Genomic DNA, 57,671 nt, shown 5'->3' with positions numbered 1-57,671 from the left:
GATGCTCGCCGTCTCGCCGAGAAACAACCAGACCCAGACCGGCCCCAGCAATACCTCTGCCAGTGAAAGCAAGGCCAACTCCGCGGCAGGAAGGCTACGAGATCCGAGCGTGTAGAGGATCAGTCCAGCTCCGACCTGAAACAGACCCATCCCCATCGCGACCCCACCATCGTTCCAAGTCAGAACAAGTGACTGCCCCAGTATCAGGCAAATAGACGCTGTGATGATGATCGCGAAAATGCCTGACAGGAAAACAGCTGGAAGCATTTCCCCTGTCCGCCCCCAACGCAGCGCGACGGTGAACACCGCGAACCCGAACGCCGATCCGAGCGCTGCAAGGCTGCCTGCCAGAACCACACCGCCGGATTTATCGGCTACCATGATGCCGATACCACCGATGGCAACCGCGATGGCAATCCAGGTCGCGGGTCTGACGGGCTCTCGCAAAACGAGCCATCCCAAGACCGCAGCCATGAACGGCGCCGTCGCGAATAACAGCATCGCATTTGCGACCGACGTGTTCTGGATCGCGAATATGCCCCCGGAATACGCGGCAACCAGCGACAGCCCTGCGACAACGGCAGGCCCGCCGATGCGGCGGGCCTGGGCGAAGGGACTTTCACCTGACCTGACACGAATGACGACATATAGAAACAATGACATGCTGACCGACCGATACAGCAGGATCTGCCAGACAGATGCCTCCTCGATCAGGCGGATCCCAAGACCGACCGTCGACCACAGTACGCCTGCTGCGAACACGAACAGCACGCCATGTCTGTGGCTCTCGCCGTGCGAAGCGGGTTGATCAATAGACGTCATCTGGGTCCAATCTGGAAAACCTGCGCGGCAAGGCAGAATGCAGTCGATCCACGCCCCCTGCCCTTACCGCGGTTGCGAACCTACTTCTGCGTCTATGGCATTTCTTACTGAGCGGCCATAGAGCGGTCGACATTTCAAACGGACCTGCAGTTTCATGCGCCATGGTCAAAATGAATGTGCGCCGGCCCGGATTAACGTTTCAGCAATATAAGCCTCCATGGCACATTTTCCTTCAACGATCGATCAGAGTATTTGAGTAGCTCAAAGGCTGAAAGCGGAACCGTGGCGCAACCGCGACGCCAAACTGCATGCTCCGCAGTGATGTCGGTCGCCATGCCGCAGATCCATCAGAGCGCAGCGACACGTCAGTTGGAAAATCCGCCTCGAGATGCAACCTTCTTTGCGGCCTGGTTGCACCACCACGCATAGCGCACATATTGAGCGGAGATTTCTGAGCTCGAAAAATTCATTGACTCTATTGCCTTGGGAAAGTTTCCGACGCCTTTGCCTATTTTTTCATCGTGCCAAAAGTTTCGGCTTAGGCGCTCGGGGCTTACAACTTATGAGTGTCGACTTATGCGCGACTTATCCTCAGAATCTGTTGATAATTTTTGTCCCGCCAAAAGGCCGACAAATCCTATATGATAGATGTCCCTTAATCAGGAAGCGGCGAAACTAATGACGCTAATACGCGACCTGTTCAAACCCGTAGTTACCGTCGAAGTCTCGCCAATCCACAAAGACAGACCTGTTGGAGATCTGCGGGCAGTTTTTTCCCCAGCCTTCCAGTCCGGAGTGAGCTGAGGGCAATGCCTCCGGCGAAGAAACTTTCCATGAAAAGCCGCCTTGGCGACCATACGTTCCAAGGTAGACACTTGCATAGCGCCTGCAAACTTCGCCCTCTCCGACCAGCCTTTGTGACGCGTAGCGCACATCGAAAACCCTGATCGACCGGACAAAATCGAATTCCGGGCCACTGATGTCGATATCGGCACGATCCTGAACCAACCGGTGGGAACTACTTTTGGCACTCACCGCGTTCAACATGGCCGCCCCGCGCGAGACAGTCTCAACTTGCGATCGAACCCATCCTGCCTTCAAAGAGGATCGAATAAGGCGAAGGCTCTCAAGCTTCGATCGAGCCTCTAGAATCCCCAGACCTGGTGCCGAACCAGGTTTGGGTTCGAACGAGGCGCCCATCGGACAGCGCCAGATCTGCAGCGGCGGCTCTACAGGCAATGGTGTTACCCTTCGGATGAACTCTGCACGGGCCCGCGCGCATGGTTCAGATGCGGGCCAGCCGCCTGAGAGGCACAGAAGGATCGCACAATCAATCGGATAGCTTTGCGCCACCGAACGCTCGGGCGAGAGTGCCGAAACTCCCAAAGCCGTGAGGGTCACAACGGCAAGCTTTCTCAGTAATGGACTCATCCTTACGCTCCCAGTCTAAGTGGCAGCGCAGAGAATAAACGTTATTATATTTTTGTCACTTTAAATATACCTTCGAGGCCGAAATCTCGTCGCAAATGCTATCAGATTTTCGTTATGGGGTGTCAGGATCGCTTAAAGGCAGAGCTTCAAGAAATGCTGCGATTTCCAGATCACCAACCGATCGGGCCTGTGCAAATATCTCCGGGCCGAGCCGCCGGTCGATACCAGCGACACAACGATCCGCACTCGTCCAAAGCAGCCCCAGCCCGCCAGTTTCCCACCGATAAAGCCAAGCGACAGTACGCCCGGGCTCTTCACCAAGCAGCCGGGCGATCGCCATACCTTCTGAGCTGGTTCCGTTCATTTCTCACGCTGCACTCGTTCGGATTCGACAGACCTTTTTTTGATCCTGATCCGTCATCCAAGCTGTTCGATTGCTATGAGGAAGATCAGTGCCCCGAAGGCGCCCTCTTCACACTGGCTTTAAAATCTCAAGACATTTCGATTACTTCTTTGGTATTCCCGCGCGTGAGCGTTTCGACAATCATTCCAACGCAGCCCAACCATGACTTGTGTACTTCATTTTTCACTCGCCCAAACTGGGGCGCTTGCCAAATCCGAAAGTTTCCTGCCGAAAGCAATAGCGTGAAATGCGAATGTAGAAGATATTGCGTGGCTAAATATTCTACATCGTGGCTCAGCCTAAGGCATGAAGCTGCGGACACAACTTGGTTTGAACATTCAGGAAATCCGCCGGTCAAAGGGGATCAGCCAAGAGGCTCTTGCACATAATGCCGATATAGACAGGGGCTACATAGGCAAGATTGAGAATGCAAAGCATGCAGCGACAGTCGACATGATAGAAGCAATTGCGAAGGCGCTGGACACAGATCCCATGGAGCTCCTCAAACCAAGGCCCAGGAACTGTTGACAAAAGGGGCTGCATGATCCGGTCTAGGGCGCGATCATTTCCAAGAACCGCCCATACGCTGCGCTGACTTCGCGGGCTTCCTGAAACGCTCGCGCCCGTTCGTCATCGAGGCAACGGAAATATTGCTCGATATCGCGAATATAGAGTTCGAAGTCGTTTCGAATGATGTCGCTGTACTCTCGAGCCGCCTCTGGATCGCCAGGAACGAAGGGAGGTTGTGGCGCAATGCAAGTTTCTGCGGCAGCGGAACCGGCAAGAAATGCTGAGAAAATTGCGGCGGATAACAACCGCGAGAGCGATGATCCAGCGGCACCCAAACCCCTTAATTCCTTGAATGATACCACCGCACGTGCCTAATACCTGCGCAACCGAAAATCGGCCGCTATGACGTTTTTATATCTTGCGGACGTAAATATACTATCGTAACTCTGGGCTTCAAGTAAGAATGCCTGGGGTTGCGCCTTTGTAGAGAGCGTGAGCCGGGCCATGGACTGGGACATCGAAGCACCAAATGTGGTCACGGAGGCACGTTTCCGCGAACTCGTGGAAAGTGGTTACAGCGCTGAACTCCTTTGCCAGGAGTCGGCACATAAGAAGGGCCCCAGCTACTATGGGGTCTGGATCATGCGCGTTGTCTCTGACGAGGGCGTTGAGAAGCTCCTGGTTACAGCTCGCACCCGGACGACCTATAACGACATCAAGATCCGCGAGTTCAAGACGATCACCGGCGTGGTATCCTTCCTCATCGGAATTGGTTTTTCCCACGCCGATGTGCCGCTCGAAAAAGGTCAGCGGACCACGCAAAAGCTGGCTGCGACCGACAAGGGCGGCAGCTAGCAGCCTTCTCCTTTTCTGGTTTCTGGCGGGTCCCGCCTCTGCGCAGATGGTACTGGTCATGGAGAGCGATGGCTCTCTGACCCCGTCCCGCTCCCAGGACAGCTTTGCCCGCAATTACAATGACGGCATTGGCCAGGGTTCGGCGGCTGATGAGCTGGCAATCCTCGGTGAAGATGAACCAGCTATTGAACCTGACGCGTTGCGTTTTGCAGCACTCGCCCGTCCGGCACCCCTGCCCCACGCCGATGTTCTCACGGCCATTGAGGCCACCGCACTTCGCTACGCAAGCCATCCCGGGCTGCGCCGCGCGGAGCTCTCGGTTCGCGATTGGCTGACCCTCTACCGCGCCAATATCGAGGTCGAGAGCGCTTACCGGCAGGATGCGGTCTCGAGCGCTGGCGCCATTGGTCTTGGTCAATTGATGCCCGCAACGGCGCGCGTTCTGGACGTCGACCCGCATGACCCACTTCAGAACCTCGACGGGTCTGCCCGCTACCTCGCGATGATGCTGGAAACGTTCGGCGATCCGCGTCTTGCCCTCGCAGCCTATAATGCCGGCCCAGACGCGGTTCGCCAGTACGGCGGCATTCCCCCATACCGAGAAACCCAGAACCACGTGGCCCGTGTCATGGCCGGCGTGGCCCGATTGGAAGGATCAAATTCATGAGACATATATCTAACGTGTTTATTGCCTCGCTCGCGCTCTTCCTGCTCATTGCAGAACCGGCCCTCGCGCAGAGCATCGACCTCTCGCCGATCCAGAGCCTGCTGCAAGGCATCGTCGATGCGCTGACCGGCCCGCTTGGCGTCGTCATCGCCACGCTCGCTGTGCTGGGCGTCTTCCTAAGCTGGTTCTTCAACATCATCGATCTGCGCCAGGCGCTCTGGGTGCTTGTCGGCATCGCCGGGGTCGCCGCCGCTCCCACCATCGTTGCCGCGGTCTTTGGTGGCTGAGGGTTTCCATGGCTGAACACTCACCCCTTTTTCTCGGCCTCGTGCGCCCGCCCAAGCTTCTGGGCCTGCCCATCATGTATGCGATGGTCTGGCTTTTCGGCTCGGTGCTTCTCTTCGTCTGGATCCAGCATATCGCGATACTGGGCGGTGCCGCCGTGCTCTATCCCGTGCTTTGGAAAGCCGCGGACTGGGATCCGCGCTTCATCGACGTGATGATGACAGCGTTGCAGGAAACACCACCCACCCGGAATCGCAGTATTCACGGCGGGGACAGCTATGCGCCCTAATGAAACCCTGGACGAAGCGCTCGATCTCCGCACGATGACGCCGGACTGGTATGCACGTGAAACCCGCCTCGCGCATATGCTGCCCTACGTGAGCCTGGTTGCTGACCGCACCGTGCGGACGCGGGTCAACGAGCTTTTCCAGTGCATACGGCTCGATGGGGTCAATAGCTACACGACAGACGATGCCTATCTCGACAAGGTGACGGCGCTCTTTGCCCGGATCATCGCACAACTGGGGCCGGAGTTCAGCTACTACATCCACAAGGTTTCCAAGGCGATCGTGCCGGAACTAGAGCCAATTCGTGAAGACGGCTTTGCGGGCAAGGTGGATCGGCTCTGGCGCGCGAAGCTCAAGAGCAGCGGGATGCGAGACAAAACCTTGACGCTCACCGTCATCCATCGCCCGCCACCCAAGAGCGTCCTGCCCTTCCTGAACCGTAGCGCGCCGGACCGGCTGAAAGAGGCCACCGAGAGGCGTCTGCGTCGTCTGGGCGAGGCCGTGAATGTCTTCCTGTCGGGCCTGACGGAGTTGAACCCGCGCGTGCTTACGGCCAAGTCCGGCGAGTTGATCGGGTTTCTGGGGGCACTCAACACCGGCCAAGAATTGCCGCTCTATCCGGCGAACACCTTCGGCTTCCTGTCTTTTAACGTCGCCAATACCCGCGTGACGTTCCACGGCGACCATTTCGAGCTTTCCGAAGGCGTTGTGGGCCATCGCTACGGCAAGAGTTTCACCATCGGGGAATATTCGGAAGCCACCTCCTGCACCATGTTCGACATGCTGAATCTGCCGGTCGACATGATCGTCACGCACTCCTTCACGCCGATCAATTCGAACCTCATGGCGGGTCGCATCAAGCGGCAAAAACGCCAGATGCAGGCCAGCCAGGACGCGGCTCTCTCGCTCATGGAAGCACTCGACATCGCCGCCGATGATCTCGAGGCCAAGCGGCAGAGCTTCGGCGAGCACCATATGGTCGTAACGATCTTCTGTGACACGCTCGAAGAGTTGCAGACACTCAGCGCCGAGATCGTCAATGCCGCCGCGACTGAGGGCGTGAAGATGATCGGCGAGCGTGTCGCCGCAAAAGCCCACTATCTCAGCCAGCATCCCGGCAACCAGCCCAAGCGCGTGCGCGCCAGTGCGATCACCAACCGCAACTTCGCGGATTTCGCAGCATTTCATCGGACCCAGCTTGGCAAGCCTGCTGAGAAAACCCCCTGGGGCAAGGTCATCACCTATCTGCCCACACCCGAGCAAAGCGCCTATCGGTTTTCCTACCACGAACAAGGATCGCCCGACAAAGAACCGACCAGCGGGCATACACTGATCATGGGACGGCCCGGCTCGGGCAAGTCGGTGCTTTCGGCATTCCTCATGACACAGGCCCGTCGAGCAGGGGCGCGGATCTTCGTCTTCGACTACCGTCTCGGTATGGAGATGGCGGTCCGCGCCAATGGCGGGCGCTATGCGTCCTTGAAAGCCGGCCAGCCCACGGGGCTCAACCCGCTTTGGACAGAGACCGATGCACGCGGCACGGCGTGGCTGTCGGACTGGCTCGCCACCCTGCTCTATCGCGCCGACAAACCGCTCACGCCAGCCCAGACCAATCGCATCCAGGAAGTCGTGCGCCAGAACGCGCAGGCTTCCAACCCAGCCCTGCGGAACTGGCGGGATTTTGCATCGCTCTTCGTCTCCACCGACGATGGTGGCGATCTGCATCAGCGCCTGTTTGAGTGGACCGAAGAGGGTCGCTACGGCTGGATATTCGGCCAGACGTTGGAAGACACGTTCTCGCTGGAAGGCGATGTGGTGGGCTTCGATCTCACCGGCATTCTCGACAGCGAGGCCGAGAAGGAGCGCATGGCCGTCCTCTCCTATCTCTTCCGCCGGGTGGAGCGCGAGATCGAGGACCGTCGCCCCACTATCATCGTGATCGACGAGGCCTGGAAGGCCCTCGATAACGCGTATTTCGCCGAACGGCTGTCGAACTGGCTGGTCACCGCGCGCAAGCAGAACACCGTCGCGGTGATGATGACCCAATACGCCAGTCAGCTCGAGCGCACGCGCACCGGCAAGACCATCGTCGAGGCTGTCCCAACGCAAATCCTGCTTCCGAACATCCGAGCCCATGCCGCCGACTACGCGATGCTGAACCTCTATGAGAAGGAACTCGATGTGCTTCTCAACACCGGCAGCGACAGCCGCCTTGCTCTCATCCGCGACGACCAGGGATCCATCGTCGTTGATGCCGATCTGAGCGCCCTCGGGCCCAATCTCACCATCCTCGGCGGCATGGAAAAAGGTGAAACGCTCGTCGGCGCCGATTACCGCGACCGCTCTGACTTCTGGAGGCTTTCATGACACGCATTTTGTTGCTTCTCGCCGCGCTCGGCGCTTTGGCCTCTTGCGCCCAATACAAGGAACCGCAGGCCAATTGCTTCACCTTCCTGGCCTCGACGGCGCCCGTCGCGCCGGATTGCAGCTTCACGCCCCTCGGCGCATTGGTAGGCGACGTTGAGGTCTAGGCTGCCTCATATCCTGGCCCTTTGCCTGCTCCCCGGCATCGCCTTGTCCCAAGGTGTGCCGACCAATGACAGCGGGCTGACCGCACGCGATATCGTCGAGACCGGCGATCGCGAGGTTGACCTCGCCATCCAGTCCGACAAGCTCGCCTTGCGCGAACTCATCGCTGAAATCGAACGCGAGCAGCTGGAAACCCTGCAGCGCATCCTCGATGCCCAGACCAGCTTTGGCGGCCAGGGCCTGCCGGTCATGGTCTCGGGGTTGGAAAACGGCAGCGGTGATCCCGCACGTTCTGTTGAAGCCGTCTATGGAAATGCCGAGATCGATCCCAATCCCGGCGGTGTGCAGATGTTCGGGGATGCGGCAGAAAACATCGAGCAGCTCATCATCCGCGTGGCCCAGGAGACCGGCGGGTTTGCGGGCGTGGGGCGCGCGGGTCTCTCGCTTGTCCAATGGCGCGCCTTGCTGCAGGCGCTCATCTGGCAGGAAAGCCGCTTCATCATCGGCGCGCGCTCTCCGGTCGGTGCCTTTGGCCTCACCCAGATCATGCCGGGCACCGCCAGCGATCTCGGCATCAACCCGGAATACTATGACAGCCCCTACCTGCAGTTGCATGGCGGCGCGCGTTACCTCGCAACGCAACTGAACACCTTCGACGGAAACATCATCAACGCGCTCGCGGCCTACAACGCCGGACCCGGCCGCGTGTTCGAATATGGTGGGGTGCCGCCCTTTGCCGAAACCCAGCATTACGTCCAGGTCATTCCCGAACGCTACAATCTCTACCTGAGCCGCATCGGTGGAATCGAAGCGCTCGGCACGATCGACCCCGCTCTGCTGGCCAATGCCAACCTCTCGATCACCGGGCATGGGGCCGCCTTTTATGGCAGCAACTCGCCCGCCGCGATCCGCCAAGCCGCCCTACGCATCCAAGAAATCGTCGAGCGGATTTCCGAAACCGAAGACGTTCAGGAAAGCATCGCGCTCAATACCTATGCCCGCGCCGAACTCGTACGTCTCGTTGCCGCCCGCATCAGACTTCAGGCAGCACGGACCCGCGTGCTTTCCGCCGAAGAGCTGGCGCAGGCCAGCGCCCACATGGCCGAAGGCGCCTTCATGGAATTCACGATCAGGGAGATTGAATGATGGGACGGAAGTTTCTGAGAACGGCCTTGGCCGCAACGCTCGGGATCGGCCTGCATCTGGGAGCTCTCTCACCTGCCTTCGCGCAAGGCGTGCCCGTCGTCGACACCCAGAACATCGCGCAAAACATCCAGCAGCTCCGGCAGATGATCGAAGACGAGATCCTGCAGAACGAGCAGCTGACGCAGCTCCGCGAACAGCTTGCGACGCTCACGGACCAACTTGGCGAACTGCAACGAACCTACGAAGCCCTCACCCGCCTCGCCGAACTGCCGGAAATCATCCGCACGGAAATGGAAGATGATTTGAACGGTCTGCTCGACCAGGAGTTCGGCGACATCCTTGCGACGATCGAGGCGATCAAGACGGGGGATTTCTCCGGCCTGTCCGGTTCCGGCGCGGGCGAGATCGAAACCCAGATGGACCGGGTGCTGGCCGATCTCGGCTTTGACGACGACACGCTTTCGGAAATGGCCACCAGCGGCAATCCCGGAGCAAACCGTGTGGCGACGCAAGCCACGACCGGTGCCCTTGTCTCGGCGGCGGCCCAGAACAGCTACGAGGATGCTGGCCAGTCGCTGGAACGCGTTGACCGGCTCGTTGGGCTAATCGATGACATGGACGAACTGAAGGAAAGCATCGATCTCAACACGCGCATGACGGCGGAACTGGCGATCGCGCTTGTCGCCATGTGGCAGCTCGAAGCCGTACAGACCGTGGGTGATGGAACAGGCGGCGTGATTGATGCCGCCACCATCGCCGAAGAACAGCGCTTCATGGACTTCACGCTGCCCGAGTTGCGCGCGGATTAAGGCGTTCAGAAATTGACCTGCAAGATCAAAAATCGGTTTTCGCGTTCGAGCGCAGCGAGAGGCAGCGAAGAACCGATGCCGCTTGTTTCGAAACGCCGAGTTGAGGTGTGACGCGTGGCGAGTGAACAGGAAATCATCGAGGAAGAACTGGTCTACGGCGCTCTGCGCCGCGAACGGCTCTGGCAGCGCCTGGGGCTCATCGGTTTGATCTTCGGCATCCTCGGATGCCTGAGCGCGGCGGCTGTCGCGATCCTCGATGTCGATCCACCGCCTGTGGTCGTGCCTTATGATCCCGCTACCGGCTTCGCACTCCCCGAAGCCTCAGTGGGCGCGACTTCTGTCACCGCCAACCAGGCCATCATAGAGGCGGAAGTCTTCCGCTATGTGACCGATCGGGAGGTCTACAACCAGCTCGACAACGATCTGCGCATACGCAGCGTTCTGCGCCGCTCGGACGGGGCCGCCGAAAGCGGGCTGCGCCAAATCTGGAACAGCGCCAACGAGAATTACCCGCCGACCGTCTATGGCCCCAATGCCCGGCTCGACGTGGAAATCCTCAGCATCAACCGCATTGGTACAAACCGCGCCACGGTCCGCCTGCGCAAGCGCCTGACGTCTATCAATGGCGTTCAGACAGGCCACTTCACTGCCACGCTTCTCTTCGAGTTCCGCCCCGAGACCCGCCGCTCAATCGACGAGGTCTGGACCAATCCTTTCGGCTTCACCGTGCTCGAATATTCCATCCGCTCCGACAGATTGGAGAATTAGTTTGCTTAAGAAGGCCCTCGTAACAATTGTGCTTGTGCTGCTGCCCGGCTTCGCCTTCGCCGAAGCCATCCCCCGTGGCGGGCCCAACGACAATCGGGTGCGGCTGGCCACCTACCAGGAAGGCCAGGTCTATCGTCTCAATGTCTCGCTCACCCATGTGACCACGGTCGAGTTTGGAGAGGGTGAGAGCATCCGCTCGATCATCGCAGGCGACACGGAAGGCTTCGAGATCGACGGTGTACCCGGCGGTCAGGCCTTTGCGATCAAGCCCATCGCGCGTGGCGTCCATACCAATGTGACCGTCTATACCAACCGCCGCAGCTATTACTTCAACGTCCAGGAGACCCGCAGCCCAACCTTCTACGTGGTGCAGTTCCGCTATCCGGAAGACAATACGCGGCCCACACGTGCCATCGCGGCCCAAGCGCCAAACTACAATTACGGCGCCAACGCGCGGACCGAGTTCACCCCGACCCGCGTCTGGGATGACGGGACCTTCACGTATTTTGAGTTCCCGCGGAACGCGCCGGTGCCCGCGATCTTCCGCTACGCAAACGGCCGCGAGCGCACAGTCAACACGCAGGCCACCGAGGACGGCGTGATCCGGGTGTCCGGCGTGAACAGGCAATGGGTTCTGCGGGTCGGGGAAGAGGTGGTCTGTATCGAGGCCACACCGCTAGCGGGGGTAGGCTCATGAGCGACGCTGGAAACACAGATCTCGAAAAGCGCCTCGCCGCCCTTGAACGAGGCAAAGGAACAGGTCGACTCGCTGCCCCGCGGCGCTCACCGCTGCTCGCTTTGGTCGTCGTCCTCGTGATCGGCGCGGGCGGTGCCCTATTCTATCTCCTCTCCCAACCCGAAGAAGAGGAAGCCCTGCCCACGGCCACGCCGGACGTGTTCCAAAACGAAGGCGACGGGTTTGGCGCCATCGAAACGCTGCCCCCTCCGGAAACTGAAGAGGTCGTTGTCGCACCAGAACCGGTCGAGCCGAACACTGAGCTTCTGGCGCAGCTCGCCGCCCTTCAGGCCCAAATCGAGGAATTGCGCAACGCGCCCGAACCGGTGGTCGAGGAAGACACGGCCGCCGCGGAAGCCATCGATTCGTTGACCGCCCAAATCGCCGCACTGCAAACCGCATCAGAGGCCGCGCAGCAGCAGTTTCGCGATGAGCTCACGGCCCGCGACCGTGAATTGGAGCAACTGCGCATGGATCTTGAACTCGCGCAACTCGAAGCCAATCGTCCTGCCCCGGCGCCCTTGGGGCCTTCCGAGGACGAACTGCGCGCGCGGGAAGAAGAACGGCTCCGTCGCGAGGAGGAAGCAAGACGGCTCGCGGACCTCGAACGCCGCGCAGCCGAGGAACGCGCGTTTCAGCAAAGTCGCATCACCTCGCCCACCATCGCCTTTGGTGGCACGTCGGGCGCGAATGAGACGGCTCTGACCGAACGCACCTTCGGAGAGGTGACGGATTTTGTGCTGAACGGCGCACTGCCCACGTCGGTCACGCAGGCCGAGGTTATCGCCAATCCATCGAACACGATCATCCAGGGCACGATGATCCAGGCCGTCATGGAAACCGCCCTCGACAGCTCCCTGCCCGGCCAGACCCGTGCCGTTGTCTCCGAAGATGTCTTCAGCTTCGACGGCTCACGGCTGCTGATTCCGCGCGGGTCCCGTCTCATCGGGCGGTATCGCTCGGGCGTCGATATCGCGCAGCGCCGGGTCACCATCGCCTGGGATCGTATCATCTTGCCCGACAACCAGACCGTCCAGATCAGTTCCTTCGGGGGCGATGAACTTGGCCGCTCCGGTGTGACCGGCTATGTCGATACCAGATTTGACGAGCGTTTCGGTTCTGCCGCACTGATTTCTCTGATATCCGCCGCGCCGAACGCCGCCGCCTCCAATGTCGAGGGCGAGACTGCCGCCGACGTTCTCGAAGACATTGGCGATGATCTTGCCGATGCCACGGACAGCGTGATCGGCGATTACCTCTCCATTGGCCCCGTTATCTATGTTGACCAGGGCGCGCGCGTCACGGTGATGGTCGACCGCGATCTGGAGATCTTCTGAGCCCATGTCGCTGAGCTATCTCCAGACCTCGCTTGACCGGATCGACGCCGCCGCACGCGATGATGTCATCGAGATCTGCATCAACCCTGACGGCAGCTGCTGGGGCGAGTTCCAGGGGGATCATTTCATGCGGGCGTTGGACCAAAAGCTCACGGCGATGGAGGTGAAGGACCTCGGAAATCAGATCGCCTCATCCGCCAACACAACCATGAGCAAGGACCGCCCGATCGTCTCTGTCTCGATCACCTACAAGGGGCGGCCGATCCGCGCTCAGGTCATCACCCCTCCCGCCGTGTTGTCCGCCATGTCGATCAGCCTGCGGTTCTTTTCAAGCTTGCCGCTCGACGGAATCGCGATCGATTTTCTCTATGGCAAGGAACGAAAGCTTGAAGAACTCCGCCTCGAGAAAACCTGCGAACTGCGCGAGGTCATGGCTGCAGGCGTCATCGACGATGCGTTGGCCTTCTGCGTCGAAAACAAGCTCAACATGATCGTCTCGGGTGGTACCTCCACTGGCAAAACCGTGGCTGCGCGTAAGATCCTCTCCCACGTGCCGTCCGAGGAACGCATCATCACCATCGAGGAAGCGGCTGAGCTTCTGCCGACTCAGCCAAATGCCGTGACTCTCATCGCCAATCGCGACGCGGAGTTCCAGACCGCCGATGTGCTGCTCACCGCAACGCTGCGGATGCGCCCCGACCGGATCATCCTCGGCGAGGTGCGCGGCAAGGAGGCCATGACCTTTCTCGAAGCCATCAACACCGGCCATGGCGGCTCCATGACCACGCTCCATGCCGAAACCCCTCAACTTGCCGTGCAGCGTCTGGCCATCGCGGCGCTCAAAACCGAGATACCGATGACCTATGCCGATATGATCCAGTACATCGAAAATTCCATCGACGTGATCATCCAGGCCGGTCGCCACGACGGCAGGCGCGGCATCACAGAATTCTACCTCCCCGGCGCAGACCAAATCGGAGCTTCCCAATGAAGACCTTTGAATATGACATCCTCAGCTTTCCCATGACCCGCAAGACGAGTCTTGCCGACATGCAGGCCAGCCTGAATATGAAGGGGGCCGAAGGCTGGGAGGTGGTGTCAATCAGCTCCTCGGAGTTCGCCAATATCGGGCACACCGTTTTCCTGAAGCGCGAAACCATGCCCGCTGGAGCCACGGCATGAGGCTGGCACGGCTAACCCTTGCTTTGACCGGAGTGGCCCTGAGCCTACCGGCTGTCCCCGCCTTCGCCGAGCCCAACCTGGTTCCGACACTCGATCGCAGCTTCAATGTCTGTCCGGACCGGCCCGCTGAGCCCGTCTGGATGCAAGATGTTCCTCTGCGCCAAGCCTATCAGCGCGTGTTGGTCCAGGATATCTACCGCGCCCAGAATATGGAGCGCATCGTCGAGACCGGTGGTTGCGACTGTGAAATCCAGTTCCCGCCCTGGGACGCTGCCGAGGCGGTGTTTCGCGAGGTCCACGCGAGTGACAAACGATGGGAGATGCTGCAGGCCTCGGACGCCTACAACCGCCGCGCCAACGCCGCCCGCCCTGCCGCCAAGGCCATCTGCGAAGCCGCGGGCAATTGGTAAGGCTGATCCCCCATGAGCGTCGTCACCTACTTCGTTGAAACCTCCCAGGACTATCTCGACACCGCCGCCGAAACCCAATTCGGAGCCGTCGCGGCAACGGTTGGCACGCTCCTGGTTCTGGGAACAACGCTCGTGGTGATCCTTGTCTTCCTGAACATGATCTACCAGTACAGGGCGATGGACGGGCGCACGGCCTTCTGGCTCGCGGTCAAGATCGGGTTGATTGGGATATTCGCGACCAACTGGGTGCAGTTCAACGCCCTCTCTTCCGCTATCCTGGCCGGCATCGACAACATTGCGGGCGCGCTTGTCGCCTCGGTCGGTGGTGGAACTCCCGGCCCTTCTGGTACCTTTGCGGAAGAATTCGACCGGCTGATCGCGGAACTCGGCGACTACCTCAATGCCGCCGGATCAGAACTTAACTGGATGGCCGGGGCCATGCTCGACATAGTGGGTGTTCTTCTACTCTCAATCCTCGGCGGGCTGGCCGCCTTCATCCTCGTGGCCTCGCGCCTGATGATCGCCCTTCTGATCGGGATTGCCCCGGTGATGGTTTTCCTGACCCTCTTCGAGGTCACCAAGGATTATTTCGCGCGCTGGCTGTCGGCACTGGTTTCCTTTGCGCTTTATCCCATCGTCGTCGCAGGCGTGTTCGCAACGATCACAGGCGTTTCCTCCGCGCTCATCGGTGAACTAGGCGATCCCGAAGGGGCCTCAAACATCGGCGCGCTCATCCCCTTCTTCATGATGGTGCTCATGGCCAAGGGCTTCATCATCGCAACGCCCTTCATCATCCGTGCGATCTCGGGAAACATCATGATGCCCGCCCTCTCCGGTGGCCTCGGCGGCGGCTACAGCTTCGCCCGCGCTGCAATGGGCAGCCAGCAGGCCTACAATCGCTACTTGATCGGCGGGGCAAGTGGCGCGGAATACGCAGCCCTCAAGGCGCGGCAGTTCTTCGGCGTGCAGCAGATGCCGGTGCGGCAAGGCATGGGACAGACGGGGCAAGCAAGCGGCACAGGATCATCGGGGGCCGGGTCTCGAATGCTGGCGCAACTGGCCCGGTTGGCTAGGTTGGGGCGGCGATGACGGGTACCGGTCACGAACTCGATTTGGCCAGAGGGCAGTATTTCATCGTCCCACAACACTTGGGCGCATCCTTACAAATATCCTGGATAAAGTCGTGCTGCGCCTTGCGACGCCTGTGCTCCAGTAAAGCAATGCGCTCTAGTGCAGATCTGTTTGGACACTCTGCCCTTAGGATCGGTTTCCCACCTGTCATCTCTCGGTCGGTGTCTACTGGACGGCAAACAATCGAACGATTGCTGTCGGCCTGACGCGTGCATCCCCTCGGGCAAGGAGTTCTAGAATTGAGCAATCGATCCAAGCGGTGAGATGCCTTGGGTAAGGAGTTGGCCAACCAGCCCTTCCCGCGGAACATGCCGACTAGGATCTCTTCTTTCCAACCCAATGGAGCAGCCAGCTCTTCCATTTTTTCCTGAATCCGCGCCGCGTCCCCGTGAGAAAGACCTCCTTCAAGAGGCCACACTCCATACTTCCGCGCATACTCCTGATGAAGGAGGAACATGCGTAGGTATTCCCACCAGGCTATCGCCGCATGCGCTTCGATTAGCGGTTCAGTTGATCCATAGGAGATACAAAAGGTGGCATCGGGATTGATGTGTCTCTCAGGACAGGAAGCGGGGAAATGATTGGCCGCTACGTCCTCCGCCACGCTAACGCCTCCTCCGTGCAATAGAGCGAGCTTCAGAAGGTAGTGTCCCGCGATCGATCCGCTCGCCTTTTGGGGTTCGCAAGTTACCTGCGCCGTTGCTGGTCTATCTGTTTCTACTCTGACCCATAAAGGGGTGTGTTTCAGCAGTAGCCTAAGAGAGTTCATTTCTTTGCGAGATGCGCGCGCGGTTGGCTTGGTTCCGAGGGGACGTGGGCTCGAGCGTACAACGGTTGAGCCAATTCAGTCGGCGTCGCAAGAATGCTAGCTGAGACATCGTCGTAGTCGACTTCTCTCGCGTACCCCTGATCACTGAGGACATCAATAAGGCCCTTGGGAGCAACACGAAGTGCGTCTGGTCCGATCTTTACACCGCCCTCGTTGCACTCTCGCTGCATTTTCTCCGACGTAGATGTGGCCTTTGATGACGCCACTCGTACGGATCGTTCGCCTCGAATACCAATCCTCGAAATCGGAGTCGGGCCGAGCTCTAGACCTACGGCAAGCTCTAGGCTTTCGATCTCCTCAAGCATCGATTTGCAAAGGTCGAAGGAAGCATGAAATCCCGCTGCGCACTGTGTGGCTGTGGCGACACTCTTAGCTTCGTCAGTTGATGTGCCGCTGCCTTCTGCAACCAAAGCATGGATACTGTCACCGATGAACCGAACTTTGCGACCGCCAAAGTCGGCTTCTGCCACGTTTTGAAACTCTTGGCGTATGACAAAGAGCGCGCGCACGGCATCCTGAATGTTTCCTTCGGACACCGCCTCGTCGATGAAATTGGTGTAGCCCGATATGTCGGCGAACAATGAGACCAGAGGCATCCGGATTGATTTGCTCGGATAGAGTTGCGAGTAGTCAATCTCGCTCAAAGGAGGCTGCTTGAAGGAAAACCTAAAATCGGAGGAAGTTAAGTCGTCCACAATCCCCTTTCGAACATCGCCCGACCAAGTGTCTACAACTCGTTCCGAAAAGGCTTGCCTGTTGGTTACGCCAAACATCAAGCTGCCATCGTCAGAAGTGTAGGCTGAATTCGTGCTGATTTGGCTTGCGTTCAGCCCCAAAAACTCTTCGAGCACGCCAACTTCTTGATATCCAAGCACGGCTCTAACTCGGTCTGAAACGTACACACCGGCCGTATCACCTTCTGCAAGCTTTGCTGCATGGTTGGCCGCTGAACCGAGAAACATCGGTTCTTGTTCAGACCCGGTCCCGTTGTTGATCGCAACGCATGTCCCAACATCAACACCGATCCGGAACTCAGTTCCAAACTCCCCATTGGCCAACCGATCATTGGCCAATTGGACTACGCGCTTGAAATCTTCAACAAAGGCAAGGGCTTGACCTATAGTTTCTCGCGATACTCCGCCGCCCCCGGTCTCAAGAAAAACTGCATGCATCCGCCCGCTGTGAAAGTCGACCCTTTGTGCACTGGTTTCTTCGATCACGCGATCCGCCGCGCCGTAGTATAGATGCAGCCCCTTAAGCGCCCGCGCGTGAGATGCCTCGGTTTCACGACCATCGTCCAAACGCATCTCATGGTACCCTACGATCGAGATATAGATCTGAACAGTATCGACTACGACTGCCTTGTCCCTTGGTAGGCTGAAAAGCGGCGGCGTAGTGGGCTGCTTCATCGCTGTCTGCAGCGCCTTATCGATTTGATATCGCGACCAATATTGGTCGAAGCGCTGGACATCCACTTCGGGCACTTCATCCAAGAGCTTCTGAATACGATCACGTGCGACCGAGTGCTTCCAAGGCATGATCTTCATCTCCTAACATAGCGGCTCAGCATGGCAGCGAGTCGCAAAGTTTTTTCTGTGATCCTACAAAATAGTAGTTTCCAAGAAAATGTCAATATGGTAGAAATTGGGAGACATCAGGGGGGACAAGCTATGGACATCAAACCAAGTGTACGGCGACGTTTTGAGTTTATCGATTTTCAGTTGCAATGGACAGGTTCGATCGGTCGCAAGGCCTTGCAAAGTCAGTTCGAGATATCGCCTCAACAAGCGACAAACGACCTAACCACATATCTTGATATCGCACCCCGCAACATGAGCTACGACCCGCGACGCCGATCTTACGTCGTGGGTTCAAAGTTCAAGCCAAAGTTCTCCAGCGGGGAGTCTTCCGGTTTCTTTCTTCATCTGGAGATGTTTCATCAAGGCTATCGCACTAAAGAGGAAATTTGGCCAACTCACTTGCCGGAGTTTGACGCTGTTGCCATCGCGTCTCGCAAGGTTGATCCGAAAATTCTTCGATCAGTACTCGATGCAATTGATGCAGAAGCATGTTTGGAGGTTCGATATGTTTCGCTCAGCTCAGACTCAGAAACCATACGAACGCTTTGCCCTCATGCCATTGCTAGCGACGGACACCGATGGCACATGCGTGCCTATGATGTGGAGAAGGGCCGGTTCTCAGACTTTGTGCTTTCAAGAATTGAAGCCGCAAGCGTATTGCAAGAGGAATGCCCGGATCCGCGCCCAGACGCACTTTGGCAACAAATAGCAGCGCTAAAACTTCAGGCAGATCCAACCCTTACCGCAAGGCAAAGAGAACAGATTGAGATCGAGTACGGCATGGTTGACGGCGTTCTCGAGCTCCCAGTGCGCAAGGCAATGCTGTTCTATTACCTTAGATTCTACGGCTTTGATCCTCTCGAAATGGATGGGAAGGCCATGCGAAATAAGAGCAGCTACCGTCTCAAAATACTTAACTTGGAAGAAATAGAGACTTGTTTGGAAAGAAGAAAATAAGCGATCCACCGCCACCGGTGGAAAATGATCAATTGTCGACAGAAGTGTTAGACAAGCACCGACAGATCATTTGTCGAAGCGAACTCGTTGCCAATGAAGACGACCTCGCGGCTAAAATTATTGGCATGTCGAGGCTGGTTAAGTTCGACAAGGGTCAGGTTTTAATGACCCACGGCGAGGATGCTGATGACGTTTACTTCATTTTGTTCGGATCCGTCAGAGTATCCATCAACTCAACCTTCATTGATACCAGAGAGGCACCTCAGACCATTGGCGAAATGGCGGCAATGAAACCAGGTGCTGCTCGCTCCGCAGATGTCTGTGTCGAGTCCGAGAAATTGGAAGCACGGGTTATCTCGGCACACGACTTTAGAACTCTAATGTCCACGCACACCGAGTTTTCTACGCGACTGTCGAGCATGGTAGATTCCATGAATCGAAAAAACATAAGATTACTTGGCACCAGTAGTAGATCGCCGGGAAACGCCTGGACATGGACTTCGATAGTGTTCGGCGCAGTAGTTGGACTCCTTTGTGGCATTTGGCTTGGGCTTGGGGGCTCTCCACTTTGGTTTGCGATTTTGTCGGCCCTCGGTGCCGGTGCCTTGAGCACCCTCGTTGCTATCCGGATGAATCCAGACCTGATTTATCGCAACATGTTTTGGCTTTCGGGCGCAGCTATGATTGCTCAAACAGTCCAAACCGTCTTTAGCCTTTCATTTTCAGTCGATGGGACACAGAACCAACTGCCGCTTCTTTGGAATTTCAACTCGAACCCCGAGCAGAAGTGGTGGGTTGTCTTAATAATCTATCTCTCCCTTGCCGCGTTGGCGTTCATGTCTTGGCTGGCAGATCGAGATCTTCGAAGGAACTCCAGCAAAAGTGAGTGAATTCGAGAACAAGATACACGATGACGTTCGGGGCATCTTCAAATCAGCCTGGACTGAGACCAAAGGACAAGTTGTTCCAAAGTCAGAAGACCTGGGCCTGTCAAATGTTGGGCGTTCAATATCCGCGACGATACTCTACGCAGACATTGATGGGTCAACACAGATTGTAGATCGATACGACGCCAAGTTCGCGGCCGAGGTTTACAAAGCGTTTTTGCTCTGCGCCACAAGGGTGATCCGGCTAAACGGGGGAGATGTTAGATCCTTCGATGGTGACCGAGTGATGGGCGTATTTATCGGAGACAGCAAGAACTCTGACGCTGCCAAAACAGGTCTTCAGATCAACTATTTGGTTAAGAAGGCCATCAATCCAGCACTGAAAGACCAATACACATCGACCAAATTTTCTCTTCGCCATACCGTTGGAATCGATACGTCAGAGATGCTCGTTGTGAGGAGTGGTATTCGCAACAATAATGACCTCGTATGGGTCGGAAGCGCCGCCAACAATGCTGCACGAATGAACTCTCTTTCGAGCGATTTCGCAACGCGGTTGACTCCAGCCGTCTACAAGAAATTGAACGAAAAATCGAAATTCGGCGGAAACCCGAGGCGCAACATGTGGACCAGCGCGGACTGGAATGGGCGAACAATCTACCGATCCTCTTGGACTTGGCGACCATGAACTCCTATTTCGACCATCAAAGCAGACACTTAAGACTTGTGCAGCGAAAGACCTCTTCCCGCCCGCTCGATCGAAATACGATCCTAGCCACCCTATCGGGTAAACAGCTTTTCACCGCCGTCCTCTCGCAGCATCGCTTCCATATCGTCCAAGCCATCAACGGCAGACCGCATCTGCGCCTCATCATCCACGCCCACTGTCTCGGCATCCGCAACCTGGCCCCCCAAATCCATTTCCATCTGTCGTTGTTCCTCGGCGATAACGGCTTGAACGACGGGCGCGGTCTTCTTTGTGGCGACATCGGTTTGCCCTGAAGATTGGCCACCAGCAGCCTCGCGTGCCCGCTCCACATCAGCTTCAGAACCACGGGGCCCGCTCGACGGCGGTGTCATCGGCATGGCGCGCATACTCAGCGGCAGGTTCCCCTGCGGCCCCCCTCCCCCCTGATCCGGAAACGGCAACTCACCCGTCTGCGCCGCGTGGATCGCCTTGAACAGCCGGTCGTCAAAATATTGGATCCGCTTTGCACGGACCGGCATTTGCGCATCGATCACCATGACGATCTCGTCGAGCGGCAGGCGGCGGGCCTCATCTTCGGGGAGCAAGGAGCTCTCCTCGGTCCGTGTGGATTGGCTGCGCCCTTCAAAGGGGTTCTTGCCGATGGACTGGGAGCGCGTGACCACGGTTTTCGTGGTCTTGCCGACCGCCTTGCTCAACTCTTCGACGGTTTTCTCATCCGAAGGCGTCAGGTAGAGCTTTACACCCGCGTTCCCCTGCAGCGCGCGGCGCGTGTTCTCACCATAGATTTCATCGAGGGCGGGGATTGTCTGGGTGACCACGGCCAGATGACCGCGGTAGGTCCGCAAGGTCTCGATGCTCTCGACCACGATGGGCATCTTGCCCAGGCGGTTGAACTCATCGAGCATGATCATCACCGGCCAAGGCTCATCCGGCCCGGGATCCATTTCCTGCATGGCCGAGAGGAGATCGGAGAAGAACAGCCGGATCAGCGGCGCGAGCGGCTTCACCATGAGAGGCTGGACCACCAGATAGACCGAAAAGGGCTTCTTGCGGATCGTCCGGAAATCAAAGTCCGACACCGCCGTCGCCTCATCAATCGCCGGGTTCTGCCATTGATCGAGCCCCGAGGTCATCAGGAGCGAAACGTAGGAGGTCAGCGTGTCGTTGTTGGTCGAGGCCAACCGCGTGAAGATCAGCTTGGCCGCCCGGTTATCGACCTCGTGACCCCGCGCAAAATACTCCTTCTGCTTGTTCCCGCCCGAGGCGGCGATGCGGTAGATTTCGCCCAAGGTGGGACGCTTGCGCTGGAAGGCCAGCAAGCCTGCTGCCACAAAGAGATCGATCCCGCCCTTGAGGAGGCCCTGCACCCGGTCATTGTCGCTCTGCAGGAAGAGCGTCGCCAGAAGCTGCAGTTCCATCTGCTGGCGCGCGGGATCTTTCAGCTCAAAGATACGCAGGAGCGGGTTGTAGCGATGCGTGCGCTTGCCCTCCCAATCGGTGGGGGCAAAGCGATAGACCTTGTCGCCCTGGGCGGCGCGGTGGCGCGCCGTGGCCTCGAAACACTCGCCCTTCACATCGAGGGTGACTGCGGAGCCCTGCCAGGTCAGCAGGTTCGGAATGACGAAGCCCGTGGTCTTGCCGCGACCCGTGGGCGCCACGATCAGCGCGTGTGGGAAGACCTTCGAGCAGATGTATTTTGCGCGGGATTTTGGGGGGCCGAGTTTGCCGAGGATAAATCCCGTGCCGGGCGCCCCGAAGAAGCCATTGGCCTTCATCTCGCGCGCGCTCTGCCAATGAGTCTGGCCAAACCGTGTGAGGGCCGATCCCGAGAGGGCGAGGCTCAGCATCAGGCCGGCGGCGGCGAAGCTGCCGATGATCAGGTGGATGAGCTGGGCATCTTCGGGGCGGCGATCGCGGATCGCCAGATAGTTCTGCGCGATATAGGCAAAGTCGATCTCGGCCCCGAAGCCGAGATCCTGGTAGCTCAGCACCGCCGAGGCGATGGTATAGCCAATGGCCCCTGTCACCAGCGTTACCAGCAAAACGCCGGTCGCGATCCGCGCCCTTCCCATGGCGGCGCTCAATGGACCTGACCCCGCTCGGTCTCGCCATCCACGTCTGTCGCGCGGTGTTTTTCATACTCGGCATCGGCGAGATCATCGACCACCTGACGCAGGGCCTCGGTATTGGCCGTCGCGGCATCCGATTGCAGATAGACCTTGGCAACATAGAGCCTGTCGAGGCGGTCCTCGAGAACCTTGTCCAGCGCATCGGCATCCCCGGATGTGAGCCGGCCCAATTGACGGTCATCCAGCACCCGCGCGATCTCGGTTCGGAAAGCGTCCCGCTCCGCCTCGGTCTCGAAGGGCGCGGACAACTCCCCCGCCCGCTCATGGTCCAGGACGCGCGCAACCTCCTCTGGGACACGGCCGGCACGGTCAGACTGCGGCGCCGTTTCATCGCGGGTGGCTAGACGTTCGTCACGCGTGCCAGACCCGAGCCCGTCGCGCATCTCGGTTTCGCGGCGGACCTGATTGATGGCCTCCGTGTCCCGGATTTCGACGACGGCCGCATAGGTCGCGCCGAGCCCACGGGCGAGGTGGGACGGCATGTCCGGATAGCGCGCGCGCAAGTCATCCGTGACTGCATCTGCAACGGGCGTGCGGAGGTCGCGTTCCTCCATGATCCGGTCGACATCGCGGGTGATCTCGCTGGCGCGGGCCGCATCGGTGATGGTCTCCCTGTAGGGCTCAGACCGATCGATCACATCGCCCGGGCGTGCGAGCAAGTCCGGGTGTGCCCCGAGATACGCGCGCTGCTCCGTCTCGATCCGGCGCTCCGCCTTTGAGGCCACCTCCCACTCCCGGTCCTCAATCTGCTGCGCGGTCAGGCCGTCTGCGCGCATCTCCTGACGGATTGTCCCTTCCATCTCCCGCACCGTGCCCTCGTGATAATGGTACCGCCCGCTGACCGCTTCCTGCTCCATGACGCCATCCTGCCGCAGCACGTTTTCCCGTTCCAACAGCGTGCCAAGCGCGACATGCACATCGTTGAGAATGTCGCGCGCCTGTTCCAGATCAGCGCGGCGTTCGAGGTTCAGAGCACGCGCCTCAGCTACCTTGGAGAGATCATCGGCGATCCATTGATGCTCGAGCGCTGCATTTGACGCCCCGGTTTCGATCCGGGCCATCACTTCCGATGTGCTGATCCCGGTTCCGCGCAGCGCGGTGTCTATGCGCGACCGCAAGTCCGGCCCGGCCAGACGGTCCAGCCGGCTGGCGTCGATATTGGCCTCAGAATAGACCCCGCCTTCCGAAGGAGCCTCGGAGAGCGTGGATGATCGCAAACCGAGAGGCTGCATGTGCTGGACCTGCGCCTGGATCTCGATGAGGCGTTTTTCGAGCACGGGCCGCTCGGCATCGGGCTTCTCGGCAATCATGCCCTGCACCCGCGTGAGCTTCTCCGCATAGAGGCTTCTCAGATCCTCGAAACTTTGATCCTCGGCCATATACACATCTCCTGTTCGGTCCACCTGCCCACCGCGCGCCAGCATCTCGCCCGCGCGGAAGAGTGCCGCCGAAATATCCTCGCGGGCCTCCCGGGAGGCCTCCGCGGCAAGCGAGTGGTAGACAGTTCTGGTGTTGGCGATCCCCGCGAGCGTCCGCGTCAGGTCGGCCCCCACGCGTTCGCGCTCGCGGGGGGCGCGCCCCTCTTCTTTCGCGGCATAGACTTCGCGGGTAGGGGCGGGGTAATGCACGACACCGCGATCCACCCGACGCGTGGCTTCCAGGCGCACGCCATACTTTTCCGCCTCCTCGACCATGGCGAGGCGGAAGTCGTCATAATTGAAGCGGTGGTTGCGCCCCAGAAAGAAGAACTCGCCTTCCTGCGAGCGGCGGTTCAGCACCAGATGCGCATGGGGATGATCGCGGTCCTCATGCACCGCGATGATGTAATCGAAATGCCCCGCGTCGGTCTGGAAGAACCGATCGGCCACATCCGTCGCGATGTCGCGCACATCCTCGCCGCGGGTGCCGATGGGGAAGGACATGAGCATATGGGTGGTCTGGCCCAGTTTGGGTTTGAAACCGGCGTCCCACCGCTTCGCAAAGCGCTCGGTGAGATCCTTAATGTCACCCGCCTCGAGCTTCGCCTTGCCATCCAGAAACCCGCTCGAATCCACGATATGGGTCGACTTGGTGGTGAGGTACTCGAGCTGGCTTGCGAGCTGCGATTTGGTATGCGTACCGCCGCCCCGGATCGCCTTGAAGACGGCTGGCCTGTGCCCCGCCGCCGCGCGCACAAGCTGGCTCTGCTTGGCGACATGCAGCCCCTGCATCGAGCCCCGGATCCGGCTCCAGCCGTCCCGGAAGACCTCGCCTGTGACAGCGTCAACCGCATCATTCAGCCGCATGGGCAAACTCCCTTAGCGCGGCCTTGGCCTCGAGCTGCATCGCGTCCCGACGACGGCGCAGAAGCAGGTCGATCTCGTCAGCAGAATCCAGGATGAACCGCGCCAACCCGCGCATCTGCGCAAGGCGCGGCTCAGAAAACTCGGCACTCGTGCCACCATCAGCCCCCTGCCCCTGCCGGTTGGCCCGGGTCATCTGCTTGGCGATCTGCGCGACCCCATTGCCCACCTCGTGCAGAGAGGCGCGGTAGCGCGCCATCTCTGCTGCCATCTGCGCATCCGGAACAAACACCCCGCCGGCCGCCTGGATGAGCCGCCGCAGCCCCTCTGCCCGGCTCTCGATTCCGGCCTTCGCCAACACCTCGTCGAGCGCCGCAAGCTCCGCAGCCGTAACCTTCACACTGACCGCCGAGACCGGGATCGCGGCATCCGTCTGGCGCTCTGCATCGGCTTTCAGGACGTAGCGCACTGCCCGCGATGTGACCTCGAAACGCATCGCCAGCTCAGACGTCGACACACCCTCCGCGGCCTCGCGGACGATCTGCATCTTCTCGATCTCTGTCAGGCGTTTTGTTCGGGACATGCGGAAGAAAGACCCCCTATTTCCTGCCACCTTCCACCAAGGCTGCCCCTACCTTACGATAATATACCTATATGTCAATTATATACTTACGTCGCACTCAGTCTTAGGCAGCCTTGGTGTCCGCTTCCCCCGGGGCCCGCAGGGGCGCGGGCCTGCCCACTCGCCATCAAGAACCCCACCTGTCCGATGGGGCCCCTTCCCCAGCACCGCCCGAGGGTCTGACCGAACACGCATGTGTTCGGACGGAACCGCGGGCGGGCGCAAACCCCACCGACAGGGCGGACAGGCAGGGTCAAGGAGGGCCAGATTTGGCTTGCCAAATCTCTGCCGCAAAAACCGGGAGGCCCTGGCCGATAGGTTTTTGCGGATGGCCCCCTTGAGGCTGACTGGCCGGTCTGTCGCGGCCTGATCATTCCGGGCGGAGTGCGTCCGTTGAACGCGCAGGGACCGGCATCCCTGGAACAGGGATCGGGCCGCCCCAAGATCGTCCTGAGGCGGCCCATCCTCGTCAGAGGATTCAGTCCTGGGGATCCTTCGCGCTCGGCGGGAACATCACCAGCTCCGAGACCGCGACCGGGAAGTCGAGCTTGAGGCTGAAGAACTCCGATCCGTCCCCGTTGCGGGTGTTGCGGAACATCGCACCCACGCGCTGAAAACGGGTACGCTCCTGGCCATCGGTATCGGTGAACTTGACGGGGACGGTGGCGACGTAGTGGTTGGTCATTTGGGTTACTCCTTGTTGCGATGGGGATCTGCCAGCACGGGGGCAAGAGGCCCGGTCGCAAGCGCAAATGCGGAGGGTCCGCGCCAAAGGCGTGGAAGCCGTATTTGTGCTTGCCGAAGCGTGAGCTGAGGGCACGATTGGGCCGACCCCGTGCGATCCACATCTATGAGCAAAAAGGAGTGATCCGGATGACCCCTGCCATCACGCCGGTGCCACCATCCGCGTCTGGCCGAGCCTGGCCGGGGTGCTGACGAAGCGCGCCTGCGTGGATGCGATGTTCCGAAACACCATCCGAATGCCGTGCAGTTCTTCAGCCTCAAACGTGACGTCTCCAGTCCTCGCGTCTTGAACTGTCGAGGATACCCACGAGGCGTGCTTAGCCACCTGTTAGACCCGATGCGAATGGGCCGCGCGCTAACGGACCGATGGAAAGGGAATAACGGTCCTGGCGTTGGCAGACTGCCGAGCCAGTGTAGACGAGCGTGCCCACGCCTCGAGAGACACGACGAAAAGGCCGCGCCAAGCGCAACTCCCGACGCACCTTCTGGTCACGGACGACATTGCCGGGTGGTTCATCACCCGAGGGTCCCCGCAATGCGGCGCGCGGGCAAAGTTCAAAGCGGCAAGGAGTGTGGCAAATTTTGTCATATTTTTTGACAAAACCTGGCATTCAATGATATGTCTGAAGTACGAAGGAGGATTGCTATGGCCACCATGAATGTTTCTCTCCCCGATCCGATGAAGACCTGGGTTGAAGCACGCCTGAAAGATGGCAGCTTCAGCAATACAAGCGATTATGTGCGCCACCTTATCCGCCGCGACCAAGAGCGCGCTCAAGCGGTCGAAGCTTTGCAGCAAACGATCGATGAAGGCCTCAAGAGCGGCGACCCCGAGCCGTTCGACTTCAAGACGTTCAAGGCGCGGATGCGGGAGAAACATGCCCGCAAGTAATCTCATCGCCTACCAACTGACGCCAGCAGCCCAACGCGATCTGGAAGACATCTGGCTTTACACGGCGCAGACGTGGTCAATGGCGCAAGCAGACCGATATACCGACATCATGGAAGATACCTTCGATCGGTTGCTCTTCATGCCGGAGATGGCACGTGAACGCCAAGAATTCAATCCACCTGTCCGCATCCATCCCATCGCTGAGCATCTGATCATCTATCAGGTCGAGCGAGATCAGTTGGTTATCTTAAGAGTGCTGGGAGCAGGGCAGGATTGGCACGCGATCCTCAGAGCGGCGGATCAGTAGCTGGCCGCCTCGCCCTCGCCATCACGCGCTTAGGCTCTCGAGAATCGTCTGCGTCCCCGGCATCCGCTTCAGTGAGTTGCCAATATGCTCCCGCCAGCGCGGTCCGACCTCCATGGCAGTGGCATAGGCCCGAGCCAAATCCTCGGGACGGTCCTCGGCCATCGCCTCGATCAGAAAGGCCCCCTGCTCCCTGTCCTTCGCAGATTTGATGCTGCCCGCCCCGTCCCGCCGCCGATCCGCAATGATCAGTTTGTGGATCGCGTATCTCTCCGGGCGTGGCACCCGGACCAGAACGCCCGACCGGTAGAGCGCCGCCGTATGTATCGGTTCGGCGATCAGGAAATTGAGGTAGTTCAGCGCCTGCGCTCCCACGCCCAGAGCTGGAAAGTCTCGGACGCTCTCATCCCCGAAGGCCGGGGTCAGGAACTCGACCAGCTGGCCACTGCCGCCCTTTGCCCATCGCCAGGTCCGCCCCTTGTCGAGCCCGGGAACCGGATCGAACTTCAGCGCTGAGAACGTCTCGGCGAGCCCCGGATCGACCTGATCCTGCAGGGCCACGCTGAGCTTTTCGAACTGCGCGATGTCAATGTCGCCGGAATTGGCCATGCCGCCCAGGGGAAGGCGAATGCCAAGCTCACCTTCATAGAGCCGGAACGCGTTTGTCCCGACGATGGTGCCGCCAAACCGGAATGTCCCCGCTGCGGCCATGGCTGACAGGATGGAACCGGTCGCCCGGTCGGCGGGCGTCATGCCTTCGGCGCGCAAGAGCCGAACCAGCCGCGACCGCTCCGCCTGCCGCGCCTTGGCCGCCATGCGCTGCTCTTCGATCCGGTCGATGCGCGCGCGCGTCTGGTCGCTGTCTTCGCCGATATAGATGAACCGCATCTCGGTTCCGACGCGTCGCGCGGCGTACCAATAGGCCTTGTCACCGCGTTCCTTGAGCGTGGGCTTGCCCTCCACACCGGACAGCGCGTCATCCTTCAGAAGACGCACCAGGTCGGTATAGGCGCTCATCGCGATGCTGCTGAGTGGGGTCATGCCAATCATTTCCAAGTTTTGCTTGGCACGTATATACCTATCAGAAAATATTGCTATACAAAGCAATTTGGGGCACCGCCACGCGCATGAGTAACAACGAAAGGGCCGCCCGAAGGCGACCCTCTCAATTCACGTCTCCGCAGTCTTCTTCGCCGGGTCCGCAACCCGCATGACCGTCAGGCCTTTCGCTTCCGCCTTCTGCCCGAGGTTCAGAGCGACCCCGTTGCCACCGAAGAGCACAACCCCCGTTGCCGCGAACTTGTCGTCCAGCATCTCGTCGTTGCACTTGAACGGTGCCGCCCGTCCGTGCGCGGACCAGCGCGGATCGAAGCGCGCCTGCGCTATCCCGCGTGCCCGGGCCCACCGAGCCGCGATCATCTCGGCCCCGTGCTTGCCACCCTTGTGGCAGAGGAAGATCTCCTGATTGCGGTTCTGCCTGATCCGCTCGCGAACCTTGTCGAGCGTGTTGAAGATCACATCGACATCGGTCCAGTCGGTGGCGCCTGAGACGATCAGGGGGACCCCCTCGACCTTCGATTTCTCGGCGGTTTCGCGGTCATGCTGCTCCAGGAGCTGCCGCGCCTCGAAGACAGCACCCGTCTCTTGCGCCCGGACGCTTGCGCGCGACCCGGCTGCCGGGATGAAGGCGTGACCGGTCTCGATCTCGTAGCATTCCGCCGCCGCCTCGCTCATCACCTCGATGGCGCTGACGATCTCGCGCAGCTGCAGAAACCGCGCCTGCGCTTCTTCTAGCGCGGTCTCGGCAATCTCCGATCCGTCGTGGGATTTTGCCAGCGCGCCGATCTTGTCGGCGGTGCGGTCGACCTCCTTGCCGAGTGCCACCTTGCGACGCTGCAAGATCGTCGCGAGCCCATGGGCCAAGGGTTCGACTTCTGCTTCAAGCCCGGTCCCGCGCAGCGGACCGAGCAAAGCCTCGAAGCTTTCGCGGACGATGCTGTCCTGAAGGATGTGATCTTCGGGGATCGGCAGCTGTGCGTCCTTCTCGATCAGTCCGAAAAGCTCGATGGTCTCGTAGGTGTTCGCAGTGTCGTAAGCCATGTCTGGTCTCCAGTATTCGGTTGAGGAGCCACCACGTGAGTGTGGGGGCATGGCCGAATGCCTGGTTTCCGAATCTGCCCGGGTCAGGGACGGCGCAGCCGCCGGCTTGCCGGGCGCAAAAGTTTTCCGTGTGCAACACCCGACACACGCACACCCTCACGCACGGGACCGCCCCGCCCCACAAGCCCTGCCCTCGCCGAAAAGTTTTGCGATCCTTGAGGCGAGCTGATTTGGGGGCCATCCGGAGGATATGCTTCCGCACTCATGTGTGTGTGTGTTTTGACGGTAGGTTTGCCCGACCCGAGCAGGCAAACGGCGCGACCGGACGCGGGAGACGGATGGAGCGGCGGGATCGTTTTGCCCCGCAAAACAGACCAGAGCGCAATCCGGCGGAGCGGCCGGGGAGGAACGTGCTCGCGAGGCGGGCAAACCGGGATGCCGGGTGCAACGCCGCGGTGAGGCCGCATGGCCGAATGCGCGACGGACCGAAGGGCCGTTCTACTCCTGCGACATAGTTTACCTTGTTACAGCCAACTGGAGGATTTTCGCCGAGCGCAGTCCAGCCGCACCTCAATTTGAACTTTTACTGTTTCCTTGTGTAAGGGACGCTCCAACTAGTCGAAAAACCTACGAGGAACCATGTCGGATTACGGTGCAATAGACCCGTCACAAGAGTGGAGCGAGTTTCTGGGGCGCCATGACGACGCCTTGCGTCAATTGTTCACGGTGTCGCTCGATCCAGACCTCGACATGGACGAGAAAATCTCCCGACTGTTAAAATTGGGCTGTTACGTTCTGAACTTGCCTCTTGGAATCGTCAGCCGCATCGATGGTTCCGTCTACCGCGTCCACCATGTCACCGGGCCTGATTGGGCGCCGGACCCTGGAGCCGAATTCAACGTATCCGAGACATACTGCACGCACACGCTGGTTGCGGACGATGTCAGTCACTTTCACCATGCCGGTCAGTCTGAGATCGCCGACCACCCCTGCTATCTGAACTTTGGTTTGGAAAGTTATATTGGCGTGCCACTGCGCGTGGGCACAAAGCGCATCGGAACCTTGAATTTCTCCGGGCCGGACGAGCGCAAACCTTTCCGCGCAATGGAAGCGGAACTGGTACGCCTGTTTGGACGGTGGCTCGGGCAGGAGTTACTCAAATCGGAACGCGCACGGGAGCTTGCCGAAAAAACCATGCTGCTGAATGCGATCATCGAGGCTGTCCCTGACGCGATCATCGCGGCGGACGACGACAGGCGGATCCGAATGATAAATTCATCCGGAGAACTGCTCTTCGGCTTCGGCGAAGGCAATCTCATCGGTCAAAGTACCTCCGTCCTTTACCCGAGCGTGGATGCGTATGAACACCAGGGGGAGCGCATTTACAGCAAGGCCCGGGAAAAAGCGGTGAACCGGTTTGAGATGGATCTCCGGCGAAAGGACGGATCGACGTTTCCCGGCGAAGTGTTCATGGCGCCGCTCCGAAGCGAGATGGAGAGCCGGTTGGGCATTGTGGGCGTCGTTCGCGATATCACCCAAGAGAAATCGCTTCGCATGGCAAAGGATGAGCTGATTTCAACGGTCTCTCACGAACTCCGCACCCCCATCACTTCGGTCAGTGGCGCCGTGAAGCTCCTTGCCCTTGAGCGAGACAGGCTTTCCGAGAACATGCAGAAAGTCCTGGATACGGCAGCCCGGAACTCCGACCTCTTGAGGCACTTGGTCGAAGATATTCTCGATTTTGAACGGCTGAGCTCCGCTGGCTTTGTCGCCGATCAGAAGGCTGTCGAACTGCCCTCCGTCGTAGAGCAAGCGGTAGATGACATCGGGCCTTACGCGAGCCAGCATGATGTGCAAGTCTCCCTGATTCCTGCGAGCGGGCAGACGCGATCGATCAAGGGCGACAAGCTTCGGCTGCTCCAAGTCTTGAGCAACCTGTTGTCCAACGCCATCAAGGCGTCCTTGCCTGGCGGTAAAGTGGAAGCTGGGATAATCACGAATGGCGACGGTTTCTGGGTGCGCGACTACGGACACGGAATACCTCTAGCTTTGCAAAAGCGTCTGTTTGAAAGGTTCACCCGCGCGCCAGAAAGCTACACCACATCCGTAAAAGGAACTGGGCTCGGCATGAGCATCGTCAAGGCCATTGTCGATCATCATGGGGGACGGATTGAGTTCGAAACAGAAGAGGGAAAAGGCACGACCTTCGTGGTCTCGCTCGGTCCTCAAGCGTAACACCAAAAATCCAGGCGACCCTTCTTTCGGTCTGGCTTCCGTGATGCCAGCGTTGTGGCGCGCGTGACAGAAAAAATCGCCGCAAAGTTGTTGCTCGCTGCTCTCGTCCTGGCCCGGATCCCCGGTGCCCACGAAAGGCCGTCAAATGGTCAACAGCCTCCAGCATCTCTAGAAGCGTCGGCGGCATCCGTGCAAAGGCCGTTGTTATAAGCTTGTGCCCTGACTAGGGTTTTTCTTCACGCTGAGGATTCTACATGAGGCAAGAAATAATGTACGATGTGCCGACCATCTGGATCGTGATCGCCCTTTTGGGCGGCATGTTTTTGACGATGTACCTGGGTCGCAGGCTGGGAAAGAGCCGCCCTCCGCGCGATGACGGGGAAACGGGTCAAGTGACCGCAACCCAGGCGTCCCTTCTCGGGATTCTCGGCCTGCTCTTGGGGTTTACCTTTAGCGTGGCGCTCGGCCGGCATGATGCGCGCTCGGCAGCGGTCGTGGCCGAAGCGAACGCTATAGGGACTGCCTGGCTGCGCACGGAATATCTTGAGGATGCGGACTCGGTGAAACCGGCATTGCTGGCCTACGCTGCCGAACGTGTCGCGGCCTCGACTGTCCCGGTCACCGAAAAGGAAAAGCGGGATAACCTCATCGCGTCTGCCGAAGAGGCCTTCGCAAACCTGTGGGCCATCGCGTCCGAAATCACCAGGGAAAACTCTTCTCCCGCAACAGTGGCGTTTTCGAATTCTCTGAACGATGTAATCGATGAGTTGTCCGCAAGGGACGCCGCAATTGATCGGCACGTGCCTGAAATCGTATTGATCATGCTTTATGCAACTTTCCTTTTGTCCGGCGGGCTCCTCGGATACGCCTCGGGTGCGGGGCGCACAAGGATCACGGCCACCGCACTGATGATGCCTGTTCTGATTGTCGCTCTTGTTTTCGTGATCATCGATCTGGATCGGCCACGACGTGGTTTGATTACCGTGGACCAATCGCCGATGAATGCCGTTCTGGACGTAATGCGAAAAGGCGGGCAAACATGAAGCGATGGCGAAATCCGTTGACCGGGATCGATCATCCCAACTCCTGGGTGCGTCATAATCGAACGCGCGAGTGCGTGTGACGAACCCGGCTGTAGGCATGTCCTTCATAAATGATTGATCTTGCGGACCTTGCTCTCGTAAACCGGATAGTATTGTCGGATTTAGCGGCTGCAACCCCACGCAGCGATGGCCGTGAACTGAGTGGCAAAATTTTCCTGACCTTCTCGCCAGCGACGTCGTGTAGAGTCCACACTCGGCTATTGCCTTTCATCGCTTTTGGAAAGGTCTTGCTTGTCGTCGATGCGCGACCGTACGAGGTCGACGTGCAGACGTGCAGTATATGCAAGGTGGCGGTAAGCGATCGGCAAGCGCAGTTTGGCCAGTTCCACATCTATGGTTTCCAGCCGATTCCGCAAGGTTGAGAGTCGTGCGCTGTAAACGGTCTCTGGCACAGCGCTGTCGATCTCGCGGATCTCGCGGTAATGACGGAAAACTTGAGACCGCATCCGCCACCGATACAATCCAGGCAACGAACGTATTAGTGGAAACAGCAGTAACACGATCGGCAGGGCAAGCAACGCAATGCGGTTGACTTGCGCAGCGACCCAATACGGCAAGTACGATGCAAGCAGGCTTGGTCCGTCGGCAATGAGGTCGTACGCATTCACATTGATCGGCATCGTTATCCCGGAGGTGGCGGGAAACGCGCCCTCGGAGGAAATCTGGTCACGATCACCGTGAATCTCGCGGGCCGCCATCACCAATCGATTGACGAGTGCGGGATGGAGATCTCTGTGGCTCACGAGGCGTGCAACCATTGCCATCAGGTCTGTAGAGCGTTGCGGCAGTACCGGACGCAGTGAAATTGCGCCGGCATGGAGCGTGACGATCTCCGCATGATCCATGCTGCGTGCCAGCGCCTCGAGATGCCGCAGTCGCACCAGACGCGTATCCGGATCTTCCAATAGCGGCTGGAGATACGGGGCTGCGAGCGGCGCCACAAACAGCGCCAGATCGACTCTGCCTGCACGCAATGCCGTGACTGCCTCCGCCCCGCCAACGGGCAATAGTGTCACTTCATCTGGTGCGACACCGCTCGCTGATAGCAAAACACGAGCGGCGGCGCGCGTGCCCGATCCCTCCGGCCCGACGGCAAGCCTCAGGTCCGCCCAATCACCCGGATTCGCCGAAACTTCGGTGGCAGACTGCCCAAACACGAAGAGCGGCTCGTAGAACATTGCTCCAAGCGCTTCGACCTCACCCTTTGCAAAGACACCGCCCTGAAGAAGCGCCACATCGGCCTCACCCGATGTCAGCCTATCCACGTTCTCGACGGACCCGGCGGTATCGAGTACCCGCACCTCTATACCGTCGCGCGCTAGGATTTTTGCATAACGCGTCGCAATCGCATGGTATCCTCCGCCAACTTCGCCTGCAGCAAAGGTCAAGGATCGAGGCGGAACAAGATCGCGTCCAATCCACCAGATGACTGAAACCGCGGCGAGCGAAAGGATGAGAACAAATGCGTGGCGCATCACGTGACTATGTCCGATGATGCGGCAGTTGCGAAGGTGGCAAACTCGCGCGGATGGAAAATGTCGCTTCGATCCCACAACGAAGTTGTGATCAGGCGGGGACGAGCGCTAGGAAACACTCGTGGAAATACCGCAGCTAACGAGGGGAAATTTCGACTGCGGACCATTTTAGCCTTGCAACGTATGTTCAAAACGGAATTTCCGGAACTCCACGACCCGAGATCATGCCTAAGTCGGCGCACGTTCGAAGGGTCGTATAATAGCACCGCCGAATGTGCGCTTCATCAATTTCACGGACTTCGCACCACGGCAGAACGACCGTATGATCTATCTTTCCGCAGCCTGAATAGGATGACAGGTCCTCGGTCAGGTCATCCAGGAGGTCCAAGCGAACGAGCAAAAGAGTGCCGCGCATCCAAGGCAGCGTTGGAATGGAAAGAATGCGTTGAAACACTTGCTCCGCTGAAGGGCAGAATGCTGCAATCAAAACCTGAGGCCCTGCAGTCGCTCCAACCAAGCGATGTCCATAAACGTCACCGGTATGGTGCGTAGCCAGAACCTCTACATACCCACAGTCACTTTCCGAAGGCCTTTTCCAATCGGGCATTTTTCGTAACTCAATTCATTGCGCCTGAAAAAGAAAAGGGGGACAGATTTCTCCGCCCCCCATCCATTTGCTTGAGGGATAACAAGCAGTTTTAGAAGCCGTAGACGAGCGACGCGCCGAACTTGTTGTCGAAGTCGTCGAAGCCAGGTGCCGGATCGCTGTCCCACTCGGTGCGATAGGAAATCCGGGTGGACAGTTTGTTGGTCACCTTGAAGTTCACACCAAAGTCGTTGGTGATAAGGGTGTTCTCTTCCGAGAAAAGCACGTCCGTATCGTTGGTCAACGAAACCGTGTCGGTGAACTTGTAGAAGTAGCGCGACGAGGCGATACCGGCGACTTCGTGATCATCATTGCCGAACTGGTCTTCGGTGTAGCGATAGCCAGGTCCACCCTGCAAACGCCAGGTCATGTTCTCCTGGTTGATCACACGGAAGCCGGGGCCAGCACCGAGGAAGGCGTCCCACTTCAGCGTGTCGAAGTTGTCGTAGTTCGCAGAGCCGAGGCCGAAGATGTAGAAGCTGTCCGTCAGGTAGCGGTTCGCTTCATAGGTCGCGAAAACCTCTTCCTTGTTGGTGACATTGTTGTCTTCTGCCCATTCCACGGCAAAGCCGAACGAGTGGTTCCACGGGCCGCTGCCATACCGTAGACGACCGGCGACATCGAGGTCGGCAGTGTCGGTGTTGCCAGAGGTCGCCGAGAATCCAAGTGCGAAGCTACCGCTCCAGCCTTGTGCGAACTGGTTCGTGCCGTAGCGGCTCGCGTCATCGCCTTCGGCGAGGTCGTCTTGCACATCGTCTTCGATGTCTTCGATGCGATCATCCAGGTCTTCGATACCGACAATGCCGCTTTGTGCGAAGGCAGGTGCCGCCAGGACGAGGGCCAGAGCCGACATCGAGGCCAGTTTGCTTACATTATTCATGGGTCTTTCCTTTCCCAAAAGGTGACCCGTTCGGTTCATTCAGAACGGGAGCATCTCTGCTGGGATAGAAATTAGAAATTGGTCATCGTAGAGTAAAATTCATTTTATTAACGTATAAAACGACTATTTATTATGCTTGAGGATCTCAGCCTCGCCTAGCACTCCAATGTCTTGATTCTCACTGATTTCTTGCAGTTGCCGGATGACTCGGGATTGATCGGCATCCGTGTTGGCGACGACTGCGGCAAGCGCGGAACGTGATATTTCTGCAACTTCCGGGTCAACGTCTTCGCGCCAGACGACCCAGGCCGGAAACGGAAAGCGCGGTGCGTCCGGCACAAGGTGCAACTCGCCAGAATCGAGAAAGCGCTTAATGTAACGCGCGGGCAGGTAAGCCGCGTAGTTTCGGGACCGAATGTACTCGGCGGTCAGGGCACCGAGGGAAAATGTCAGCCCTGGGTTTGTCAGTTCTGGCAACGCAATCGCGTGGGCTTGGACAAATTCAGGACCCCAATCGGTGAATGCATAGCGACCTTTCAGATCATTCAATTGGGGGTCTTTCCAGGACGCCACGAGCACCAGGTCTTCATCCATCATTTTGGTTGCGATGAGACCGGGGCGAATCTGCGGAGAATAGACGAGTACGGCCTGCACAACGCCCTCTATGAGAAAGCGCGTCAGCCGGTCCGGCATGCCAAGTTCTGCCCTGATGCTCAGATCCGGCATGGCTGTGCGCAGTTGATCGATCCACCGGAACCCCAACCGGGGCCAGAGCGAGTATTGTGCCCCAATGGTCAGGCTTTTCCGAAACCCTTCCGGAATGGCAATTTGCTGACGCGCTTCTTCCCAAATCTTGATCAGAATGAGCGCGTAGCTCTCGAACTCGCGACCGGCGGGCGTGAGTTCAGCGCCTGCTTTCGAGCGGGTGAACAGAGGCCGACCCAAGCTTTCCTCCAATCGCTGCACCCTGAGCGAAACGGCAGACTGGGTTACAAAGAGGCGGTCCGATGCCTGAACGAAAGATCCCGTCGCAGCAACCTCCAGGAACGTTTTGATAAGGGCGATATCCATCGGTCGAACATGAGAAACCCTTGCCTCAAAATCAATTTGAATATGCTTCGGGAAAGCTGCCATCGAGGGCTGTCGAACCGAGTTGCTGCGAAACCACCGAGTTAATAGCGTAATCCGCAGTTGGAAATCTTTGATTTTGTTGGAGCATGGGCTGAGGTTGTGCCGCACGACAAGCTTGCAGCATCGTTCCGAACGCCTCGGCTCATTGGAGGGTCCTTAGATCTGCGGCTCAGACCGGCGTCTACGCTGCAACGACACACCCTTCGAACTGCCGATACTGGCCGACATAGCATTCTTGTTATGCAAAGTCTCGCATTGCACCTGCAGGCAACTTGAGTGCAGAGTATTCGAGCGGGCGTCCGCTCCCCGCGGTCTCTCGTGTGGTATTTTATCCCTGCCACCGTCGGCTCGCTCGCCCAAAAGGGACGGGTCGGCGAAAAACTTGCCCCTGCTACCTTCCAGCCTGGGGCCGGGCGGCTGGATGGTGAGTGGCCATGCAGCCGCCTGCATATGTTAGCTATATCGCCTTCTGCTTGTGTTTGCTTGGCTGTTCTGGCATCTTCGAACCGTGGCGTATGAGTGATGGACGCAGGCGCGGTGTCCGTCCTGCATCCCACTAGATAGAGACCGCGTCAGCGTCCTTTTTCTACTTTCTGATCAATCCAGGCCTGAGCCATTTCCCTCGTTGTAAATAGAGGTCGTTCGTCGGGGTAGACTTCGACACCCCCGACGATGTCAACGACCTCGAACAGGGTGATTTCACCCTGCTCAGGATGAACAACCTTCGTTTCGAGTATACGGCGTTCCATGAAGGTCACGTTAGCAGCAACGCGCTGTCCTGCAATCGCGTTGGTGCAGTGAACGGATCCCAGAAACTGCGTGTAATTGAACGTGCGCCAGAGCTGGCTTTATCAAAGATAGTGCTTCGCTTTTGTGGCGGCGGGTGTCGCGATACAGAATGTTTGGTGTAAACCAAGCTCCGCACGGGTTTCAGAACCGACGCGTCCGAAAGAAACTCGGAGGCTTCAATCCGATGACCAGGGATCAGGCCGCTGTTTGCTTGCGGCGCCCGGTCAGCGGCAGCACAACCTTTGTCTCTACCTTGGCATCGGGACGATCGGCTTCCTTGGCCATTGATACCACCTCGTCGGTGACGAAGGCGATCAGTTGGTAACGCGTATCAAGCCCGGATTTTTGGTAGATACGGCCCAGCTGCGACTTCACCGTTGTGATGGCGCTGCCGCGCATTTCGGCGATCTCGCTGTTGGAAAATCCCTTGGCCACGAAAATAGCCACGTCCGCTTCTGCCTGCGACAGACCCCAATCCGATGCATGGCGCAGGATCACGGTTTCCTTTGCGATGGGCTCGCTGACTCCTGGCGCCAGCTTTTCACGGCGACGCTGCACCACGTGGCGGTTTAGCTGCGTGCAGGCGACATAGGCCACAATGGCGGTCAATGCGAAGAACAGCGCAAACAGTCCGGAAAGGATGCCCATTCCCGGCGTGGCCTGCGCGTAGGTCAACTCGACAACGATCAGCGTCTTCAACGCCGCGATCACCGTGACGAGAACGAGGCCGAATATCCAAATGCGCGACATCTCAAAAATGCTCCATGTCTACCGACAGTGCTTAATTCACTAACTCAGTAATGCGGCGACAATAGGAAGATTGTTTCACCATCATGAAACATTTTCGGGAGGGCTTGAAATCCTTGAAATCACGGACACTCAGTCTGGCCATTTCCAGGCGATCGCACCCAGATAGTTCCCCGTCTCGACAGAATTGACAGTCACGCGTGCCGGACCATAGCTGTCGGCCCGTCGGATCCGGAGTATGTCGCGTCGGTTTCGAGCAAGGCGAACTAAGCCGGACATCGTCAAAGCCAGGAATTCTCCCTCACCTTTCAGCGGGACGTTTTCTATGTTCCGCCAACCGCCGTCCAAAGCCTCCCGTTGCATAGCAAAGGGGTTCCGCCGCTTAGGCACAGAATGTTTCAAAGCACCTTCTCCGTTCTTCAACACAAAGAGAATACAAAATCTAGGCGAACATACAGAATACCGAGTTGGGTGGTAAATATGAAAAACCTTTGAGCAAGCCTTGGGAAAATGCCGGTTTAATCGTTTGAGTTTGCGACACTTCGTGCTGGCACCTCTTACTTTGCGCCGACTAGGGCAAAGTCCGACCAGCAAAACGTATCAGGCTATGACGCCATAAGCCGGATCAGAGTGTGTGCTTTTCACCGATCCACCACATCAAAAGGGAAGCCGCGAACTTGCGGCTCCCCAATTTGCTCGGATATTTAGGACTCTTGCTATGGATAGTCAGGCGACCAGGATCAGCCCGGCATCTGCGTTCTGCGGCGCTTCACCGCTGTCGATGAACGGGATGATCGAAAACGTCTTGCCGCCGCGCTGCTCCTCGTTCTGGACAGCGTTGACGCGCAGATCACCATCGGGCGTGTTGATCAGCAGCGACAGGTAGTCGTTGCCGGTCCGGCTGCTTTTGGCCATCCAGGCCGAGCCCACGCGGATCGGCGTGCCCCGTGGCGAGCTGACCTCGATCCGGTAATCGGGGTGGGTCTGCTCGGATTTGTAGCTGTTCTCGATCAGCATGAACTCCAGATCGAACATCATGTTGGCGATGTAGCCGGTGAAGGCGTTGTCGGCGTCCATGGCGGTGAGCTCGCCCGAGATCGACCCGGATTTCATGAGACCGTTCGAGACCAGCGGGATGATCTCGAATTCGCCGCTCTGGGCCGTGCGCGCCTCTTTCGTCTGCACCGCGTTGACGCGGAACGGGCCGAGGCCGACATCGATCTGCATCGAGATGTAGGGATTGCCGCTGGTATTACCAGTCTCGTTCCAGGCCGTGCCGATACGCACCTTGCGGCCCGACTTGTTGACTGCCGTAACGTCGTAGTCCGGACTGCGTTCGGACATCTTCGGGCGGTTTTCAAGCTGGATGGCGATGTCAAAGCGCGTCGAATGAATCATGCCGGTGTACTCGGCGGCTGCGGTCTCGACATTGCGGGTGAGGGTTCCTGCGAACATGGGATGGTTCCTTTCAGATTGGCCGGTGCCTGACGTCCTTGTCAGCGCATCCGGGATTGCTTTTTCGACCCCTCGTGGGATCACAAAACCGAAAGCTTGCTTTCCCTTTCTGCCCTGCCAGCAGCTCATCGCTGAGGGCTTATTGGATGTGCCACCTCCCCATCGTGTGCTACGCCCCTCCCCTGCCAGTCTGATTTTGATTGGCTGCCCGGATTTTCCGCGCCGTCCTCCGATTGCGCGATGAAGAACTCCGCTTCCTTTCCGTTCAACCGGTGCCCGCTCCGGTCGGTCAGGCCGATGCAGCTGCCGTTCGGGGCATAGGTGATAAGGTACTGGCCGAGCCGGTCCTTGTGGACAATGTAGCCGGCATTGGCCCAATGCACGGTCTGCCCGGCATCGACGGCCGCCTTGATGTCATCGAGAGTCATGACTTCCCCCCCTTCCCTATTCTGCTGCCAATGGAGCGGCGTCTGGCAGCTGCCCCACGATCCGGGCCAGAATGCTTCCCGTATCGACACCCTCCCCATGCGGTAGGAACACCCGCAGCTGGAATGCGATGATTTCGGTGAAGCAGCCGAGAGCCTTGAGGCCGTCGATCATGCCCCGATCCGCACCAGAGAGCTCGAGGCGCATCTCGCCTGCAACCCGGCGACGGGTCAGCGTGAGACCCCGGCCCAGATCGACCGGCGCGGTGGTGCCAAGGGCGGCGGTCATCATCTCCTGCGGTGTTTGCGGGTTGGAGACGAGGAAGCGGGCGCGGAGCGCGGCCGCCCCTTCTTCGCTCAACGTGCGCCCGATCATGGCCGTCGCCCCGTCGGGCGTGACCCGGTAGATGCGTTCATTCGTGGTCGGAATGTCCTTCCAGATCGGCAACAGCAGCCCGGTCAGCAGGTAGAGCTTGGTCGTGGTGGTTTTCGGCAGGGACGCAGCCTCGGCATCCCAAAGCCGTGCGAACTCGGGCTTGCCGATCTCTTCCCAGGCCGAGGACACGAACCGCGTTTCCTCCAGATAGCTCGACCCTTTTGGCCGCACTGCCTTGCGCATGAGGGTGACGATATCCTCGTCATACATCTGCATCGGGCGCGCCGAGATGAGCGCCGCGCGACCGGAGGCGCGATTGACCATGGGCAGCTTGTCCGGATTGCGCGCGAGGGCGTCATCAGCCGACAGCACATGAACCGGATCGGTGACCTCGAGCCCAATGATCCGCGTGACCGCACCGGATTTCGGGCAGGTCCAGAGATCCTCAGTGGAGACCTGTTCGATCCTTTCGCCGCGCAGGGTTTCGACGCCGAGATCGAGCGTGCCCGCCGCGCGCGCCCGTTCCGTCTGATCGGCGATCCGGCGCATGAACTCGGCAAAAAGCGCGTTCTGCATGTGGATGGGCAGCGCCAGCACCCGGTTGAGAAACCGCTGGATCGGGGGCAGCTCTTCGAGCAGCACCCCGTCCTTGTCGATCAGCCGCAAAGCTGTCCAATCGGTGAAACTCTCGTAGCTCATCGCCTCGGCGCGCCCGGCGGCAAGATCGGCGAAATAGCCACGCAGTGCGGCCCGTGCGATCGGGCTTTCGAGATTGTCCTCCTCCCGGAACATGCCTTGCGAGCCGGTCTCGCGTTGGCCCTTGGTTAGGGCCCCCAGCTGGTCGAGGCGTTTGGCTATCGTCGAGGTGAAGCGCTTCTCGCCATGCACATCGGAGGTGCAGACCCGGAAGAAGGGCGCGCTCACCTGGGCCGATCGATGCGTGCGGCCCAGCCCCTGGATGGCCGCATCGGCGCGCCAGCCGGGCTCCAGAAGATAGTGCCGGCGACGTTTCTGGTTCTTCGCCGTCTGCGCCGCATGATAAGATCGGCCCGTGCCGCCCGCGTCAGAAAAGATCAGGACATCCTTCTCGCCGTCCATGAAAGCTTGGGTCTCGGAGGAATTGCTGCTGGCCGAGCGTTTCTCGATGAAGAGGTGGCCATCGTCCGCCTTCAGAGGTCGGATCGACCTTCCGGTCACTTCGGCCACGGCCTCGTCGCCAAAGGCCCAGAGGATCTGGTCGAGCGCCGACGGGATCGGGGCCAGCGTCATCAACTCCATCATGGCCGCATCTCGTAGGGCGAGCGCCTCGCGCGAGACAACGAGTGCGCCGGTCTCGTCCCTGAGCGGCTCGGCCATCATATTGCCGTCGATCTCGACCAGCTTTTGCGCGTGGATCGGGAAGGCCTGTTCGAGGTAGCCCAGAACATAGTCGCGCGGCGTCAAGGCACCCTCGACGAGCTCGTCGTCGGGGTCCATCGTTTCAAGCCGGCGTTTCAGCAGGCTCTCACCTGTCGAGACCACCTGGATGACGCAAGCATTGCCCGCCGCGAGGTCATCCTCGATGGCACGGATGATGGTCGGGGCTTTCATGCCCATCAGGAGATGGTTGAAGAAGCGCTGTTTCGTGCTCTCGAAGCGGGACTTGGCAGAGGCGCGGGCGGCCGAGGCATTGGTCTCCCCCGAGGCGTCATTGACGCCAGTCGCAGTCAGTGCGGCTTCCAGATTGTGGTGGATCGTCCGAAACGCACCTGCATAGGCGTCGTAGATCTCGATCTGAGCCGGGGTCAGCGCGTGTTCGAGCACATCATATTCCACGCCATCGAAGCTGAGAGCACGGGCCGTGTAGAGACCGAGCGTCTTGAGATCGCGTGCGACCACCTCCATGGCGGCGACACCACCCGCCTCCATCGCCGAGACGAAACTCTCGCGGCTCGGGAAGGGGTATTCGGGACCCTGCCCCCAGAGACCGAGACGCGCGGCATAGGCTAGGTTGTGCACGCTCGTGGCGCCCGTGGCCGAGATGTAGAAAACGCGAGCACGCGGTGCGGCCAGTTGCAGCCGCAGGCCCGCAAGACCCTGCTGCGAGGGTTTGACCCCCCTGCCCTGCTCGGACCCTGCCGCGTTCTGCATGGCATGGGCCTCATCAAAAGCGAGGACGCCGTCGAAATCTTCGCCCATCCAGTCGAGGATCTGGCGCAGCCGCGTGGTGCCGCATTTGCCCGCGGACCGCAGCGTGGCATAGGTGACGAAGAGGATACCATCGCCCATCGGGATGGGCTGATCCGGTTTCCATTTGGAGAGCGGCTGAATGTCGGCGGGCGAGCCGCCGAGATCGGTCCAGTCGCGGATCGCGTCCTCGATGAGCGTGGCGGATTTGGAGACCCAGATCGCTTTTCTGCGACCGGCCAGCCAGTTCACGAGGATGAGCCCGGCACATTCGCGGCCCTTGCCGCAGCCGGTGCCATCCCCGAGGAAATAGCCAAGGCGATAGGCACGTGCGTCTGGGTCATCATCGGCGCGCGTCAGCTTTGTCTGGTCGTCATCGATCGTGAACCGCCCCGGCCGGTCACGACCATGGGCATCATGCGCCATGATGATGGTCTCGAGTTGCGCCTCGGAGAGATGTCCCTCCTTGATCAACCTGGCAGGCAGGCGCAATTCCGCACTGGCCGTGCCTGAGGGCACCGGCGGTGCGACAGAGGCCATGGCGATGCTTTCGACGAGTGGCGTTGGATGTTCCTGCGCGCCCGCGATCTCGATCCGCTGCGGGCGGTAGCGCGCATAAATATCCGAAACGGGCGTGTTGTCGCGCGGAGCCTCAAGACTTGTGAAGCTTAGCGGGATGGCAGCATTGGCGCGGGGTTTGGAGGCGGCGACTTTGGCAACTGGGCGCTTGCGCGCGACAAGTACTGGACCGACCGATCGCGCATGAGGGTTTGTCGCCGCCCGGCGGGCGGGGCGCGTCTCAGGCCGGTTTGCGGCCACGGCGTCGACAAAAGGAAGGGCTTCATCCAAGTCCCTGACGCTGGCGCGGATCATCTCGCCGTCCTCCTGCACCTTGTCGAAGACCATCAGCTGGGTTTCCACAGAGGTGCCGAGCTTGCGGTAAACCTGTCCCGGAATCGTGAGGGCCAAGCGCGGCGTCAGGAGACCGCAGGCGCGGGACCAATGCGCGGCATCCCGCTCAGATGTGAACCCCGGCGGCATGATCGCCACCAGCCGCCCGCCATGCGCGAGACGCTTTGCAGCCGCAATGAGATGTTTGGCGGCGATGTGCTTGTCGCGTGAGCGGTCGACCGAGGAGGCGAAAGGCGGGTTCATCACCACGACATCGGGCAGGACCGGTGTCTGCAGCAGATCGTCGATATGCTCGCCGTCATGGCCCGTCACCTCGCCGCCGAAGACCACGCGCAGGAGGCTCTTGCGAAAGGGGTCGATCTCGTTGAGCAAAAGCTTGGCACCGGCCCGGGCGGCGAAAGCAGCCAAGGCTCCGGGGCCCGCCGAGGGCTCCAGCACAGTCTCGCCCTTGCGGATCGCTGCCGCCCGCACGGCCATTGCCGCAAATGGCAGCGGCGTGGAAAACTGCTGCAACCGGATCTGCTGCTCGGAGCGGCGGGTTTCCGTCAGGAGGCGCGAGGCAAGCAGCTTTGCAGCGGCGATGTCACCTGCCGCGCAGGCCTCACGCAGCAGCACCTGGACCGCCGCCGCCTGCATCAGGTCATAGGCCTTCCGCCAGTCCCACGCGCCGCCAGCATCGCTGCCATGAAAGGTCTCGCGCATGATGCGCGCAAGCACTGAGTTGCGTAGGGGTTGGTCGACAATCTCCGCGCCGATTTGCGCCAGCGCAGAGGCGAGATCAGCGTCGGAGATTGAGAGAGCCGGGTTCGCCGGTTTGGGCTTTGACATTGGGATTTTCCTTTGGTTCAGGGTCTGAGTTCCAAAGGACAAAAAGCCCGCTTTCGCTTTTCAGGGTGACGGGGTCGGACCGCACTGACCTCCAAGACTTGGTCAGGACTTGGATTGGCCCTCGCGTTTCGCATCAATCAAAGCCTGAGCGGCCTGCATTACTTGAACCTCAGATATTCCGGCGCGTGCATCCTCAAGCGCGGCTTGCACCTGCGCGCGAAACCACGCGTCATACGCATTCGCCTCAGCAGCCACGGCCATGCTCTTCGAGGCCCATTTCCAGAAGCTTTCCGAGTTCATCCGGCATGTTTGCAACACGCATCGCAAATTGGGAAGGCTTCCGTTTCATCCGAGACGCGCCTTGCTCATCGGTGCCGAGGTGTGGCCCTTCCTTACCGGTTGAGTTCATTGCGCATTCTCCGTCTGTACTATCGGTCGATGCTAAATCACTCAGCGTCGCTTCGTAAACGGGAACGCCATTGTGATCATATCAAGTCGGGCAACTTGGGAATCGAATGCCGGATCGGGCAGAATCCTACGTTAAGCTTAAAGCCGCCGTTCATTGAAAGCGCAGCGAAACCTCACTCTGAGCCCAGAATCGCAGATGCTGCAGTTTGCTTGAATGTCTGTTTCAAAGGTAGACAAAGTGTTCTGGGGAAAATTGTTTCAGAAGTATAGCATCTCGTAGCGGTTTGATGGACGGGCGTGGGATATGAATATCACTGCACCGACGCGCCCAGCCCTCATCGCCTCAGGCTATCAAGTGGGCCAGCCGCACCTGCGGAGATTTCCATGAACCAAGGCTCGTAATGGAACGGGCAACGCATCTGGCCGCCCGCTCCTGCGATTTAGATTGCGTCTTCTATCAGGCGGCCTTCGGTTCCGTCGCGTCTGGATCAACGACTTTGTCCCGATAGCTTTCGATTATGGCCATGAACTCTTCGATCTCCGCCCGGGGAACACCGCAGGTATAGAGTGTGTTGCGGATTTCGTGGGCTGTCACATCGAAATCGTAGTTGGTCAGGCCAAGATGCTTATGCGCTTCGAACATGTCCTTGCCGGGATAACAGGACGGGCCACCGGCCATCTCGATCGACCATGCCGTGACCATGAACTTGTAACCGGGTTTAAAGCTTGGGGCATGGAAATCCTTCACGCCCTTGTTCAGGTTCAGCGTCTCGTTCTCGTGAAGTCGGTCGACCAGCAAATCGACTGCTCCTGCGATTGCGTAGGCGCCTCCCAGGCGCTCATAGAGTGATTGTTGAGCCATGTTTTCCTCCCTTTCTGGCTTTGTTGCTGGAAATATCGCGGGTCAGGTTTTGGCGTTCTCCTGTTCCATCCTATCCGCGAGGGCGATCAATTCGTCTCGTATCTGAGCCAGCGCGTCGGGGTGAAAGCCGGTCTGGCATTCCACCGATTGCTGCGCGAGAGACACGGAGCCCTCCAGATCAAGACCTTCTTGCGTGGCTTGAACTGTGACGACGCGGCGGTCAGACTCTTTACGCGTTCGCTCAGCAAAGCCCTGTGCTACCAGCCGATCAACGAGCGGCGTTATCGCATTTTGTGAGAGTTTCAGCCTGTTGGCGATTTGCCCGTGCGATGAAGGTCCATCCTGCCAGAGAACCAACATCACCAGGTATTGCGGGTAGGTAAGGTTCAAATTGTTCAGAAAAGGACGATACGCCCGGGTGACCGCATTGGTCGCAGCATAGAGCGCAAAGCAGAGTTGATCATCGAGCCGAAGTTGCCGTGAATGCATCATCATACCGATATTATTTCAGACATGCTTATTTCACGCATGAAGCAAAAAGTCAACTTCGAACGCGTGTCAAATCGTTCCTGACTACTTTCTGACCGTCTTCAGAGAACGCGATTTGCAATTTGGATATCGCTTTGGTGTGTTTCCCTTTTCGGAGTTTCCCTTGTGTGATTTCGACAAAGCAGCCACTCGCGAAACTGCAGCGAAAGCTCACTTTGTCCCGCAAAGCCGACATTTATTCACCACGCGGCGAAGGTCTGAATCGAGCCCTAAGCGGACGTTATCGAAGGCCTGAACCGCCTTCAGGGTGCCTTGGCTTGCGCCACGAGCGCCATCATCCGTCCGGTGATCTGACCACGCCCAAATCGTGCCACCAAAGCTTCCGCGATAGCCGTTCGAACTTCTTGAAGGGGTGGCTCGCCACGTGCCTCGATTTCAAGACGAAGAGGTGAACCACAGGATTGACCGAACGCGAAATCGTCGGCTGTATCAGCGCGGCTCTTCAGTTTCATATTTTCGATTTGAACATCCTCGAAACCAGCCGCCGCAAGATCAGCCTGAACTTGAGACTTTTCGGAATATCCGAACGGTGTTCTGGCGAGGAAAAGAGGAGGGTCTTCGGGGTACAACTTGATCAGCGTTTCAACGGCGACATGAGAGAAATCGTTTTCTTCGAGAGGCCCCCAGCTGTTGAAGATGAAACGGCCGCCTGACCTGAGAACCCGTCGGGCCTCGGAAAAACCCTTGATACGATCTGGAAAAAACATCACGCCGAACTGGCATAGGACGACATCGAAGCTGTCGTCTTCAAAGGGCAGCGACATCGCGTTCGCCTCCAGCCACTCGAGCCTATTGTCCTCGTGATGCTGTCGGGCGCGTTCAAGCATGCCTGGGTTGAGGTCGGTCACTACATAGCGGGACTGGTCGCCCAAACGCGGTGCGAGCGCCCTCGTTACTGCTCCGCTTCCTGCCGCTACCTCCAGTACGTCACGTGGATCAGTTCGCGCCACCCGCTCGGCCAGATCTTCGGCAAAGCCTTCGAACAATATCGGGACTAGGTGGCTGTTGTATATCTCAGGGATGGACCCAGAGAAGTCGGAGTCGATGTTGGACATTGTAACGCATACCTCTGAGTGCCTATTCGCACCGTACCAGATACGAGCCAAGAAGTCTCGACATCGGCGGCGTTCAGCGTCTGCTTGGTCCGCATAGTTGCCTTTGAAACGACGGACGATGTAGGTCCGCTTTAGTCGGACATCAGTCAGTTACTACTACCCCGCTGCCCCGCCAGAAACTCAGCCAGCACACGACTGGCCTCGCCCTTTGCGGAGCCGAGCAGCTCCGAGCCGGCAAGCGAGGATTTCGAAAGTCGCACGAACCCACCGGTTTTCTCGACACGGTAGCACCGTCGTTTTTGCCGCCCGCGCCTGTAGTGGGTCGCAGTGACGATCTGGCATGAGCTGCCATCTGTGAGTGTCACTGGTGATGCGAGCTTGATCTTGTCGCCTTCCTCGTAGTCTGGGATCGCGTCCCAGTCGTGACAACGCTGGCGCCAAGCATGCGCGTAGCTGTCCGGGTCTTTCAGCTCGGACAGCAGGGCCAACAGGCTTAGTGGCGCGCGAGACTCGTTCGGGCCAGCGCTTTCCTCCATGTCCTTGTAGCCCCAACACCGATCGTCGTATCGGGTGAGGAAGACTGCCCCGAAGGTGATCGAGCCGTCAGGATCGGTGACATAGGTCGCGTCCTCGAAAGGGGTGCCGTCGCGATTGGTAATCCTTGCCGCCGCATACCAGGTTGAGCCGACCTTGCAGGCCTTGATCAGTTCGGTTTTGCGCATGTCGCTCTCAAAGGTGCAGAGCCGGGCGATTTCCGCTTTCTCATCCGCATAGGTCTGGACGCGGCGATCCGTGTAGAACAGCCAGCCCATTATGCCGCCCTCCGGTCATCGAGTTCCATCAGGGCATCGAGCGGCACGCGGTAAGGCTGCATGGCGTCGAAATCCTCGCAATTGCCGCAGTTCTGCACGATCGCGAAGGTATCGCAGGCATCCTTGAGGATGACCCGGAAGGTGCCGCCAAGGCCCGAGGGCACATCGTAGGTCCCGCCGATGAGATAATCCGACGCCCGGCGCACGAAGACGCGGATGCTATGGCCATCAGTGGCGAGCCGGATCGCCCCCTGCCCCCGGTCGATGAGCACCTGCACATCGTCGAGAATGTCGGTGTAGAACTGGCCGGTCAGATCGAGGAACGCCATGCGGCGCTGCGCCATCCAGTCGGTGTCGCGAAACGGGTTGATGCCATCGGCAAAAGCAAAGGAAGGATCGGCCTGTTCGGTGGTGACGATGCGGGTGGTCGTGCCGTCGATCTCGTTCGAGCGCAGATGCACGCCATTGCCGACGATCAGGATCAGGGCGGGCCTGTCCACGGGTCCGTTCCAGTTGGGCAGGAAGGTCTTGCAGGCGCGCGCATGGGCGATCTGCGCCACAACTGCGAAGGTAGAGAACTTGAGAATAGCCATGGGGATGTCTTTCCGTTGAGTGTGGGAGGGTCGACCCGCGCAGGCAGAAGGGCTTGCGCGGGTCGCTTGAGGGCTCAGGCCGCTTGCGCGACCTCGCTGTCAGGCTCCGGAGATTCCGCGGTTGGCTCCGCCTCATCACAGGCGACACCGGCCGTCTGCATCATCGGCGGGCACCAGGCGGCCACGGCAGCGCGCTGCGCGTCCGTGAGTGTGGCGAAGGGCTCAGCAAAGAGCTTGTCGCAGAAGGCGACGATCTCCTTCTTGCTCGACGAGGCCAGCGTCACCGCCTCCTGGGCCAGACCCAGATCCTCGCCGAGGATCTTCAGGAGCCAGGCCTTCTTGAAGCGGTTGAAGAGCGCCGCGTTTGGCGTCCAATGGGCGCGGATATCGGGCATGATCTCGTTCTCGAAGTCATGCATCAGGCTGTCACGCTGGCGGTCCCGGGCGAAGCAGGACTGCGTCGTGCTGGCCGTGGCATAGGCCACGAGCTTGGCCTTCTTGCCTGCCTCCAGCGCGCGGAACGCCGCGAACTGATCGGCAGGCGAACGCGCGTCATCGAGCCAGGACAGATCGAGCGCATCATGCGCCGCCGCCACCTGCTCGAGCGAGGTTGCGTCGATCTCGTCCATCTTGGCGTGGCTGCGATATTCCGTGCGGGCATCGATCTTGATCGCCTGCGTGACGCTCAAGCCGCTGCACAGAACATCGCTCACCAGCTTGAAGAGCGTCAGATCGAGCGTGGCTTCCGGATGCAGCGCCATCGCGGCCCCGAGAGCCATCGCCCGCTCGGCCTTGAGGTCCTCGGCCAGTGAAGCCGGGTAGCTGATCTCGCACGGGTCGGGGGCTTCTTCCCCCGTCGGGCTACTCGAGGCACCGCACGCGCCCTTCTCTTTTGAGGTGTCTTCTGGACGCACAAGACCCACATGGAGCGTCACCTGACCACTCGACCACGAGGCGATCACGCCCGCGCGCGCAAGGTCCTCGGCACTATACGCCTCCTGCAGGTCGCGCGCTTCCTCTTCCAGAGCGTCCACGCGGTCGTAGAGGGCATTGTAAGCGTCGTCCTCGAGCTCCTCATCCTCCATCTCGCGCTGAAGCTTGTCGAGCTCGGCGGTGATCTCATCAATGTGCTTCTGGGCGGCTTCATCCGGCTCGATCGGGCCGGGATAGACGCGGCCGTAGTCGGCCATCGCCGCGTAATCATAGCGCACCACCGCATCGGCCCAGGAAAAGCCGAGTTTTGCACGGGCCTCCTCGGCAGCAGCCCCGAGCTTCTCGAGCAGGATGGTCTCGACCAGCGCGGCGTCTTCCAGCACCGAATGCTCTTCCAGCAGATCGGCCGCGATCGCTCCGCCGCGGGCCTCATAGTCCTCACGCACCAAGGCCCCGATATCGTCGCTGACCTGCACGCCGCGGGACTTGAGCGCCTGGCGGACCGTATAGGCCTGCAGGTAGCTGTCTTCCTTGGTGAGCGCCTCGAAGACTTCGCGCTGCACCTCCTGGCTCGGATGCTCCGCAAAAGCCTTCATCGTGTCGAGCGTGATCACCTTGGCCCGGGCCGCGGCGCGGATATCGGGGTGGATCAGGCCATAGCGCAGACGCCCCTTCACGGCAGCGACCGTGGTACCGAAGGTTCTTGCGATGGTCTCGGGCGTCTGGCCGTCGACTTCCATCATCCGGGCGAAAGCCTCGAACTCGTCGATGGCATTCATCGGGGCTTGCGTGATGTTCTCGGCGAGAGACAGAGCCGTGGTTTCGTCGCAGTCGTCCGGCACGAGGCGGCAGTCTACCTTGGTTTTCGCGGTGAAACCCTTGGCAGCCTTGTCAGCGACCAGCTCCTTCAGCGCGGCATGACGTCGGCCACCGGCCAGCACTGCGTACTTGCCGTCGAGCTTCTGGACCAAGAGCGGCTGCAGGAGACCCAAAACGGCGATACTGGCCTTCAGATGGGCGATGTTCTCGGGGTCATAGGTTTCCGGCGAGTTGCTGCGCACATTGGCGAGGTGAGCTGTCAGATCGCCGATGGCGACGGAGACGGGTTTGAAACTTGCGGTCATGGGATTTCCTTCTCGATGGCTGGAATGCGGTCCGCGCGATCCTCCGCACGGCCAATCCCCGGAACCGGGGATCACGACGACAAAAGGCCCACTCTCCCTTTGAGGGGTCAGTGGGCCTTCATCGCCAGGGGTGTCGGGAGGGGGTGTCCCCTGCCCTACCAGTCGCGCGTCAGCATGATGGTCAGCACGCGCATGGTGGTGGCGGGATTGTCCGGGGCCTCAGCCCCGTAGCGGAAGTCGGAATCGGCTTCGTACAAATCCAGTTTCCAGAACACGGTCTCGCCCCGGATATCGACCGCCCCGAAATCATGCCATCCCTCGGGATCGTTCTCGGGATCGAAGGTCTCGAACATGCCCGTGGCCTTCACCGCCTCGGCCATGAAGCCGTCACCGGCCTCCATAAGCGAGCGGGTCACATGCATCCGGCCCTGTATGGGCTGCGCAGGCGGCACCCCGAGGCAAGCGAGCTTGCGAAACGCGTCGTTTTGCGCCGCGATTACACTCGGATCAGGGCAGTCTGTCTGGCGTTGTGCGGTGATGGTCATCGGACATTCCTTTGAGAAGTTGAAACACCCTTCCCAAAGCCCGCTTTAACTTTTGCGGTCCCACATCGCTCAAGCGGCCTGGGCGCCCACCCCTGCCCTACCCGCGTCCGACCGTGCGATCAGGTAATCACAGGCGCGCTGCGCATCGGCGGCGTGCTTGAAGATCGCGTTCTTGTCAGAGCGCAGAACCCGTAGCCAGTTGTAGAGATACGCCGCGTTGATCTCGAGCGTATGCGCTGTGAAGCCGAGCGTCTGGCCAAGGAACACCGAGGTCAGCTCGGCGACGATCTCTTCGCGGGCATAGGCCGTGTTGCCGAAGCGCGAGAGGCCGTAATTGCGGTTCAGCCGGTGCCGTGCCTTGGTGGCATGGGCCAGCTCATGCGCCCAGACCCCGTAGAAATTCCGCGGGTTCTCGAACCTGGAAATGGATGGCATGAACACCTTGTCTACAGGCGGCAAATAGTACGCTTCCGTTCCTGTGAAGACGGTCGTGATGTCGATGGCGTCGAAAAACGCCTGCATGTGCGGGATGGGCTCGGACGGCGGATGCTCAGGCACTGGCTCCGGGTCGGGGTAGAAACTGTCAGGCAGGCCTTCGATCTGGCAGGCATTGAACACGCGGTAGGATTTCTGGAAGCGGAAGATGCGGGCCTCCTCGGAGCGAGCATTGTCTTCGCTGTGGTCATCCTCGCCGTCGGCGTCTTTCCGGCTTTGACCATAGTAGACAACGACAGAGGACTTCTCGCCCTTGCGGATCTTTGCGTCCAAGGCATTGGCCTGCGGCAGCGTCATCCAGAAGGGTGAGCTGTGGCCCGCCATCACGGTGCGCATCGTCAGCAGGAAGTTGTTGACCCCCTGATAGGGCTCACCGCCGACGCGCAGGGGGCGAGAGCTGCCGCCTGCGGTCCAGGGCTTGCGCCACGGCAGAACGCCGCGCTCGATAATGCGGATGATTTCGTTGGTGATGACCTCGGAGGCATCGAATTTTGGCGTGCGGGATCGGGCCATGGTTGGCATCCTTTCGTGTGTTAGTAAGAAGTTTGGGGATCAGGTTGTCCGACGGGGCCGAGGATCGTTGGCGATCTTGGCACCGAGCTTTTCGACTATGTCGATGTAGGTGGTCAGCGAGACGCACTTGCCGGCACCCGAATGCTCAGGGTCGAGCGATCCGTCCCGCGTCACCCGCGGCAGGGTCGCGAAAGCGATGACATCGGTGACGGGAAGAATATCGATGAACGGGGTTCCTCGTGCGACCGCGAGGGCGGCCAAGGAAAAGCGCTCGATCGGCGCGAAGGTCGACACGGTGGTCGAACCGAGATGGAGGAACGAGCCGCCCTCTCCGCAGATCACATGGGCATTCGGCAGCGTTGCAGCCTGCCTGAGATAGCCGAGATCGCGGAGAACGGCTTTCCGCTCGAGCTGCCGTGCCAGCTCCGTCTCGCCGGTTCGGCGCAGCTCTCTATGCCGCCACCACGAGGCGGCGGTGGCGCGCAACACGCGCAAGACACCTGTTTGCATGGGAATGCCCTTCATACGGAAAAACAGACCGGAACCCGGCCCGGACCCATTTGAGGGACCCCAAAGGCCCTCATCCGTCAGTCACAAAACCCGAAGAACACTTTTACTTTTCGTGGACCAAACCCATGAAACACCCAACCGCCACCGAACTGTACCGGTACAAAGGGATCAGAACTTCCACAGGGCCCATCGGCTAGACCTGTGGCGGTTTCTTCCTCACGAGATAGCCCAAACCGCTCAATCGGCCCGCAACTGCCAACTTCTTCGTAAAGCCTGCTGATGCTTTGGCTTCCCGCCGATGTAGCGGATCGGAACCCTGGAAAGGGAAACCATGTCGATGATGGCTGTTTTGGGCATGATTTCTCATCGCGAACACTAAAAAACACAATAACTCATTGTTATTAAATCGTTTTCACCCAACGGATGGATTAGATCATTCCGCAGCCAACATCAATGCAATCTTTTGAAGAGTTCGGGTGTCATGAAATCAAGAGATTGAGTTGCACCCACTGTTCTGCGATGTCCTCGTCGTCCACTACGACTAAATCAGCGGAACGCGGGACCGTTGGCAACCAGCTGTTGCGCTTGAGGAGCCGCTGGCCTCGCTCGCCATGTCGCCATTATTGAAGTGACTGAGAAGTTACGCCTTCCCCTTCCCCGCGCGAGGGAATTCGAGGATCGAGCCCTTGGTCAAACGGTTTTGTTCACCATCGATCGTCTGCTCCTTGTGCAGTACGGCCCGTAGCCACGATATCATGCAACAGACATCCACAACCTACCTCTCAGGCATTAGCACCAATGAAGGCCAAGCGAAGATCCGAGGCCAGGACCCAAATCGCCGTCAGCAGGCGCCGGATTGCGTAGAGCCAATTGTTGAGGGTATTCATCATCAGATCCCAGACATCGAAAAGGGCAGTGGCCGCGGAGGCGCGCAACTGCTAGGTTGGCTGCAGCGCAACGCTCTGTATGTTCTTCGCCAGCCGCATTTGCGCTACTAGCAGCAATGGTCACCAGCTGAGGTTTTATCATGATGATCTGGATGCCCTCGTCATCAGATCTTCTCCGCGACGCAGGCGACAGCCACTTTCACGATCTCAAAATCCGCCACACCTCACCCCCCTAACTTTTCTCTCTCTCTCTCTCTCGAAAACCGTTTGTGTGCCGAAAGCCTACTTAACAGCTGTTAAGTTATGCCATGTCGGCCGCACGCGATCGGAGTTTAACAGCTGTTAAGCCGCGTTCCGCCGGCCAATCAATGCCATGACCATTGGGCCACAGGAAAACTCGCCTGCCGCGGCTTTGGCAGTCAGAGCTCGCAAGTATCCACCAGGCGATCTTATGTCGGCAAAGCGTTCCAGCATGGCGGCAACGACGATCGATGCTTGCTCCGGACCCATGAACTGCTGTGCTTCTTCCCATGCAGACGCACTGATGCCCATGGCTGGGCGCACATGGCACGCCGCATCGAAAAGCTGATGCCAATGCCGGACCTCACCTTGGTAGAAGGTTTTGAGCGAGGGACATGCCGCGATCACTAGGTGGAGCGGGATCTTTGGCAGGTGTCTTGTGTCCTGTTCATCAACGTCAGCCACCGGCTCATTCGTATCCACATCTGGCGCACCCGCCGCCGCCCCGCTTTTTTCTAAAGCAGGTTCAAGATCTATAGATTCTTTATTTGAATTATGACGGTGACGCTCAGATTGGGCATCATTGGTGTTCATTTCTTCTGTTTCAGGGCCATCAATGATGTTGCGTGCCTGGTCAAGGAGAGCTTCAAGGTCAGCTCGATAAGCCGCGAGATCCTCAATTGAAAGCTTGCGACGAAGCGCGCGGGCTGTGAGGGCGGCCTTGTCGCGAAGCTGATCCCAGAAGCCTAGGTCTGGCTGCATCTCGTCTCCGAACTCCGCGAGAGCCGCGAGATCGCGTCGCATGAGGCTTACGACCTCTCTCAGGCGCCGGACGCGCTCCTCAGCCTCACGTACGGCCTCTGCAGCCCGTGCTATCTCCTCAGACTGGCAGTAGAGCGGGGAAAGATCGAAGCCAAAGGCAACGCGGTCTTCGCCGTGCTTGCGGACGTAGCGCTTCCCATTGGGGCTATCACGCCGCTGGAGCAAACCAGCCTCGACGAGACGCGCGAGGTGACGACGCATCGTTGAGCACGGCATGCCATTCAGGCGCTCGCAGATCGCCTTATTCGAGGGGAAGACGACCATCTCCGCGTTCCCGCCAAGCGCATCGTCCGGAAAGAAGCTGAGGAGTCCCTGCAAAACCGTCAGATCACGTTCCGAGACCCCAAAGGCCGCTTGCGCCTTGGAGAGCTCGCGCAGGAGTTCCCACTTGTTAATGGGTCTGGCTGGAACAGATGCCTCGGGTCGCTCAATGACGCGCAAATGGGCGTGCGAAATCGGCCGCATAAACGGCGAAATTGGTGTGTACTCCATGAAAATGTCCACGAAGACAAAAATTCTAGGGCCCGCGAATCGCTTTGCGCTTGCGGGGTAGGGGCCAGAACGCTACATTCAGAAGTGCGAAAACTGAGATTTTGTAGCGGGCTGATCCCGGTGCGAAACCTTACAAAGGTCTCGTGAAGCTAGCTTCTCGGGGCCTTTTTCTTTTTGCCTGTATCGTGCCTCCTTCTTGTTGGTTGCTCTTCCTCAGTCTCCTGAACGCTTCCAGCGCTCATGAAGCTCGGTAATCAGCTTTAGGGCGTTGCCCTCCAACCAGCTAATAAAATCAGGTTCATCTGTAGTTAGATCAAGTTTGAGCTGCTTGCCTTGGCGGCCGGTCTTGACCGTCGCAGCTCCAACACCGGGGATCGCCAAAGCAGGCACACCCTTTCTAGACGGGCTTACTTTCTTCTCTGCGCTCTTTGCAGCTGCCAGAACTGCGAGAAACGCACGCTCAGAAACCTCATCGACCGAGCCGGAACTTTCGGACTTGGCTGCATGAGCTACGGTTTGCAGTTGGCCTCGATCACCGTCGTAGGCACCCAAAGCCTTTTTGAGCTCTTCCCATCTCGGTCGACCAATCCCAGGAGCTGCACCAATTGCCTGGATGAGATCCTCGCCGACCGTCCGAACGACACTCAAAAGCTGTGAAACCCCCGCCTCGTGGAGGTTAAGGACTTCGGCGACACCACGATTGGTGCGCTCAGCCCCTTCCAAATGATCGCCGTCTAGAAGCGCCGTCGCTACAAGCGCACGTTCAATAAAGCTCAGATCACGACGCTCTTGGTTCTCGAGAAGCTGATCTCGAAGCGCTTGATTACCCTCAACTTCCGTGACGATGGCTCGAACTTTGATACCGAGCTCGCGACATGCTTCCAGGCGTCTTCGGCCGTAGATCAGGTTGTAGCGATCGCCTTCCAGCGGGCGGACCAAGACAGGCACACGCTGACCGTTCTTGGAAATAGAGTTCTTCAGGCCCTCAACGTCAATCTGAAGCCGATCATCCAACCGTTCTTCGGTAACAATCTGCGCCGGATCGATCTCAAATACACCGCCACGCAGTCGGCGCCCTTCAAGAGCGTCAGGAGCGTTGCGAAGGGTCTGCAGCGGCAGGCCAAGTTTAGGCTTTCTTGCCATTCCGCCCCCATGTGTTCTGGATGATTTCAGCGATCTCATCGTTCACTGCATTCATAGATTCGATTGCACGATCAAACGTCTGACGCGTGAAGTCCTTCTTGTCAGCTTCGTAGAGCGTTTGCTTGGTCAAGCCGGCATCAGAAATTGCGGTCGACTCAACCATGTGATTGGTCAGGACCGACCTCCCAAAGAGCCCGCGAATGAAGGCAATGACTTCGGTCTGTGGCGCGTCGCCGACTTTGTATCGCGTTGGCAAAAAGCGAAGCCAATCGAAGCGCAGATTTGCGCCTGCATCCCTGATTACTCCAAGGAGATCCGCAGTCATTCGCAGGAATTGGGACATCGACATAAGGTCAAGCATCTGCGGGTGAACCGTCACGAAGACACCCGAGGACGCGGAAAGTGCTGACATCGTCAAGAAACCAAGCTGCGGCGGACAGTCGATCACAACAACGTCGTAGTTCGCTTCAACGCTATCGAGTGCGTCATGAACTCTCGCGAAGAACGCCTTCGCTCCGCCTCGCTGGATCGCAGCAGGCGTCTCGTGCTCGAACTCCATGAGTTCAAGGTTGCCCGGGATAAGATCAAGGCCGCGGATGTAGGTCTTGCGGATCACTTCGGCGATCGGAACCGGATCGTCATAGCGAACAGCATCATAGAGGGTTCCGCCCTCCATGAGGTCGAGTTCTGGCTGGATTCCGTGAAGTGCCGAAAGAGATGCTTGGGGATCGAGATCGATCGCAAGAACCCTGTACCCCTTGAGCGCCAAGCGCTGAGCGAGGTGAGCAGACGTCGTCGTTTTGCCGGACCCGCCCTTGAAGTTCACCACTGAAATGACTTGAAGCTCGTCACCGTCGCGACGTCCAGGCACATAAGTTCCAGACTTTTTTGCGTTTCCTTCAAGCGTCTGCCGGATTTCCCAGATATCGTCGAGCGTATAGCGGCGATGACTTCCAGCCGTCGTCTCGACGTCAACGATCTTTCCTTCTCGATGAAGCTTCCGAAGATAGGTATGGTCGACGCCAAGGAGCTCAGCAGCTTCGCCGCTGGTCAAAGTGCGCATCACCTTCTTTGCATCTGGTGGGAAGTGTGCAGCGCGCTGAGCATGCAGGTTCGACGCGAGAAGCTCCGCGTAGTGCCCGATAGCGATATCTAGATCCTGTTCTGCTTCGCTCAT

At 59.1% G+C, this 57,671-nt stretch carries 55 protein-coding genes (1 of these 55 running past the window's edge); 23 read left to right on the top strand and 32 right to left on the bottom strand.

Going from position 1 to position 57,671, the window contains the following annotated elements; genetic code table 11:
* Together FIU86_RS20260 and FIU86_RS20255 are read right to left on the bottom strand one after the other, a co-directional pair.
* Positions 1-822: the 5' portion of a DMT family transporter gene (locus FIU86_RS20260; protein ID WP_152477300.1), read on the bottom strand. It extends 96 nt beyond the left edge of the window; only the first 822 of its 918 coding nucleotides appear in the window; its start codon is at positions 820-822; its stop codon lies beyond the left edge, outside the window.
* Positions 823-1,506: 684 nt separating this feature from the next.
* Positions 1,507-2,253, bottom strand: coding sequence for a hypothetical protein (locus tag FIU86_RS20255; protein WP_152477299.1), 747 nt, complete (start codon positions 2,251-2,253; stop codon positions 1,507-1,509).
* Between the two features lie 709 nt (positions 2,254-2,962).
* Here FIU86_RS20255 and FIU86_RS20245 point away from each other — a divergent pair.
* Positions 2,963-3,184: a helix-turn-helix domain-containing protein gene (locus FIU86_RS20245; protein WP_152477297.1), complete on the top strand. Its 222-nt coding sequence runs from the start codon at positions 2,963-2,965 to the stop codon at positions 3,182-3,184.
* 23 nt (positions 3,185-3,207) lie between these two features.
* Here FIU86_RS20245 and FIU86_RS20240 read toward each other — a convergent pair whose 3' ends face one another.
* Complete coding sequence (locus tag FIU86_RS20240) at positions 3,208-3,471, bottom strand: hypothetical protein (protein ID WP_172977596.1); 264 nt, start codon at positions 3,469-3,471, stop codon at positions 3,208-3,210.
* Positions 3,472-3,670: 199 nt separating this feature from the next.
* Between FIU86_RS20240 and FIU86_RS20235 the strand changes: the two genes are divergently transcribed.
* From FIU86_RS20235 to FIU86_RS20170, 15 genes are all read left to right on the top strand, one after another.
* A complete protein-coding gene (locus FIU86_RS20235) occupies positions 3,671-4,021 on the top strand; it encodes a hypothetical protein (protein WP_152477296.1) in 351 nt (116 codons plus the stop codon).
* Positions 4,022-4,067: 46 nt separating this feature from the next.
* Positions 4,068-4,688, top strand: a complete 621-nt coding sequence (locus tag FIU86_RS20230) for a lytic transglycosylase domain-containing protein (protein ID WP_152477295.1) — start codon at positions 4,068-4,070, stop codon at positions 4,686-4,688.
* A complete protein-coding gene (locus FIU86_RS20225; protein ID WP_152477294.1) occupies positions 4,685-4,975 on the top strand; it encodes a TrbC/VirB2 family protein in 291 nt (96 codons plus the stop codon). Before FIU86_RS20230 ends, FIU86_RS20225 begins: the two co-directional genes overlap by 4 nt.
* 8 nt (positions 4,976-4,983) lie before the next feature.
* Positions 4,984-5,262: a type IV secretion system protein VirB3 gene (locus FIU86_RS20220; protein ID WP_152477293.1), complete on the top strand. Its 279-nt coding sequence runs from the start codon at positions 4,984-4,986 to the stop codon at positions 5,260-5,262.
* Positions 5,252-7,627 (top strand): type IV secretion system DNA-binding domain-containing protein, encoded by a 2,376-nt coding sequence (locus FIU86_RS20215; RefSeq protein WP_152477292.1) that lies wholly within the window; start codon positions 5,252-5,254, stop codon positions 7,625-7,627. Before FIU86_RS20220 ends, FIU86_RS20215 begins: the two co-directional genes overlap by 11 nt.
* A complete protein-coding gene (locus tag FIU86_RS22650) occupies positions 7,624-7,791 on the top strand; it encodes a hypothetical protein (protein ID WP_172977588.1) in 168 nt (55 codons plus the stop codon). Before FIU86_RS20215 ends, FIU86_RS22650 begins: the two co-directional genes overlap by 4 nt.
* Positions 7,781-8,935, top strand: a complete 1,155-nt coding sequence (locus FIU86_RS20210; protein ID WP_172977587.1) for a lytic transglycosylase domain-containing protein — start codon at positions 7,781-7,783, stop codon at positions 8,933-8,935. Before FIU86_RS22650 ends, FIU86_RS20210 begins: the two co-directional genes overlap by 11 nt.
* The gene (locus tag FIU86_RS20205) at positions 8,935-9,744 is read left to right on the top strand and encodes a type IV secretion system protein (RefSeq protein WP_152477329.1); all 810 of its coding nucleotides are present in this window, start codon (positions 8,935-8,937) and stop codon (positions 9,742-9,744) included. The genes FIU86_RS20210 and FIU86_RS20205 overlap by 1 nt, the downstream gene beginning before the upstream one ends.
* A gap of 114 nt (positions 9,745-9,858) precedes the next feature.
* A complete protein-coding gene (locus FIU86_RS20200; protein WP_152477290.1) occupies positions 9,859-10,512 on the top strand; it encodes a virB8 family protein in 654 nt (217 codons plus the stop codon).
* 1 nt (position 10,513) lies between these two features.
* Entirely contained in the window at positions 10,514-11,209 is a 696-nt protein-coding gene (locus tag FIU86_RS20195) for a TrbG/VirB9 family P-type conjugative transfer protein (RefSeq protein WP_152477289.1), read from the top strand.
* Positions 11,206-12,585 (top strand): TrbI/VirB10 family protein, encoded by a 1,380-nt coding sequence (locus FIU86_RS20190; protein WP_152477288.1) that lies wholly within the window; start codon positions 11,206-11,208, stop codon positions 12,583-12,585. Before FIU86_RS20195 ends, FIU86_RS20190 begins: the two co-directional genes overlap by 4 nt.
* Positions 12,586-12,589: 4 nt before the next feature.
* Positions 12,590-13,576 (top strand): ATPase, T2SS/T4P/T4SS family, encoded by a 987-nt coding sequence (locus FIU86_RS20185; RefSeq protein WP_152477287.1) that lies wholly within the window; start codon positions 12,590-12,592, stop codon positions 13,574-13,576.
* Positions 13,573-13,767: a hypothetical protein gene (locus FIU86_RS20180; protein ID WP_152477286.1), complete on the top strand. Its 195-nt coding sequence runs from the start codon at positions 13,573-13,575 to the stop codon at positions 13,765-13,767. The genes FIU86_RS20185 and FIU86_RS20180 overlap by 4 nt, the downstream gene beginning before the upstream one ends.
* Complete coding sequence (locus tag FIU86_RS20175) at positions 13,764-14,177, top strand: hypothetical protein (RefSeq protein WP_152477285.1); 414 nt, start codon at positions 13,764-13,766, stop codon at positions 14,175-14,177. Before FIU86_RS20180 ends, FIU86_RS20175 begins: the two co-directional genes overlap by 4 nt.
* A 12-nt stretch (positions 14,178-14,189) precedes the next feature.
* Positions 14,190-15,266, top strand: a complete 1,077-nt coding sequence (locus tag FIU86_RS20170) for a type IV secretion system protein (protein WP_152477284.1) — start codon at positions 14,190-14,192, stop codon at positions 15,264-15,266.
* 10 nt (positions 15,267-15,276) lie between these two features.
* Here FIU86_RS20170 and FIU86_RS23140 read toward each other — a convergent pair whose 3' ends face one another.
* Entirely contained in the window at positions 15,277-16,077 is an 801-nt protein-coding gene (locus FIU86_RS23140; RefSeq protein ID WP_368373169.1) for an E2 domain-containing protein, read from the bottom strand.
* A complete protein-coding gene (locus FIU86_RS20165; protein ID WP_254704043.1) occupies positions 16,074-17,684 on the bottom strand; it encodes an adenylate/guanylate cyclase domain-containing protein in 1,611 nt (536 codons plus the stop codon). Before FIU86_RS20165 ends, FIU86_RS23140 begins: the two co-directional genes overlap by 4 nt.
* A 21-nt stretch (positions 17,685-17,705) precedes the next feature.
* On the opposite strand from FIU86_RS20165, the gene FIU86_RS20160 reads away from it, so the two are divergent.
* The 3 genes from FIU86_RS20160 to FIU86_RS20150 are packed head-to-tail and all read left to right on the top strand — an operon-like array spanning position 17,706 to position 20,249.
* Entirely contained in the window at positions 17,706-18,674 is a 969-nt protein-coding gene (locus FIU86_RS20160; protein WP_152477283.1) for a YafY family protein, read from the top strand.
* Complete coding sequence (locus tag FIU86_RS20155) at positions 18,653-19,564, top strand: cyclic nucleotide-binding domain-containing protein (RefSeq protein ID WP_152477282.1); 912 nt, start codon at positions 18,653-18,655, stop codon at positions 19,562-19,564. Before FIU86_RS20160 ends, FIU86_RS20155 begins: the two co-directional genes overlap by 22 nt.
* Complete coding sequence (locus tag FIU86_RS20150; protein ID WP_254704042.1) at positions 19,557-20,249, top strand: adenylate/guanylate cyclase domain-containing protein; 693 nt, start codon at positions 19,557-19,559, stop codon at positions 20,247-20,249. Before FIU86_RS20155 ends, FIU86_RS20150 begins: the two co-directional genes overlap by 8 nt.
* A gap of 92 nt (positions 20,250-20,341) precedes the next feature.
* On the opposite strand, the gene FIU86_RS20145 is transcribed toward FIU86_RS20150, so the two are convergent.
* The 4 genes from FIU86_RS20145 to FIU86_RS20130 form a co-directional block, all read right to left on the bottom strand.
* Complete coding sequence (locus tag FIU86_RS20145; protein ID WP_152477281.1) at positions 20,342-22,342, bottom strand: type IV secretory system conjugative DNA transfer family protein; 2,001 nt, start codon at positions 22,340-22,342, stop codon at positions 20,342-20,344.
* An 8-nt stretch (positions 22,343-22,350) separates the two neighbouring features.
* Entirely contained in the window at positions 22,351-24,684 is a 2,334-nt protein-coding gene (locus FIU86_RS20140) for a relaxase/mobilization nuclease domain-containing protein (RefSeq protein WP_152477280.1), read from the bottom strand.
* A complete protein-coding gene (locus FIU86_RS20135; protein WP_152477279.1) occupies positions 24,671-25,264 on the bottom strand; it encodes a transposase in 594 nt (197 codons plus the stop codon). Before FIU86_RS20135 ends, FIU86_RS20140 begins: the two co-directional genes overlap by 14 nt.
* A 517-nt stretch (positions 25,265-25,781) precedes the next feature.
* Complete coding sequence (locus FIU86_RS20130) at positions 25,782-25,988, bottom strand: hypothetical protein (protein ID WP_007120662.1); 207 nt, start codon at positions 25,986-25,988, stop codon at positions 25,782-25,784.
* A 705-nt stretch (positions 25,989-26,693) separates the two neighbouring features.
* Here FIU86_RS20130 and FIU86_RS20125 point away from each other — a divergent pair.
* Positions 26,694-26,939, top strand: coding sequence for a type II toxin-antitoxin system ParD family antitoxin (locus FIU86_RS20125; protein ID WP_152477278.1), 246 nt, complete (start codon positions 26,694-26,696; stop codon positions 26,937-26,939).
* On the top strand, positions 26,926-27,246 hold the full coding sequence (locus tag FIU86_RS20120) for a type II toxin-antitoxin system RelE/ParE family toxin (protein WP_152477277.1): 321 nt from the start codon (positions 26,926-26,928) through the stop codon (positions 27,244-27,246). The genes FIU86_RS20125 and FIU86_RS20120 overlap by 14 nt, the downstream gene beginning before the upstream one ends.
* 21 nt (positions 27,247-27,267) lie before the next feature.
* Here FIU86_RS20120 and FIU86_RS20115 read toward each other — a convergent pair whose 3' ends face one another.
* On the bottom strand, positions 27,268-28,284 hold the full coding sequence (locus FIU86_RS20115; protein ID WP_254704041.1) for a GSU2403 family nucleotidyltransferase fold protein: 1,017 nt from the start codon (positions 28,282-28,284) through the stop codon (positions 27,268-27,270).
* Positions 28,285-28,413: 129 nt separating this feature from the next.
* Positions 28,414-29,343 carry a DUF2493 domain-containing protein gene (locus FIU86_RS20110; RefSeq protein ID WP_152477275.1) on the bottom strand — a complete coding sequence of 310 codons (930 nt, stop codon included), beginning with the start codon at positions 29,341-29,343 and terminating at the stop codon, positions 28,414-28,416.
* Between the two features lie 639 nt (positions 29,344-29,982).
* On the opposite strand from FIU86_RS20110, the gene FIU86_RS20105 reads away from it, so the two are divergent.
* Entirely contained in the window at positions 29,983-31,578 is a 1,596-nt protein-coding gene (locus FIU86_RS20105; protein WP_152477274.1) for an ATP-binding protein, read from the top strand.
* Positions 31,579-31,847: 269 nt separating this feature from the next.
* Positions 31,848-32,621, top strand: a complete 774-nt coding sequence (locus FIU86_RS20100; RefSeq protein WP_152477273.1) for a hypothetical protein — start codon at positions 31,848-31,850, stop codon at positions 32,619-32,621.
* Between the two features lie 257 nt (positions 32,622-32,878).
* Here the strand turns inward: FIU86_RS20100 and FIU86_RS20095 are convergent, their stop codons facing one another.
* From FIU86_RS20095 to repA, 21 genes are all read right to left on the bottom strand, one after another.
* A complete protein-coding gene (locus FIU86_RS20095) occupies positions 32,879-34,156 on the bottom strand; it encodes a TAXI family TRAP transporter solute-binding subunit (protein ID WP_152477272.1) in 1,278 nt (425 codons plus the stop codon).
* Positions 34,157-34,854: 698 nt separating this feature from the next.
* Positions 34,855-35,682 carry a YdiY family protein gene (locus tag FIU86_RS20090; RefSeq protein ID WP_152477271.1) on the bottom strand — a complete coding sequence of 276 codons (828 nt, stop codon included), beginning with the start codon at positions 35,680-35,682 and terminating at the stop codon, positions 34,855-34,857.
* 123 nt (positions 35,683-35,805) lie between these two features.
* Positions 35,806-36,816 (bottom strand): LysR family transcriptional regulator, encoded by a 1,011-nt coding sequence (locus tag FIU86_RS20085; protein ID WP_368373168.1) that lies wholly within the window; start codon positions 36,814-36,816, stop codon positions 35,806-35,808.
* Positions 36,817-37,385: 569 nt separating this feature from the next.
* The gene (locus FIU86_RS22645; RefSeq protein WP_172977585.1) at positions 37,386-37,562 is read right to left on the bottom strand and encodes a hypothetical protein; all 177 of its coding nucleotides are present in this window, start codon (positions 37,560-37,562) and stop codon (positions 37,386-37,388) included.
* A 235-nt stretch (positions 37,563-37,797) separates the two neighbouring features.
* Complete coding sequence (locus tag FIU86_RS20080) at positions 37,798-38,352, bottom strand: helix-turn-helix transcriptional regulator (RefSeq protein ID WP_152477270.1); 555 nt, start codon at positions 38,350-38,352, stop codon at positions 37,798-37,800.
* A gap of 723 nt (positions 38,353-39,075) precedes the next feature.
* Positions 39,076-39,804 (bottom strand): DUF736 family protein, encoded by a 729-nt coding sequence (locus tag FIU86_RS20075; protein WP_152477269.1) that lies wholly within the window; start codon positions 39,802-39,804, stop codon positions 39,076-39,078.
* 125 nt (positions 39,805-39,929) lie between these two features.
* The gene (locus FIU86_RS20070; protein WP_152477268.1) at positions 39,930-40,232 is read right to left on the bottom strand and encodes a hypothetical protein; all 303 of its coding nucleotides are present in this window, start codon (positions 40,230-40,232) and stop codon (positions 39,930-39,932) included.
* 16 nt (positions 40,233-40,248) lie between these two features.
* The gene (locus FIU86_RS20065; protein WP_152477267.1) at positions 40,249-44,511 is read right to left on the bottom strand and encodes a strawberry notch family protein; all 4,263 of its coding nucleotides are present in this window, start codon (positions 44,509-44,511) and stop codon (positions 40,249-40,251) included.
* A gap of 102 nt (positions 44,512-44,613) precedes the next feature.
* Positions 44,614-44,811 carry a StaA gene (locus tag FIU86_RS20060; RefSeq protein WP_254704040.1) on the bottom strand — a complete coding sequence of 66 codons (198 nt, stop codon included), beginning with the start codon at positions 44,809-44,811 and terminating at the stop codon, positions 44,614-44,616.
* 565 nt (positions 44,812-45,376) lie between these two features.
* The gene (locus tag FIU86_RS20055; RefSeq protein WP_152477266.1) at positions 45,377-45,781 is read right to left on the bottom strand and encodes a group 1 truncated hemoglobin; all 405 of its coding nucleotides are present in this window, start codon (positions 45,779-45,781) and stop codon (positions 45,377-45,379) included.
* A 42-nt stretch (positions 45,782-45,823) separates the two neighbouring features.
* Positions 45,824-46,276 (bottom strand): MarR family winged helix-turn-helix transcriptional regulator, encoded by a 453-nt coding sequence (locus FIU86_RS20050; RefSeq protein ID WP_302848772.1) that lies wholly within the window; start codon positions 46,274-46,276, stop codon positions 45,824-45,826.
* A gap of 296 nt (positions 46,277-46,572) precedes the next feature.
* Positions 46,573-47,385 (bottom strand): class I SAM-dependent methyltransferase, encoded by an 813-nt coding sequence (locus tag FIU86_RS20045; RefSeq protein ID WP_152477265.1) that lies wholly within the window; start codon positions 47,383-47,385, stop codon positions 46,573-46,575.
* A gap of 146 nt (positions 47,386-47,531) precedes the next feature.
* Entirely contained in the window at positions 47,532-48,197 is a 666-nt protein-coding gene (locus FIU86_RS20040) for a hypothetical protein (RefSeq protein ID WP_152477264.1), read from the bottom strand.
* A complete protein-coding gene (locus FIU86_RS20035) occupies positions 48,197-48,790 on the bottom strand; it encodes a regulator (RefSeq protein WP_152477263.1) in 594 nt (197 codons plus the stop codon). The genes FIU86_RS20040 and FIU86_RS20035 overlap by 1 nt, the downstream gene beginning before the upstream one ends.
* Positions 48,791-48,864: 74 nt before the next feature.
* Entirely contained in the window at positions 48,865-50,847 is a 1,983-nt protein-coding gene (locus FIU86_RS20030) for a ParB/RepB/Spo0J family partition protein (protein ID WP_152477262.1), read from the bottom strand.
* A gap of 155 nt (positions 50,848-51,002) precedes the next feature.
* Positions 51,003-51,392, bottom strand: coding sequence for a DUF3768 domain-containing protein (locus tag FIU86_RS20025; protein ID WP_152477261.1), 390 nt, complete (start codon positions 51,390-51,392; stop codon positions 51,003-51,005).
* A 69-nt stretch (positions 51,393-51,461) separates the two neighbouring features.
* Positions 51,462-52,400 carry an ArdC family protein gene (locus FIU86_RS20020; RefSeq protein ID WP_152477260.1) on the bottom strand — a complete coding sequence of 313 codons (939 nt, stop codon included), beginning with the start codon at positions 52,398-52,400 and terminating at the stop codon, positions 51,462-51,464.
* A 39-nt stretch (positions 52,401-52,439) separates the two neighbouring features.
* Positions 52,440-52,925 carry a hypothetical protein gene (locus FIU86_RS20015; protein ID WP_152477259.1) on the bottom strand — a complete coding sequence of 162 codons (486 nt, stop codon included), beginning with the start codon at positions 52,923-52,925 and terminating at the stop codon, positions 52,440-52,442.
* A 1,214-nt stretch (positions 52,926-54,139) separates the two neighbouring features.
* The gene (gene repC / locus FIU86_RS20010; protein WP_152477323.1) at positions 54,140-55,351 is read right to left on the bottom strand and encodes a plasmid replication protein RepC; all 1,212 of its coding nucleotides are present in this window, start codon (positions 55,349-55,351) and stop codon (positions 54,140-54,142) included.
* 213 nt (positions 55,352-55,564) lie between these two features.
* On the bottom strand, positions 55,565-56,494 hold the full coding sequence (gene repB, locus FIU86_RS20005; protein WP_152477258.1) for a plasmid partitioning protein RepB: 930 nt from the start codon (positions 56,492-56,494) through the stop codon (positions 55,565-55,567).
* Positions 56,478-57,671, bottom strand: a complete 1,194-nt coding sequence (repA, locus tag FIU86_RS20000) for a plasmid partitioning protein RepA (protein ID WP_152477257.1) — start codon at positions 57,669-57,671, stop codon at positions 56,478-56,480. The genes repB and repA overlap by 17 nt, the downstream gene beginning before the upstream one ends.

The organism is Roseovarius sp. THAF9, assembly GCF_009363715.1.
Taxonomy (GTDB): domain Bacteria; phylum Pseudomonadota; class Alphaproteobacteria; order Rhodobacterales; family Rhodobacteraceae; genus Roseovarius.
This window is presented reverse-complemented; position numbering and strand designations above follow the sequence as displayed.

Bases quoted from the DNA above. Each gene is read 5' to 3' on its own strand.
- FIU86_RS20230 (WP_152477295.1), top strand. From the start codon at position 4,068: ATGGTACTGGTCATGGAGAGCGATGGCTCTCTGACCCCGTCCCGCTCC.
- FIU86_RS20165 (WP_254704043.1), bottom strand. From the start codon at position 17,684: ATGAAGATCATGCCTTGGAAGCACTCGGTCGCACGTGATCGTATTCAG.
- FIU86_RS20110 (WP_152477275.1), bottom strand. From the start codon at position 29,343: ATGGCTTACGACACTGCGAACACCTACGAGACCATCGAGCTTTTCGGA.
- FIU86_RS20205 (WP_152477329.1), top strand. From the start codon at position 8,935: ATGGGACGGAAGTTTCTGAGAACGGCCTTGGCCGCAACGCTCGGGATC.
- FIU86_RS20090 (WP_152477271.1), bottom strand. From the start codon at position 35,682: ATGAATAATGTAAGCAAACTGGCCTCGATGTCGGCTCTGGCCCTCGTC.
- FIU86_RS20035 (WP_152477263.1), bottom strand. From the start codon at position 48,790: ATGGCTATTCTCAAGTTCTCTACCTTCGCAGTTGTGGCGCAGATCGCC.
- FIU86_RS20020 (WP_152477260.1), bottom strand. From the start codon at position 52,400: ATGGCCCGATCCCGCACGCCAAAATTCGATGCCTCCGAGGTCATCACC.
- FIU86_RS20235 (WP_152477296.1), top strand. From the start codon at position 3,671: ATGGACTGGGACATCGAAGCACCAAATGTGGTCACGGAGGCACGTTTC.
- FIU86_RS20215 (WP_152477292.1), top strand. From the start codon at position 5,252: ATGCGCCCTAATGAAACCCTGGACGAAGCGCTCGATCTCCGCACGATG.
- repB (WP_152477258.1), bottom strand. From the start codon at position 56,494: ATGGCAAGAAAGCCTAAACTTGGCCTGCCGCTGCAGACCCTTCGCAAC.
- FIU86_RS20140 (WP_152477280.1), bottom strand. From the start codon at position 24,684: ATGCGGCTGAATGATGCGGTTGACGCTGTCACAGGCGAGGTCTTCCGG.
- FIU86_RS20225 (WP_152477294.1), top strand. From the start codon at position 4,685: ATGAGACATATATCTAACGTGTTTATTGCCTCGCTCGCGCTCTTCCTG.
- FIU86_RS20145 (WP_152477281.1), bottom strand. From the start codon at position 22,342: ATGGGAAGGGCGCGGATCGCGACCGGCGTTTTGCTGGTAACGCTGGTG.
- FIU86_RS20050 (WP_302848772.1), bottom strand. From the start codon at position 46,276: ATGATGATGCATTCACGGCAACTTCGGCTCGATGATCAACTCTGCTTT.
- FIU86_RS20095 (WP_152477272.1), bottom strand. From the start codon at position 34,156: ATGCGCCACGCATTTGTTCTCATCCTTTCGCTCGCCGCGGTTTCAGTC.
- FIU86_RS20040 (WP_152477264.1), bottom strand. From the start codon at position 48,197: ATGGGCTGGCTGTTCTACACGGATCGCCGCGTCCAGACCTATGCGGAT.
- FIU86_RS20120 (WP_152477277.1), top strand. From the start codon at position 26,926: ATGCCCGCAAGTAATCTCATCGCCTACCAACTGACGCCAGCAGCCCAA.
- FIU86_RS20070 (WP_152477268.1), bottom strand. From the start codon at position 40,232: ATGACTCTCGATGACATCAAGGCGGCCGTCGATGCCGGGCAGACCGTG.
- FIU86_RS23140 (WP_368373169.1), bottom strand. From the start codon at position 16,077: ATGAACTCTCTTAGGCTACTGCTGAAACACACCCCTTTATGGGTCAGA.
- FIU86_RS20180 (WP_152477286.1), top strand. From the start codon at position 13,573: ATGAAGACCTTTGAATATGACATCCTCAGCTTTCCCATGACCCGCAAG.
- FIU86_RS20125 (WP_152477278.1), top strand. From the start codon at position 26,694: ATGGCCACCATGAATGTTTCTCTCCCCGATCCGATGAAGACCTGGGTT.
- FIU86_RS20105 (WP_152477274.1), top strand. From the start codon at position 29,983: ATGTCGGATTACGGTGCAATAGACCCGTCACAAGAGTGGAGCGAGTTT.
- repA (WP_152477257.1), bottom strand. From the start codon at position 57,671: ATGAGCGAAGCAGAACAGGATCTAGATATCGCTATCGGGCACTACGCG.
- FIU86_RS20245 (WP_152477297.1), top strand. From the start codon at position 2,963: ATGAAGCTGCGGACACAACTTGGTTTGAACATTCAGGAAATCCGCCGG.
- FIU86_RS20160 (WP_152477283.1), top strand. From the start codon at position 17,706: ATGGCAGCGAGTCGCAAAGTTTTTTCTGTGATCCTACAAAATAGTAGT.
- repC (WP_152477323.1), bottom strand. From the start codon at position 55,351: ATGGAGTACACACCAATTTCGCCGTTTATGCGGCCGATTTCGCACGCC.
- FIU86_RS22650 (WP_172977588.1), top strand. From the start codon at position 7,624: ATGACACGCATTTTGTTGCTTCTCGCCGCGCTCGGCGCTTTGGCCTCT.
- FIU86_RS20220 (WP_152477293.1), top strand. From the start codon at position 4,984: ATGGCTGAACACTCACCCCTTTTTCTCGGCCTCGTGCGCCCGCCCAAG.
- FIU86_RS20060 (WP_254704040.1), bottom strand. From the start codon at position 44,811: ATGAACTCGGAAAGCTTCTGGAAATGGGCCTCGAAGAGCATGGCCGTG.
- FIU86_RS20075 (WP_152477269.1), bottom strand. From the start codon at position 39,804: ATGTTCGCAGGAACCCTCACCCGCAATGTCGAGACCGCAGCCGCCGAG.
- FIU86_RS20255 (WP_152477299.1), bottom strand. From the start codon at position 2,253: ATGAGTCCATTACTGAGAAAGCTTGCCGTTGTGACCCTCACGGCTTTG.
- FIU86_RS20115 (WP_254704041.1), bottom strand. From the start codon at position 28,284: ATGACCCCACTCAGCAGCATCGCGATGAGCGCCTATACCGACCTGGTG.
- FIU86_RS20130 (WP_007120662.1), bottom strand. From the start codon at position 25,988: ATGACCAACCACTACGTCGCCACCGTCCCCGTCAAGTTCACCGATACC.
- FIU86_RS20080 (WP_152477270.1), bottom strand. From the start codon at position 38,352: ATGTCGCGCATTTGGATATTCGGCCTCGTTCTCGTCACGGTGATCGCG.
- FIU86_RS20170 (WP_152477284.1), top strand. From the start codon at position 14,190: ATGAGCGTCGTCACCTACTTCGTTGAAACCTCCCAGGACTATCTCGAC.
- FIU86_RS20025 (WP_152477261.1), bottom strand. From the start codon at position 51,392: ATGACCATCACCGCACAACGCCAGACAGACTGCCCTGATCCGAGTGTA.
- FIU86_RS20135 (WP_152477279.1), bottom strand. From the start codon at position 25,264: ATGTCCCGAACAAAACGCCTGACAGAGATCGAGAAGATGCAGATCGTC.
- FIU86_RS20190 (WP_152477288.1), top strand. From the start codon at position 11,206: ATGAGCGACGCTGGAAACACAGATCTCGAAAAGCGCCTCGCCGCCCTT.
- FIU86_RS20100 (WP_152477273.1), top strand. From the start codon at position 31,848: ATGTACGATGTGCCGACCATCTGGATCGTGATCGCCCTTTTGGGCGGC.
- FIU86_RS20175 (WP_152477285.1), top strand. From the start codon at position 13,764: ATGAGGCTGGCACGGCTAACCCTTGCTTTGACCGGAGTGGCCCTGAGC.
- FIU86_RS20065 (WP_152477267.1), bottom strand. From the start codon at position 44,511: ATGTCAAAGCCCAAACCGGCGAACCCGGCTCTCTCAATCTCCGACGCT.
- FIU86_RS20015 (WP_152477259.1), bottom strand. From the start codon at position 52,925: ATGAAGGGCATTCCCATGCAAACAGGTGTCTTGCGCGTGTTGCGCGCC.
- FIU86_RS20055 (WP_152477266.1), bottom strand. From the start codon at position 45,781: ATGGCTCAACAATCACTCTATGAGCGCCTGGGAGGCGCCTACGCAATC.
- FIU86_RS20045 (WP_152477265.1), bottom strand. From the start codon at position 47,385: ATGTCCAACATCGACTCCGACTTCTCTGGGTCCATCCCTGAGATATAC.
- FIU86_RS20085 (WP_368373168.1), bottom strand. From the start codon at position 36,816: ATGGCAGCTTTCCCGAAGCATATTCAAATTGATTTTGAGGCAAGGGTT.
- FIU86_RS22645 (WP_172977585.1), bottom strand. From the start codon at position 37,562: ATGGAACGCCGTATACTCGAAACGAAGGTTGTTCATCCTGAGCAGGGT.
- FIU86_RS20185 (WP_152477287.1), top strand. From the start codon at position 12,590: ATGTCGCTGAGCTATCTCCAGACCTCGCTTGACCGGATCGACGCCGCC.
- FIU86_RS20030 (WP_152477262.1), bottom strand. From the start codon at position 50,847: ATGACCGCAAGTTTCAAACCCGTCTCCGTCGCCATCGGCGATCTGACA.